The following is a 56,012-nucleotide window of genomic DNA, read 5'->3' as shown; positions in this document are numbered from 1 at the left end:
CGGCGTTGGTCGGCGGCACGGTGGACAGCCACAGGAAGCCGATGACCGCGGCGAAGACATAGACGCTGGCCGGCGTCAGCGGCACCGAGACGAAGGTGGCGATGGCGACCGCCCGCAGGCCGTAGATGGCCGCCAACAGGTAGCGCTTGGGAAAGCGCTGGCCCAGCATGCCGACGGCGTAGGTGCCGAAGATGTTGAACAGGCCGATCAGCATCAGCGCCCAGGTCGACACCTGCACGCCCAGGCCGTGGTCCTTCAGGTAACTCGGCAGGTGCACGCCGATGAAGACCACCTGGAAGCCGCAGACGAAGTAGCCCAGCATCAGCAGCTGGAAACTGCGGTAGCCGAAGGCCTCGCGCAGCGCCTGGCCGATGCTCTGGTGGCCGCTGCCGGCGCCGATGGCCTGGCGTTCGCGAACGCCCAGGGCCAGCGGCGCGATGAGCAGGGCGGCGCCGGCCAGCAGGTAGAGCGCGCCCTGCCAGCCGAGGTGGCCGATCAGCCAGGTCTCCACCGGGATCATGACGAACTGGCCGAAGGAGCCGGCCGCCGCCGCGACGCCGAAGGCCCAGGAGCGCTTCTCGGGCGACACCGTGCGGCCCAGCACGCCGTAGATGACGGCGTAGGTCGAGCCCGACTGCGCAATGCCGATCAGCACCCCGGCAGTCAGCGTGAACGGCAGCGGCTGGGCGGACACCGCCATCAGCACGAGGCCGAGGGCGTAGCACAGGCCGCCGGCGACGAGCACCTTCCAGGCGCCGAAGCGGTCGGCGAACATGCCGGCGAAAGGGCCGGCGGCGCCCCACGCCAGGTTCTGCACGGCCATGGCGAAGGAGAAGGTCTCGCGCGTCCAGCCCCGCTCCGCGATGACGGGCTGCAGCCAGAAGCCGAAGCCGTGGCGAATGCCCATGGACAGCGTGACGATGAGGGCGCCGCACAGCAGCACCTGCTGCACTGACAAATGCTGGGACTCGGCGGCGCGGGAAGGGTTCATCCCGGCGACTGTACTCAGCGCCGCTTGGCCTTCGCTTGCGGCTTGGCTTTGCCCCCGGACTTCTTCTTGGCGCCCGTCTTCTTCGGCGCGTCGGCCGTGGACGTGGTGGCCTGGGCACTGGAGGCCGCCACGTCGGCCAGGCGGGTCAGCAGCCGCCCCTGCTTGACGCGCAGCAGCGGCATGTCGACCTGGCCCAGGTCGGCCAGCGGGTCGCCGCCCAGCAGCAGGAAGCTGGCTTCGCAGCCCGGCTCGAAGCAGCCCAGGCGCCGGCCGGGGAAGAGGGCGCGGGGCGTGTCCTGCGTGGCCAGGCGCAGCAAGGTGGCGCGGTCCATGCCGAGTTCGTCGAGCGCATGCAGCTCGGCCCGGGCGGTGCCGATGAAGACGTCCGAGCCGAGCAGCAGCGGCACGCCCGCCGTCTGCAGCCGTGCGAGATTGGCGCGCTGGACCTCGCGCAGGGCCGTCAGCGCCGGGCCGTCGAGCCTGAAGAGCGCCGTGGCGGCGGTCGTCGTGATGACGGCGGTGTGCTGGCGCGCGGCGCGTGCGGCGGCCGCCTCGCTCAGCGCGAAGACCTCGGGTGCCTCGTCCAGGGTGTTGGCATAGCCCGGCAGGTGGGCGATGGCGTCGACGCCGGCTGCCAGCGCCGCGTCGAAGTCGGCGGCCGTCTCGACGTGGGCCACGACGCGCCGGCCATCGACGTGGGCCAGCCGCGTCAGCTCGGCGGCCGTCTCGGGCGTCAGGCCCAGCCGGCCGAAGTTCGCCAGTTGCTGGCGCAGTTCGGGGCGTTCACTGTGGGCGATGACCAGGCGCAGCCAGGTGCCGCCGCGGGCCTTGATGGCTGGCCACTGCTGGCGCGCCTGCTCGGGGCTGTCGACGAGGACGATCTGCTTCTGCGCAGCGGCGGCCTCGGGGTTGGGCTCGGGCAGCACGGCGGCGAGGGGATAGCCGTCGCTGGAGGTGATGCAGGCGGTGACGAAGCTGACCTCGGGCGCGGCGGCGCCGGCGGCCAGGGGTTTGACCTCGGCGACGCCAGCGGGGTCGCCGCAGAGCATGGCGGCATAGAAGACGCCGTCGTCGACGTAGCGGTCGGCGTACTGGCCCCAGCCCCAGGCGGTCTGCAGGTTGTGGTTGTGGGCCTCGGCCAGTGGGTTGATCAGCACCTGCTGGCCGCGCAGGTCCATCTTGCGGTTGACCTTGGCCGGCTTCTTCGCGACGAAGACGCCGTTCTCGACATAGAGGTTGCCGCGCTGGATTTGGCGGCCGTCGAACCAGCGGGCGTTCTTCAGCTCCCAGGACAGCGGCGCGCTGGCCTGGTAGGGCTGTTGCGGAGGAGGCGAAGGCTGGGCCTGTGAAAAACTACAGGCCAGCAACAGGCAGGCGGTCAGGAATCTCAAGCGTCGGAACTCGGTCTTCGGGGGCCGCGAATCCTAGCCCGACCGCCTTCATAGAATCGCGCCCCTATGTCCAGCCGTCCGTCCCCTTCCTCCCCCGCCAGTTACGGTGAAGCCTCCATCCGCGTGCTCAAGGGCCTGGAGCCCGTCAAGCAGCGGCCGGGCATGTACACCCGCACCGACAACCCGCTGCATTGCATCCAGGAGGTCATCGACAACGCCGCCGACGAGGCCCTGGCCGGTTTCGGCAAGCGCATCGACCTGACGCTGCACGCCGACGGCTCCGTCTCCGTGGCCGACGACGGCCGGGGCATCCCCTTCGGCCTGCACCCGGAAGAAGGCGTGCCGGTCATCGAGATCGTCTACACGCGGCTGCACGCCGGCGGCAAGTTCGACAAGGGCTCGGGCGGCGCCTACAGCTTCTCGGGTGGCCTGCACGGCGTGGGCGTGTCGGTGACCAATGCCCTGGCCAAGCGGCTGGAGGTGGCCGTCTGGCGCGACAAGCAGGTGGCCGGCATCGCCTTCGAGCATGGCGACGTGGTGCAGCCGGTCGTCAGTCGTCCCATGGCCAGCGGCGACCGCAAGCAGGGCACGACGGTGCGGGTCTGGCCCGAGCCCAAGTACTTCGAGAGCGCCGAGCTGCCCCGTCACGAATTGATTCACCTGTTGCGTTCCAAGGCCGTGCTCATGCCTGGCGTGACGGTGACGCTGAAGATCGAGAAGACCAACGAGGTCACGACCTGGCTCTACAAGGCCGGCCTGCGTGACTACCTGGCCCAGTCGCTGGCGGCCGACCCGCTGATCCCGCTCTTCGAGGGCGAGGGCTTCGCCACCGCCGGCGAGAGCGAGAACTTCGCCGAAGGCGAGGGCGCCTCGTGGTGCGTGGCCTTCACCGAGGAAGGCGCGCCGCTGCGCGAGAGCTACGTCAACCTCATCCCCACCGTCGCCGGCGGTACCCACGAGTCCGGCCTCAAGGATGGCCTGTTCGGCGCGGTCAAAGGCTTCATCGAGATGCATTCGCTGATGCCCAAGGGCGTCAAGCTCATGCCCGACGACGTGTTCTCGCGTGCCAGCTTCGTGCTTTCGGCCAAGGTGCTGGACCCGCAGTTCCAGGGACAGACCAAGGAGCGCCTGAACTCGCGCGACGCGCTGCGCCTGGTGTCGGCCTACGTCAAGCCGGCGCTGGAGCTGTGGCTCAACCAGCATGTCGAGCACGGCAAGAAGCTGGCCGAACTCGTCATCAAGCAGGCCCAGACCCGCCAGCGCGCCAGCCAGAAGGTCGAGAAGCGCAAGGGCTCGGGCGTGGCCGTGCTGCCCGGCAAGCTGACCGACTGCGAAAGCCGCGACCTGACGCTCAACGAGATCTTCCTCGTCGAGGGCGACTCGGCCGGCGGCAGCGCCAAGATGGGCCGCGACAAGGAAACCCAGGCCATCCTGCCGCTGCGCGGCAAGGTGCTCAACGCCTGGGAGGTCGAGCGCGACCTGCTCTTCAAGAACAACGAGATCCACGACATCTCGGTCGCCCTGGGCGTGGACCCCCACGGCCCCACCGACACCGTGGACCTCTCCGGCCTGCGCTACGGCAAGGTCTGCATCCTGTCGGACGCCGACGTCGACGGCTCGCACATCCAGGTGCTGCTGCTGACGCTGTTCTTCCGCCACTTCCCGCGGCTGGTGGAGACGGGCCACGTCTTCGTCGCCCGGCCGCCGCTGTACCGCGTCGATGCCCCGGCCCGCGGCAAGAAGCCCGCGACCAAGCTCTACGCCCTGGACGACGGCGAGCTGACCGCCACGCTGGACAAGCTGCGCAAGGAAGGCGCCCGCGAAGGCAGCTGGAGCATCAGCCGCTTCAAGGGCCTGGGCGAGATGAGCGCCGAGCAGCTCTGGGACACCACCCTCAACCCCGAGACCCGGCGCCTCTCGCGCGTGGCCTACGGCCAGCTCGACTTCACCGCCACCGTCGACGCCTTCAACCGCCTCATGGGCAAGGGCGAGGCGGCCTCGCGCCGCGAGCTGATGGAGCTGCACGGCGACGCGATCGAGGTGGATGTCTGAGGTCCTTGGATATACAATTTTATCAATGTATATCAAGGGGCTGCCATGAAGGTCGCGAAGTGGGGCAACAGCCTGGCCGTGCGTTTGCCGGCGTCGGTCGTGGAAGCTCTGTCGCTGGCAGAGGGCGACGACGTGACGATAGAGGCGGTCGACAACCGTCACCTGAAGCTGAGCCGTGCGCCCGACACGGAGGAGTTGCTGGCCAGGCTTCGCCAATTCCGCGGGCGGCTGCCGGCCGACTTCAAGTTCAATCGGGACGAAGCCAATGAGCGGGGGCCCGATGCAGGCTGACGCGGGGCCGAGCATGGCCCTCGACACGAATGTCCTGGTCTATGCATTCGATCGCGATCCGGCGAAGGCGGCCGTGGCGGAACGACTGCTGGCCACCAAGCCGTTCATCAGCGTGCAGGCCCTGAACGAGTTGGTGAACGTCCTCAGGCGCAAGCGGGCGCTGTCCTGGCCGGAAGTCTCCGAGGTCGTGGAAACGGTGTCGGCGCTGTGCCGCGTCGTGGACCTCACTTTGGACACCCACCGCATCGCCCTCGCCCTGGTACGCCGTCACAGCCTCGGCTGGTGGGACGCCCTGCAACTGGCGGCGGCGCTGGACGCTGGCGTGGATGAGTTCATGACCGAAGATCTGCAGGCCGGTCTGCAGATCGAGTCTCGCCTGCGCGTGGTGAACCCCTTCCTCGCATGACCGCCGCGCTGCGCCTTCGCCCGACCATGCTCTCCGACCTCGACTGGGTCGTATCGCTCGAGCGCGATGGCGCCAACCTGCCGTTCATCACGCCCTGGGAGCGGCCCCAGCACGAGGGCGCCATCCGCTTTCCGGACTCGCGGCACTTCATCGTCGAGGAGGGAGACGAACTGGCCCGCATCGGCTTCGTCATCCTGCAGGGCTGCCGCAACCCCAACGGCTCGGTCGAGCTCAAGCGCCTGGTCATGCAGGCCAAGGGCCGGGGCCTCGGGCGGGCCGTCGTGCGGCAGCTCAAGGCCATGGCCTTCACCCAGCTCAAGGCGCATCGCTTCTGGCTCGACGTGAAGGCGCTCAACACGCGCGCCTTCAGCCTCTACCAGAGCGAAGGCTTCGTCGAGGAGGGGCGTCTGCGCGAAAGCGTGCGCGTCGCCATCGACGGCGCCGACGGCTACGACTCCCTCATCGTGATGTCGCTGCTGGACCGCGAATATCGGGCCCGCACGGCCCTGGGCCTGGAGGGCGGATGAGGCCGGCCTGGCTGCTGCTCCTGCCGCTCGCGCTGGCCCTGCCTGCGCGCGCCGAGCTGTGGGGTTATGTCGATGCGGCCGGCGTGGCTCACTTCGCGCCGCGGCCCCTGGACTCGCGCTACAGCCCCGTGCTCGGCGGCATGGCGCGGGCGCTGCAGGTGCCCGGCAAAGCGGACTCGGGCGCCACGCTGCTGACCTGGCTGGACATCGCCCCCGAAGTCAAGGCCGTGCAGCCGTGGGTGAGGGAAGCAGCGCGCCAGCATGGCGTGGATGCCGAGCTCCTCAAGGCCATCATCGCGGTCGAGTCGGGCTACCAGAAGGGCGCCGTGTCGCCCCGCGGCGCCCTCGGCCTCATGCAGATCACCCCCGAGACGGCCAGCCGCTACGCGTCGCCGGCCGAGGCCGCGCGGCTGATCGAGCCGCGCATCAACATCCACACCGGCGCGCGCATGCTGGCCGACCTGATCCGCCGCTTCGGCCACATCGACGCGGCGCTGGCGGCCTGGAATGCCGGCGAGGGCGCCGTGCGCCGCGCCGGCGGGCGCGTGCCCGACATCGACGAAACCCAGGCCCACGTGCAGCTCGTCCTCGAGCTGTACTGGGCCCTGCTGCAGCAGAGCCAGCCGGCCCGTGCGCAGCGCTTGACCCTGCACCCATGAGTTCCCAGACCACGATCGATTTCGACGGCCCCGATGGCGGCGGCCCCCTTGATGGCAATGGCAGCAATGCCGGCAACGGCCCCGACGACCCCAACGCGCTGACGCTGGCCGCCTATGCCCAGCAGGCCTACCTCGAGTACGCGCTCAGCGTCGTCAAGGGCCGGGCGCTGCCGGCCTATTCAGACGGACAAAAGCCCGTGCAGCGCCGCATCCTGTACTCGATGCAGCGCCTGGGCCTGGGCTGGTCGGGCAACTCCGGGGCCAAGCCGGTCAAGGGCGCCAAGGTCGTGGGCGACGTGCTCGGCAACTTCCACCCGCATGGCGACCAGTCGGTTTACGACGCCCTCGTGCGCATGGCCCAGGACTTCTCCCTGCGCTATCCCCTCATCGACGGCCACGGCAACTTCGGCAGCCGCGACGGCGACGGCGCCGCGGCCATGCGCTACACGGAAGCCCGCCTCGCGCCCATCGCGCGGCTGCTGCTCGACGAGATCGACGAAGGCACGGTGGACTTCCGCGGCAACTACGACGGCACCCAGCAGGAGCCCGTCGAGCTGCCGGCGCGCCTGCCCATGGTGCTGCTCAACGGCGCCAGCGGCATCGCCGTGGGCCTGGCCACCGAGATTCCCAGCCACAACCTGCGCGAGGTGGCCGCTGCTGCCGTGGCCCTGCTGAAGGACGACAAGCTCGGCGACGACGCCCTCTACGAGCTCGTGCCCGGCCCCGACTTCCCGGGCGGCGGGCAACTCATCAGCGCGCCCGAGGAAATTCGCGCCGCCTACGCCTCCGGCCGCGGCAGCCTCAAGCTGCGCGCCCGCTGGAAGATCGAGGATCTGGCCCGCGGGCAGTGGCAGCTCGTCGTCACCGAGCTGCCTCACGGCACCAGCGCCCAGAAGGTGCTGGAGGAGATTGAGGAGCTGTCCAACCCCAAGGTCAAGGCCGGCAAGAAGACGCTCTCGGCCGAGCAACTGCAGCTCAAGGCCAGCCTGCTGGCCGTGCTCGACGGCGTGCGCGACGAGTCCAGCAAGGACGCCCCGGTGCGCATCGTCTTCGAGCCCAAGAGCCGCACGATCGAGCAGCAGGAGCTGATCAACACCCTGCTGGCCCACACCAGCCTCGAAAGCAGCGCGCCGGTCAACCTGACCATGATCGGCGCCGACGGTCGGCCGACGCAGAAGAGCCTGCGCGAGGTGCTGGCCGAGTGGGTGGCCTTCCGGCAGGCCACGGTGCGCCGGCGTACCGAGCACCGCCTGGCCAAGGTCAACGACCGCATCCACGTGCTCGAAGGCCGGCAGCTGGTGCTGCTCAACATCGACGAGGTGATCCGCATCATCCGCGAGTCCGACGAGCCCAAAGCGGCGCTGATCGCCCGCTTCAAGCTCAGCGACCGGCAGGCCGAGGACATCCTCGAGATCCGGCTGCGCCAGCTGGCGAGGCTGGAGGCGATCAAGATCGAGCAGGAGCTGTCCAGCCTGCGCGACGAGCGGAGCAAGCTGGAGGACATCCTCGGCAGCACCACCGCGCTGCGCCGCGTCGTCATCAAGGAGATCGAGGCCGACGCCAGGCAATACGGCGACGACCGCCGCACGCTGATCCAGGCCGAGAAGCGCGTCGTCGCCGAGGTGCGGATCGTCGACGAGCCGGTCACCGTGATCGTCAGCCAGAAGGGCTGGGTGAGGGCACTCAAGGGCCACGAGGTGGACGTGGCGGCGCAGACCTTCAAGGCGGGCGACGCGCTTTGGGGGGCCTTCCGCTGCCGCAGTGTCGATCCGCTCATCGTCGTGGGCAGCACCGGGCGCGTCTATTCCGTCCCCGTCTCGGCCCTGCCGGGCGGGCGCGGCGACGGCCAGCCCATCACCACCCTGATCGAGCTCGAAAGCGGCAGCCAGATCGCCCATTACGTGGCGGGCGCGCCGACCCAGCGCCTCGTCATGGCGGGCTCGTCGGGCTATGGCTTCATCGCCCAGCTGGGCGACCTCGTCGGGCGCCAGAAGGCCGGCAAGACATTCCTGGCGCTGGATGAGGGCGAGCAGCCGTTGCTGGCGGCCGTACCGGGCGACGCGGTGGCCCTGCAGCTCGGCGTGCTCAGCGCCCAGGGCCGGCTGCTCAGCTTCCCGCTCGATGAACTCAAGCACCAGCCCAAGGGCGGCAAGGGGCTGATGCTGATGGACCTGGAAGCCAAGGACTCCGTGGCGTCGCTCGCCTGCTTCACCGCCCAGCTGCGGGTGCTGGGCAGCGGGCGCGGCGGCAAGCCGCGCGAGGAGGTGCTGAAGAACCAGTCCCTGGCTGCCCACGCCGGCAAGCGGGCCCGCAAGGGCAAGACGGTCGAGGGCCTGCAGAAGGTGTTGCGGCTGGCGGCCGAGTGACGGCCTGCACAGAACTGGTGGCTTGCACGGAACTGGTGACGCCGCGCGCTGCTTGGGTGCAGAAGTGACAAGGGCTGTGCGTATCCTTACAAGAAGCTACAAGTAAATCGGGTCGCACCCCTAGGCCGAAGGGTGTCCCGAGACTTCCTACCGCTTCGTTGCACCGCACAATGATTTCCGGCGGTTGTGCTTGACCGTCAAAGTCAGGAGCTACGCATATGAAGTTGAAAAACATCGCCGCCGCGACCGTGGTGGCACTTACCGCGCTCAGCAGCCACGCTGCCAGCACGAACTGGGGCTCGCACGATGCGCTCGAACTGGGCGGCAACACCGTCACCAGCGGCGCCATCTTCGACACCTACAGCTTCTCGCTGGCCTCGGCCTCGAGCGTCACCAGCGGTGTCCTGTCGTTCGGCAACATCGTGGGCGGGGCCTACAGCCTCTACTCCTTCGGTGCCGACCACGTGATGGGTACGAGCGACGACGTCGGCCTCGGCGCCTGGACCTTCGGCGGCGTGCCGACCACCCACACGGTGTCGCTGTCTTCCGGCAACTACTACTACTCCGTCCTCGGCGGCGTGACGGCGGGCACGGCGTCCTACGCCATCGCCTCCACGACGGCGCCGGTGCCGGAACCCGAGACCTACGCCCTGCTGGGCGCCGGCCTGGGCGTGATCGGCTTCGTCGCTTCGCGTCGCCGCCGCGAGTCCTGATCGGCAGCGGCAACGGTGCGTCCCATCGGACGCGCCGTCATGCCAGCTGGCTGTCTCCTCTGAAACCCCGCCTTGCGCAAGCAGCGGGGTTTTTTTACTCAGTCGTCCAGCCCGAAGAAGCGGCTCGGGAAGACCATGCTCTGGCCCGAGCGCAGCACGCGGCCGTCCTTGAAGTAGACGTTGAAGCGCATGCCATAGCCCGATTGCTCGGGCTCGATGGTCCAGTCCCACACCTCCTCGCCGCTGTTGCGGTAGAAGACCCGGCTGCGTTCGTTGCCGAGGATGCGGCTGACCTGCTCGGGCGTCATGCCCGGCTCGATGCGGGCGCGGCTGGCGGGCGAGAGGCCGTCCTCGACGCCGATCAGGCGGCCGTCGGCGCCCAGGTGCACCATGTAGCAGTGCTTGCCCCGGGGCTGGGTCGAATACTCCAGCGTGCGCCCGCCGCCTGGCTCCGGCCAGACCCGCGTGGGCGGTCCGTAGATCGCCATGACGTCGGCGTCGCGGCTTTCGCCGGGGCGCAGCCGCGCATCGCGGTCGAGGGTGGCGCAGCCGGCCAGCAGCGCGGCACAAAGGACGAGGGCGGCGGTTTTCATGGCCGTGACGGGCAAGTTCAGCGCCTGGCCAGGGCCCGCGCGCATTCGCTGACCAGGCCGGGGCCCTGGTAGATCAGGCCGGTGTAGACCTGCACGAGGTCGGCGCCGGCGGCGATCTTGGCCCGGGCGTCCTCGCCGCTGAGCACCCCGCCCACGCCGATGATGGGATAGCCCGCGGGCAGGGCGGCGCGCAGCAGGCGGATGACGCGGTTGCTGGCCTCGAAGACCGGCGCCCCCGACAGGCCGCCGGTTTCCTCCGCGTGGGGCAGGCCCTGTACCTTGTCGCGCGCGATGGTGGTGTTGGTGGCGATGACGCCGTCGATGCCGTTGACCTTGAGCGTCTGCGCGATGACGGCCACCTGCGCCTCCTCCAGGTCGGGCGCGATCTTCACGAACATGGGCACGCTGCGGCCGGTGCGGCTCTCCAGCTGCAGCTTGCGCTGCTGCAGGCGCGACAGCAGGGCGTCCAGCGCCTCGTCGCTCTGCAGGGCGCGCAGGTTCTTGGTGTTGGGGCTGGAGATGTTGACGGCGATGTAGTCGGCATGCGGGAAGACGCCTTCCAGCCCCAGCAGGTAGTCGTCCGCCGCGTTCTCGATGGGCGTGGCCGCGTTCTTGCCGATGTTCAGGCCCAGGATGCCGCCGGCCGCGCGGAAGCTGTGGGCGCGCCGGACGTTGCCAATGAAGGCGGCCAGGCCCTCGTTGTTGAAGCCCAGGCGGTTGATCAGGGCCCGCGCCTCGGGCAGGCGGAACATGCGCGGCTTGTCGTTGCCGGGCTGGCCCTTGGGCGTCACCGTGCCGACCTCGATGAAGCCGAAGCCCATGGCGCCCAGGCCGTCGATGCAGCGGCCGTTCTTGTCGAGGCCGGCCGCCAGCCCGATGCGGTTGGGAAAGCGCAGGCCGGCGACGGTCACCGGGTCGCTGACCCGTTCGCCGCACCACAGCCATTGCGCGGGCGTGTTCTGCAGCCGGGCGATGCCGTCCAGCGTCAACTCATGGGCGCGTTCGGGGTCGAGGCCGAAGAGGAAGGGGCGGGTGAGGGCGTAGGGAATCAGTGGCATAGCCCCTGATTGTCGCCAAGCGCGGTGGAGGCCGACCTCAGCCGCCGTCCTCCGGCCGGTCCCAGGGCGGCACCTCGCCCATCTGCTCGAGCATGAAATCGATCAGGGCCCTGACCTTGGGCGCCGGGTGGCGGCTGGGGAGGTAGACGGCATAGAGGGTGTCGGCATCGGCCAGGCCGCCCACCGGGCGCCAGCCTGGCAGCAGGGCCTGGAGCCGGCCCGAGCGCAGGTCGGGGCCGACGGCGTAGGTCGGCAGCACCGCCAACCCCATGCCGGCGAGGGCGGCGATGCGCAGGGACTCGCTGCTGTTGGCCGTGAGCCCGCTCTCGAAGCGCAGGGCCCCACGCGTCTCCACCTCGGCCTCGCCGTGCTCGGCATGGCGGAAGCGCCAGCGGTCGGGCGACTGCAGGTAGCCGAAGCGCAGGCAGCGGTGGCCGGCGATGTCGGCCACCGATTGCGGTTCGCCATGCGCCTGCAGGTAGGCCGGCGCCGCGCACAGCACGAAGCGGATGGGCGCCAGCCGCCGGGCCACCAGGCCGTCCGACGGCCTGGCCGTCAGCCGCAGCACGACGTCGAAGCCCTCTTCGGCCAGGTCGACGTAGCGGTCGTTCAGCCCGAGCACCACGTCGAGCTGCGGATGGCGGGCGCAGAAGGCCGTCATGAGCCGGGTGAACTGCAGGTTGCCGAAGGCGGTGGACACCGACAGGCGCAGCACGCCGCGCGGCTCGTCCCGCCGGCCGGCCAGTTCGGTCTCCATCGCCAGCGACTCCTCCAGCAGGCGCAAGGCCCGGTCATACACGGCGCGGCCCTCGGCCGTCGGGCTGACGCTGCGCGTCGTGCGGTGCAGCAGCCGCGCGCCGAGCTGGTCTTCCAGCCGCACCACCTGCTTGCTGACGGCCGACTTCGTCGTGCCCAGCAGCCGCGCCGCGCCCGAGAAACCGCGCGCGTCGACGACGCGGGCGAAGGCTTGGAGGTCTTCGAGACGGCCCATGATCGTTCTCCAACTGGAAACTCTGAATCGACTTGCCGGCGGATTGTGTCTTCTTTGGGTGATTTCTAGAGTGGCAGCCTGTCGTTTCCAGGAGCCTCCGATGTCTGCCCTGTCTCCCTGCTTGCCGGCCCAATCCTTCCGTCCCGGCCCGCTCGCGCGGCTGGCGGCCGCCGTGGCGGCGTCCAGCCTGCCGCTGCTCTTCATCCTGCTGTGGAGCAGCGGCTACGTGGCCGGCAAGCTGGCCCTGCCGCACACCGGGCCGTTGACGCTGCTGACCCTGCGCTTCGGGCTGGCGGCCGTCGTGTTGCTCGCACTCGCCATGGCCACCGACGCGCCGTGGCCGCACCGGGCGCGAGCCTGGGGCCACCTCGCCGTCGTGGGCTTGCTGATGCAGGTGCTGCACTTCTCCTGCATCTACTTCGCGCTGCGCTGGGGCCTGAGCGCCGGCGTGGCGGGCCTGCTCATCGGCCTGATGCCGCTGGCCACCGCCCTGGGCGCCCATCTCTGGCTGGCCGAGCGCCTGAGCGGCCGGCAGTGGGCGGCCCTGCTGGGCGGCCTGGCCGGCGTGGGGCTGGTGGTGGCCGACAAGCCGCTGGGCGGCGCCTGGGCGAGCTATGCCGCGGCCGGCCTGGGCTTGCTGGGGCTGGTGGCCGGCACCCTCTACCAGAAGCGCTTTTGCGCCCACATGGACCTGCGCAGCGGCGCCGGCATCCAGATGGCCGTGTCGGCCCTGGCGGTGGCCGCGCTGGCGGGGCCGACCGAGCATTTCGCCGTGGACTGGCACCTGGAGCTCGTCGGCGCCTGGCTGTGGCTCGGCCTGGTGAACTCCATCGGCGCCTTCAGCCTGATGTTCATCATGATCCGCCGCGGCCAGGCGGGGCAGGTGGCGCGGCTGTTCTTCCTCATCCCCGGCGTTTCGGCCCTGATGGGCTTCGTGCTGCTGGGCGAAAGGCTGTCGCCGTTGGCCCTTGCGGGATTCGCGGTCTCGGCCCTGGCGGTCTGCCTGGCCGGCAAGAAGTGACAATGCCGGGGTTCTCTGGAGCCCCGACATGAAACCCCTGGACGATCCCGCCCACGACCGCGAGAGCGGCTCGCGCGACGCCACCCGCGACACCACCCGCACCGACGACACCCGCATCGGCGCGGTCCGTGCCCTCATCAGCCCGGCCCTGCTGCTGGAGGAACTGCCCATCCCCGACGCCACGCTGGAGCTGGTGGAGCAGGCCCGCCAGGAGATCGGTGCCATCCTGCACGGCCGCGACGACCGGCTGCTCGTCGTCGTCGGCCCCTGCTCCATCCACGACCACGACCAGGCCATGGACTACGCGCGGCTGCTCAAGGCCGCCCGCGACGAACTCAGCCGCGACCTGCTCCTCGTCATGCGCGTCTACTTCGAGAAGCCGCGCACGACCGTGGGCTGGAAGGGCTACATCAACGACCCGCGGCTGGACGGCAGCTTCCACATGAACGAGGGCCTGCGCCTGGCCCGCCAGCTGCTGCTGGACGTGAACGCCCTGGGCCTGCCCGCCGGCACCGAGTTCCTGGACCTGCTGTCGCCGCAGTACATCTCCGACCTCATCGCCTGGGGCGCCATCGGCGCGCGCACGACCGAGAGCCAGAGCCACCGCCAGCTGGCCTCGGGCCTCTCCTGCCCGGTCGGCTTCAAGAACGGCACCGACGGCGGCATCAAGGTTGCCAGCGACGCCGTGCTCGCCGCCAGCTCGCCCCACGCCTTCATGGGCATGACCAAGATGGGCACGGCCGCCATCTTCGAGACGCGCGGCAACGAGGACTGCCACGTCATCCTGCGCGGCGGCAAGGCGCCCAACTACGACGCGGCTTCCGTGAACGCCGCCTGCGACGCCCTGCGGACCTCGGGCCTGCGCGAGCAGGTCATGATCGACTTCTCGCACGCCAACTCCAGCAAGAAGTACGAGCGCCAGGTCGACGTCGGCCACGACGTGGCCGCCCAGATCGCCGGCGGCGACCGCCGCATCACCGGCGTGATGATCGAGAGCCATCTGCAGCCAGGCCGGCAGGACCTGCAGCCGGGCCAGACCAAGGCCGACCTCAAGCCGGGTGTGTCCATCACCGACGCCTGCCTGGGCTGGGCCCAGACCGAACCCTTGCTGCGCGAACTCGCCGCCGCGGTACAGAAGCGCCGCGAGTGAGATGGAACTGCCCCCGGCCCAACCCCGCGCGCTGAACGCGGCGCGTGTCTGGTCCGCCCCCCGCGGGGGCGGCGACGCTTGCGGCATTGAGCCTCAAGCGTCGCCAGCGCGGGCCGGCTCGGGAGCGGCCCAGCGCTCGGCCCGAATCCCTCGGGTTCAAACTCCTGCGGGTGGCGCGCTCCGACTGAAGTCAAGCCTGCGCCGCCCGCTCCCTTCTCTCCTCATCGCTTCATGAACCAAGACCAGCTCAAGCAACTCGTCGGCCGCGCGGCCCTGGACCACGTCCCCGCCGGCCAGGTCCTCGGCGTCGGCACGGGGTCCACGGTGGACTGCTTCATCGACGCCCTGGCGGCGCGGATCGCGGCGGGGGCCATCGCCATCCCGGGCGCCGTGTCCAGCTCGGAGCGCTCGACCCAGCGCCTGCGCAGCCACGGCATCCAGGTGCTCGACGCCTCGGAGGTCACCGGCCTGGCCGTCTATGTCGACGGTGCCGACGAGATCGACGGGCGCGGCTTCATGATCAAGGGCGGCGGCGCTGCGCTGACGCGCGAGAAGATCGTCGCCGACCTCGCCGAGACCTTCGTCTGCATCGCCGACGAATCCAAGCTCGTCAAGACGCTGGGCCGCTTCCCGCTGCCGGTGGAGATCATCCCGATGGCGGCGGCCCAGCTCGCGCGGCGCTTCGCCCGGCTGGGCGGCGAGGCGCGGCTGCGCGAGGGCGTCGTCACCGACAACGGCGGCCACATCCTCGACGTGCGTGGCCTGGCCATCGACGACCCGCTGGCCTTCGAGACCGAGGTCAACCAATGGCCCGGCGTCGTCACCGTCGGCGTGTTCGCCCGCCACCGCGCCCAGGTCTGCCTGCTCGGCGCGGCCGACGGCGTGAAGACGCTGAGGTTCTGAACCGCGGCATGTCGCGTCCGCCTTTCGGCTTCGATGCGGCGTCGCATGAGCGGCACCACTGGTGGCGCAGCGTGTTGCTGAAGCTGGCGCTGGGCGGCTCGATGGCGTTGCTGCTGTGGTGGGTGGTGGGTGGCGTGCCCGGCGCGCTGCTGGGCCTGCTCGTGGCGGTCCGTGCGCTGGGTCAGGCGCTGGCGCCGGACATCGTTGCGCTGGGAATCATGATGTGGCGCCTGCTGCGCGGCCTGGCGTTCAGGCCGGTGCAGGGCCGCTTCTACCAGTTCAAGGGCCATCGCATCCGCGTCGAGGACGACGGAATGCTGCGCCAGCGTTGGCTGGCATTGGAGGATGTGGCAACGGCCCTTGGCGCGCCGATGCCGGCCGCCTCGCTGAGGCGGCGCGGCTCCGGGTCGCTGCGCGAGCAACGCGACGGCATCTATGTGCTCGATGAAGTGGCGCTGGCCTGGCTGCGCGAGCAGCGCAGCGACCGTGCCGGGCGTCTGGCGCACTGGGTCGAGCGCGAGGTCTGGTATCCGGCCCGTGGCCGCAAGGCGAGCTACACGCAAAAAGGGGCACCCGCGGGCGCCCCTTCCGAAGACTAGCGACGGGCCTCAGTTGCGGCCCACCGCCGTCCAGGCTGCAGCCACTGCATTGGCTTCGGCACTGCCGGTGCCGTAGAGCTCGTTGGCGGCGGCGATGGTGCCGGCACGCGCGCCGGCGTAGTTGGTGGACGAGGTGAACTTCGTCGTCAGGGCGCGGTACCAGATCTTGGCGGCCTTGTCGCGGCCGATGCCGGTGAGCGAGCCCGAGCCGGTGGCCACCCGGGTGTTGCCCGCCACGCAGGTGGGGCTGGTGCCGTAGCTGCTGTTGGTGCCTTCGGCCAGCAGGAAGTAGAAGTGGTTGGCGACGCCCGAGCTGTAGTGCACGTCCAGGCTGCCCACCCCCGAGTACCAGCAGTCCGCCGAGGCGCCGTCGCTGCTGGGCTTGACCATGCTGCGCAGCGCGCCGCCGCCCACCATGATCTTCTCGCCGATCAGGTAGTCGCCGGCGTCGCTGCCGTTGGCGGCATAGAACTCGACCATGGAGCCGAAGATGTCGGAGGTGGCTTCGTTCAGGCCGCCCGACTCGCCGGAGTAGGTCAGGTTGGCGGTGCGGCTGGTGACGCCATGCGTCATCTCGTGGCCGGCCACGTCGAGCGACACCAGCGGCTTGATGCTGGTGCCGTCGCCGTCGCCGTAGGTCATGCAGAAGCAGGTGTCCGACCAGTAGGCGTTGGCGTAGTTGCGGCTGTAGTGCACACGGTTGTAGGCGCCCTTGCCGTCGTTGGCGATGCCGGAGCGGCCATGGACGTTCTTGTAGTAGTCCCAGGTCACGGCGGTGCCGTATTGCGCATCCGAGGCGGCGCTGGCGACGTCGCTCGTCGCGTTGTTGCCCCAGGTGTTGTCGGCGTCGGTGAAGATGGTTCCGCCGCTGGTGCGGTTCTTCATGTTGATCGTGTAGGTGCCGCCGCGGCTGGGGTCGCGCAGCTCGTAGCCGCTGGTGAGGCTGTTGGTCGTCAGCGTCACGTTGCCGCTGTACAGCGTCTTGCCGGTACCGGTGGCGGCGGCGGTGTGGATGTCGTCCCAGGCGTCGAGCTGGCGGCCGTTGGCGGCGTCGACGATGACGTGCTTCTCGAAAGGCGTGCCGTCGGCGTTCTCGCCGGTCAGGGGCACATCCCAGGCCAGGGCAGGCGCCTGGTCACGCGCGTAGATGACGAGTTCGGGCTTGCCCACGCTGCCGGCCTGGGTGCGGGTCACGGCCAGCGCGGCGCGGCTGGCGTTGAGGGCGGGCTTGCCGGCGGACTGGATGCCCCAGTGCAGGTTGTGGTGCATCGCGCGCAGGTTGCCGAGGCGGTCGGTCTGCACGACCAGGTCGCCGCCGATGACGCGCAGGCCGCCGACGGTGCGGTCCATGCGCACGTGGCTGCTGCCGTCGGCGTCGACGATGACGTCGCGCACCTGGTAGGCGTGGTCGCGCCCGTGCAGGCTGAGGCCGGGGAACTGGCGCACATGGTCCTCGGCGCGGGCATGCAGCTGGGCCGCATCGGCGTGGAAGGACTGGGCCTGGGCCAATGAGGCCACGAACGCCATGCTCAACAGGGAGAGGCGGAAGTTGGGGCGATACATCGAAAGCTCCTGGATTGTTGGAAGCGGCGGATCTGCCGCGGGGCGCGCCGGGTCTGGCGGCAGGCCGACTTTCTGTGCACCCGGCATCGGGGGGTGTCGGGAGTCACCCCCAATTGGCGCCCGCGCGCAACAGCGTCCGGCCTTGCGGCCCGGCGTTTTCCCGCGGCAGCGCCTCGCCGTCCGAGGGAAAGCCGCGCTCCAGCCTCGAATCAGGGACGGGCATTTCCGGATTCACAAGAAAAAGCCGGGCAGGGCCCGGCTTGGTGTGGTCGTGGCGGCCGGTGAGGCCGCTTCGGTTCAGAAGGTTTCCCAGTCGCCGTCGTCGACGGGCGCCGCGGCGACCCGCGGAGCGGGCGCGGGACGGGGGGCGACCTCCGGGGCCGGCCGAGGCTTGGCGGGCTGGGCGGCCGGCTTGGCCGCGACAGGCTTGGCCATCGGCGGCTTAGGGGCCGCGGCCTTCGTCACCGGGGCCTTGGGAGCGGGTGCCTTGGCCACGGGCGGCATGGCCGGCGCGGCCTTGGCGAGAGGCGGGCGGGCCGCCATCGGTGCCGCCGAATGGCGGGAGGTGCTGCCGGACAGCTTGAACACCCCGATGGCCTCGGCCATGCGGGCCGACTGCTCGCGCAGGCTCTCGGCCGCGGCGGCCGACTCCTCCACCAGGGCCGCGTTCTGCTGGGTCATCTGGTCGAGCTGCACGACGGAGCCGTTGACCACGCCGATGCCCTCGCTCTGCTCGCGGGCCGCGGCGCTGATCTCGCCGATGATGTCCGTCACCCGCTGCACGCTGGCGACGATCTCGGTCATCGTGGCGCCCGCGGCCTGGACCTGCTCGGTGCCGGAGTCCACGCGCTCCACGCTGGCGCTGATCAGGCTCTTGATCTCCTTGGCGGCCTCCGCGCTGCGCTGGGCCAGGGCCCGCACCTCGCCGGCCACGACGGCGAAGCCGCGGCCCTGCTCGCCGGCCCGGGCGGCTTCCACTGCGGCGTTCAGGGCCAGGATGTTGGTCTGGAAGGCGATGCCGTCGATGACGCCGATGATCTCGTTGATCTTGCGCGAGCTCTGGCTGATCTCGTCCATCGTCGCCACCACCTGCGACACCGCCTCGCCGCCACGCTGGGCCACGCTGGCGGCCGAGCTGGCGAGCTGGTTGGCCGTCATGGCGGCATCGGCCGTCTGCTTGACGGTGCCCGTCAGCTCGGACATCGAGGAGGCGGCGTTCTGCAGGTTGCTGGCTGTCTGTTCGGTGCGCTGGCTCAGGTCGATGTTGCCGGTGGCGATCTCGGCACTGGCCGTGCCGATGCTGTCGGCCGCACCGCGCACCTCGCCGATGAGCTTCTGCAGCGCGCTCTGCATGCCGTGCAGGGCATTGAGCAGCCGGCCGACTTCGTCCTGGCCGCCGGTGGGGATGTCGCGCGTCAGGTCGAACTCGGCGATCGCCTCGGCCACTTCCGCTGCGCTACGCAGCGGGCGGGTGATGGAGGCGCCCAGGGCGAGCGACAAATAGACGCCCAGGGCCAGGGAGATCAGCGCGAAGACGACCAGGCTGGTGCGGGCCCGTGCGTTGGCGCTTTCCAGCTCGCGGGCCGAGTTGTCGAGCTGCTCGCGCTGGGACTTGACGATGGCCTGGGTGGCCTCGCTGAGCCGCGTCACGGCGGGCTGGAATTCGTTGGCATACACCTGCTTGGCGGCGGCCTCGTCGCCGGACTTCTTGGCCTTCATCAGGGCTTCGCGCCCGGTGCGGTAGCCGCCGCGGGCCTGGTCCAGGGCCTTGAGCAGGGCCTTCTCGGCCTCGGTGTCCATGCGCGGCTCGATCTTCTTGAGCACGCCGCTCGCCACTTCGGTGGATGCGGCGGCCGTGGCGGCGAGCTGGTCACCCAGGGTCAGGTCGCCGGACAGGGCGATCGCCTGCGCCCGCGCTTCGCCGCCGCTGACGAGGCGGTAGTACTCGGTCGCGTCGCGTTCGGCCGCCAGGAAGTCGCCATACATCTCCGACGAGCGCGCCGCCATCTGGTTGAGCGCGAAAAAGCCGATGGCCGAGCCGATGAAGGAGATGAGCAGGACCAGGCCGAGCACGAAGGTCAGGCGCTGCGCAATGCTGCGGGAACCCAGCAAACCGTTGAACATGGAGCTTCCTCTTGGAGCCGCTGAGGGCAATCCGGGCAGTTTGCCCGGGCCCCGCGCCGGCGGCGGCCGCCGTGCCGCATCGAACCTGGCCTAAACCGCTGGTTTTCCACGCCGGGCCCGCCTGAGTGCGAAGCGCAGCGGGTCCACGGCCTCGACGAGGTCGGCTTCCAGGGGGTTGGGCGAGCCCAGGGCGAGTGCCGCCGCCAGGCGCCCGGCCAGTGCCGCCCAGGTGATGCCGCGGGAGGCCAGCGCCGTGCAGAGGACGAGGCCCGGCCGGCGTGGCTGCAGCTTGAGCTGGTCGGCCAGGGGGCCGGGGGCGGCCAGGCCACCGATCAGCGGCAGGCGGTCGGGGGCGATCAGCCGCCAGCCGACGCGTCCGGCCAGCGGCGCCTGAGGTATCTCGGCCAGCCCGGCCATCCGGGCATAACGGGCCAGGTTGTCGGCCTGGTCTGCCGCGCGCAGGGCCGGATCGGCGTCGCCGTCCTGGGCCGTGGCCCCGCACCAGAGGCCGCCGTGGCCGTCCGCGATGGCATAGCCCTCGCCCGCGATGGGCAGGGCCGGGCACCAGGGTGCCTGCGGCAGACGGGTGATCTGGCCGCGCTGCACGGTGAGCCCGTCGGCCGCGGGCCCGAGCAGTGGCAATTGGCCGTGGCCGCCCGCCAGCACGACGAGCGGCGCCTGCGCCAGGAGCCCGCCGGCAGCGTCGAGCAGCGCCCAGCCGCCCGGCTGCTCGTGCAGGGCGGCCACGGTCGTCTGCAGCCGCAGCTCGGCGCCGCTGGCCGCCAGCAGGGCTCGGGCATAGGCCGCCGGGTCCACGGCGCCGCCTCCGGGGTAGAACCAGGCCGGGTGGCCGAGGGCCGTGCCGGCCCGGGCCGAGGCGGCCTCGCGCGAGAGCGCCTCCACGTAGCTGGGCGCGTCCTGCATGCGCTCCAGCGGCAGCCGCGTCTCCAGCCGCAGCAGGCCCTGCTGGTGGGGCAGACCCAGCTCGGCGAGTTGGGCCTGGGTAGCCAGGGCCGCGGCGCGGTTGAAGCGGGCATGGGGACCGTCGTCGGGGTTGACCGTGCCGTGGAAGAGCCCGGCCGGGTTGCCCGAGCTGGCCCGGCCCGGGGCGTCGAGGGCGTCGATGACGGTGCAGGCCAGGCCGGCGCGCGACAGCGCCAGCGCGCAGGCCGCGCCCGCCAGGCCGGCGCCGAGGATGACGGCGCTGCGCGCTCCCGGCGCGAGCGGCTCGCGGCCGGCGGGGCGCTGCGGCAGATGGCGCGGCGCGAAGCGGGCCACGCTCATCTGCCCCTTGCTGGCGAAGCCCGGCACGCGCTCGACCTCGAAGCCGGCGGCGGACAGCCCGTCGCGGACGGGCCGCGCCACGCTCCACGTGGCGGCCGTGGCTCCGGGCGCGGCCAGCCGGGCGAGGCCCTTCAGCAGGTAGGCGTCCCACAGCTCGGGGTTGCAGGCCGGGGCGAAGCCGTCCAGGAAGAAGGCGTCGGCCTGCAGCACCAGTTCGCGCAGCAGGCCGCGGGCGTCGCCCAGGCCCAGCAGCAGCTCGACCCGCCCGCCCTCGAAGCCCAGCGTGTGCAGGCCCGGCGACAGCGGCGGCCAGCGCTCGACGAGCTGGGCCGCCAGGGCCGGCAGCGGGCTGCCTTCGTGCGCGCGGGCGAGGTCGTCCCGCCGCAGGGGGTGCTTCTCCACGCTGACGAAGATGAGGCGCGCACAGCGGTCAGTGTCCTGCCGCCAGGCCTCCCAGGTGGCCAGGAAGTTGTTGCCCAGGCCGAAGCCCGTCTCCAGCACGACGAAGCGCTCGCGGCCCTGCCAGCGCCGTGGCAGGCCATTGCCGCCGAGGAAGACGTGCCGTGCCTGCTCCAGCGCTCCGGCGCGGGCGTGGTAGACGTCGCCGAACTCGGCCGACCGGGGCGGCCCGGCCGGGTCGAAGACGACCCGGGCCGGCTCGAGCGGCGCGCGGGTCACGAACCGGCCCCGAAGAGCAGCAGCGCCGCCAGGCCGCCGCCCAGCAGCAGCGGCAGGGCCAGGGCCGGGATGACGAAGCGGGCGAAGCGCCAGCCGCCGGCCGCCACGGCCGTGATGCCGCGCGTGGTACTGTTGCAGGCGAAGGCGAGCAGCAGGCCCAGCAGCACCTGGCCGCGGCCGATGCTGCCGGCGGCCTGCAGGCCCGCGAGCGAGGCGATGGGCGCATGCACGTCGGCAAAGGCCGTCAGCGCCACGGCGCCGTACAGGCCCGAGCGGCCGAAGTGCTCGCGCGCCCAGCTCACCGCCACGGCCACGGCGCCGAGCATCAGCGACAGCACCAGGGCCTCGCGCAGCCGCAGCGGGCCGCGCGGGCCCTCGGGTTCGGGCGCGGCCGGGGTGGCCTCCGCGTCGCGGCGCGAACGCCGGGCCAGCAGCCAGCCCAGGCCGCCGCACAGGGCCGCGCCGAGCAGCGACACCGGCAGCACCAGCAGCGCCGCCTGCGGGGCCATGGCGAAGAGCATGACCTGGGCCAGCAGCCAGGTCGCGCAGGTGGACATCACCGCGCCGGCCGCGCAGGCCAGGGCCAGGCCCGGCTGGGCGCGGGCCCGCGCGCCCATGGCCGCGATGGTGGCCGTGCTCGAGACCAGGCCCGACAGCAGCCCCGACACGGCCAGCCCCGCCTGCGGGCCGGCCAGGCGCAGGGCGACGTGGCCGACGGCCTGCAGCACCAGCATGAGCAGCATCAGGCCGAGCAGGGAATGCGCCTTCATGCCGGCCAGCCAGGGCAGGGGCTGCTGGGGCATCAGCGGCATCACCACCAAGGCCAGGGCGCCGAGCAGCAGGGCGTCGTGCAGCTCCTCCTCGCGCAGCACCTGGGTGGCGAAGCGGTGCAGCCGGGTGCGGGCGGCCAGCAGCGCCGTCATGACGACGGCGGCGGGCGATCCGAGCAGCGGCGCCGTCACGCACAGCGCACCGATCAGGTAGGTGACGAGCAGGGCGGCCTCGGTCGTCAGGCCCGGGCGGCCGCGGCTGCGCAGGTAGGCCATGGCGGCCAGCGCCGTGATGGCCAGGGCGCCGACGGGCACCAGCCCCGGCACGGCCAGGGCCTGGGCGAGGGCGCCGCACATCGACGCCAGCGTGAAGGTGCGCAGGCCGGCGGGTTCGTGGTTGGGGCCGCGGCGCTTGTGGCGCTCGCGCTCCAGGCCGATGAGCAGCCCGCTGCCCAGCGCCGCCGCCAGGCCGACGATGAGTTCGCTGGAGACGCCGAAGGGTTGGGCGCCGTCCATCTCAGTTGTCCATGGTGCTGCGCACCACCCGCAGCCGATGAAACGGGGTATTTGCGGGCCGAGCGCTGGGCCGCTCCCGAGCCGGCCCGCGCCGGCGATGTGCTTGCGGCTCGAAGCCGCGAGCATCGCCGCCCCCTCGGGGGGCGGACCAGACACGCGCCGCGTTCAGCGCGCGGGGTTGGGCCGGGGGCAGCTCCATCTCAGGCCTCGACGGTCTCGCCGTGCTGGGGCACGCGCACGGGCAGGCCGAGTTCCTCCTGGATGCGGCAGCGCAGGGCGTCGGCGGCGGCAGGCTCGCCGTGCACCACGTAGACCTGCTCCGGCGGCCGGGGCAGGGCGCGCAGCCACTGCATCAGGCCGTCGGCATCGGCGTGGCCGGAGAAGCCGTCGAGGTGGCTGACCTCGGCATTGACCGGCACCCAGCGGCCCCGCAGCTTGATCTCGCGCTCGCCGGCCACCATGCGCGCGCCGCGCGTGCCGCCGGCCTGGAAGCCCGGGAAGGCGATGTGATGGCGGGCCTGGGGCGCCAGCGTCTCGATGTAGTTCAGCACGCGCCCGCCGGTGGCCATGCCGCTGGCGGAGATGACGATGGACGGCCGGGCGCGCGGCGCCGCCAGGCTGGCGGCCAGCTTCAGGCTCTGGGCCTGCTTGGTGACGTAGCGCACGCGGTCGGTCAGGCTGCGCGCTTCGCTCGCCGAAATGCGCAGCAGCCGGGCGTGCTTGACGGTCAGTTCGGTGGCCTGTTCGGCCATGGGGCTGTCCAGCCAGATCGGCACGTCCAGCGGCAGCTCGCCGGCATTGCGCAGCCGCTGCAGCACCAGCAGCAGGGCCTGGGCGCGGCCGACGGCGAAGCTCGGCAGCAGCACCGAGCCGCCGCGCTTGAGCGTCGTGCGCAGCACCTGGGCCAGGCGGGCCTGCACGTCCTCGGCCGGGTGCAGGCGGTTGCCGTAGGTGGACTCGATCATCACGATGTCGGCGGCCGGCGGGACCTGCGGCGGCGGCATCAGCAGGTCGCCCACGCGGCCGATGTCGCCCGAGAACAGCAGCGAGCGCCCGCCGTGGCTGACGTGGATGGAGGTGGCGCCGAGCAGGTGGCCTGCCGGCGTGAAGCGCACCTGGGTGTCGCCGAGCGTGAGGCGGCCTTCCCGCGGCAGGGGGGCGAATTGCGCCATCGTCGCCTCGGCCTCGCGTACGCCGTACAGCGGCAGTGCCTTCTCGTGGCGGCTGGAGCCCTCGCGGTTGGCGCGCTTGGCGTCTTCCTCCTGCAGGTGGGCGCTGTCGCGCAGCAGCACGTCGCAGAGGTCGCGCGTGGCGGTGGTGGCGTAGATGGGGCCCTTGAAGCCCTGGCGGCGCAGTGCGGGCAGGTAGCCGCAGTGGTCGAGGTGGGCGTGGGACAGCAGCACGGCGTCGAGCTCGCTGGCCGGCGCGCCCAGCGGCATCCAGTTGCGCTCGCGCAGGGTCTTGAAGCCCTGGAACAGGCCGGCGTCCAGCAGCAGGCGCTGGTCGCCCAGGGTGAGCAGGTGGCGCGAGCCGGTGACGGTGTCGGCGGCGCCGAGGAAGGTGATTTTCATGGGGCTCCCAGGGTTTGCATCGCACCCGATTCGAGCAGTTGCACCGACGGGCCGGGATGATCCAGCGCAAGCCGCGGCGCGCGGGCGACAAGGCCGGCGGCGCCGGCGATCCAGGTCGACTCCGTGCCCATCAGCGCACTTGCAGCAGGCGCCGCGCCAGCAGCCCGCGCAGGTCGCGCCGGACATCGCAGACGATGTGGATGTAGACGACCTCGGCAGTGGGCTCGTAGATGACCCGGTTCCTGCCCGAGATGAGCTGGCGGTAGCGCTCGCTGCCGAGTTCGCGGACCTCGTCGGGAACGGCGCCCGACAGCGGGGAGGCTTGCGGCGTGTCGACCGTGGCACGCAGTCGGTTCAGCGTGTCTGTCCACGCCGGTGCGCCGAACTTCTTCAGAACATCGCGGCGGATGTCGCGCAGGTCCTGCTCCGCCCCGGGCAGGAAGACCACCTTCACGCGGCGTCGTCCTTCTCAAGGTCAGCCAACACTTCATGGGCATCGCGCATGCGGCCTGCTTCGATGTCGCGCTGGCCCAGCGACAGCAGTTTCAGGAGCGCAAGCGTTTCCTGCTGGCGCTCGTAGGCATGCACGTCCATGACAACCAGCCGGGCCTCACCGTTCTGCGTGATGAGCAGGGGTTCGCCGGACTCCGCGATCTCGTTGGCGATGCTGGCCGCGTGGCTCTTGAGATAGCTGATGGGCTTGACTTGCGCACTGAGCATGGCGGAGCTGCCTGAAAGAATGCGGGCCGAATATAGACCGAATACGGTCTACTTATCCTCCAGCAGGGCGGCCAACGCTGCCGCATCCAACGGCGCCACCTGCCCGTCACCCTCCAGCATGCCTTCGGCCAGGCCGCGCTTGTCGCGGTGCAGCTCGATGATGCGCTCCTCCACCGAGCCCGCCGTCACCAGCCGGTACACGGTCACGGGCCGCTGCTGGCCCATGCGGTGGGCGCGGCCGGCGGCCTGGTCCTCGGCAGCGGGGTTCCACCAGGGATCGACGATGAGCACATAGTCGGCCACCGTCAGGTTCAGGCCAAAGCCGCCGGCCTTCAGGCTGATCAGGAAGACCTCGCCCCCGTCGGCATCTCCGCGCTGGAAGGCGGCGACGCGTTTCGTGCGCTCGGCCTGGGGCGTGCTGCCGTCCAGGCGCTGGAAGGCCAGGCTCATCTGCGTGAGGCGCTCCCCCAGCAGGTCGAGATAGTCGGTGAACTGGCTGAAGACGAGGGCCTTGTGGCCGCCCTCCACCAGCTCGCGCACGATGCGCTCGAACTCGGCCATCTTGCTGCCCACCAGGCCCAGCTCGGGCGACACCAGGCGCGGGTCGCAGGCGGCGCGGCGCAGCCGCATCAGCTCGGCCAGCACCTGCATCGGTGCCCCGCGCTCGGGGTCGGCAGCGGCCTGGGCCACGGCGGCCCGGGCATCGCGGCGCAGGGCTTCAAGGAAGTGGCGCTCCTGCTCGCTCGGCTCCACACGGTGGACGATCTCGGTGCGGGCGGGCAGGTCTTGCAGCACCTGGGCCTTGGTCCGGCGCAGCAGGAAGGGCGCGACGATGCGGCGCAGCCTTGCGCGGGCAGACGCGTCCTGCTGGCGCTCGATGGGCCCGGCGAAGCGCTCGTTGAACTGCGCCGCCGTGCCCAGCAGGCCGGGATTGATGAGATTCATCAGCGACCACAGGTCCGCGAGCCGGTTTTCCACCGGCGTGCCCGACAGCGCCAGGCGAAAGCCGGCGTCGAGCTCGGCGACGGACCTGGCGCGTTTGGTGGCCGCGTTCTTCAGCGCCTGGGCCTCGTCCAGCACCAGCGTATGCCAGCGGATGGCGGCGAAGGCCTCGACGTCGATCTGCGCAAGGGCGTAGCTGGCGACGATGACGTCGCCGGGGCCGGCCGCGGCGAGCAGCGCGCCGCGGTCGCTGGCATCCGCATAGCCCTGCGCCTTCAGCGAGGGCGCGAAGGCGCTGCATTCGGCCAGCCAGTTGCCGCAGACCGAGGTGGGCGCGATGACCAGCGCCGGCCCGTCGGCCGCGCGATCGATGAGCAGGGCAAGGGCCTGCACCGTCTTGCCCAGGCCCATGTCGTCGGCCAGGCAGGCGCCGAAGCCGGCCGCGGCCAGGCGGCTCATCCAGGCAAGGCCCTCGACCTGGTAGCCGCGCAGTTCGGCGCGCAGCGACTTCGGAACGCGGGGCTGCAGCGCGGCCGCGGCGGCGAGCTGTTCGACACGGGTTCGCCAGCCGCGGTCGCCGGCCAGTTGCACGCCGGCCAGGCCCTGGTCCAGCCAAGCCGAGCCGGCGGCGGGCAGCTGCAGCTCGCCCTTGCGGACCTGGCTCAGCGCGTCCAGGTCGCGCAACTGCTGGCGCAGCTGTTCGGACAGCGCGAGGTAATGGCCCTCGGCCAGGCGGACGAATCGGCTCTTGCTGCCGCGGCTCAGGGCCAGCAGCTCCTGCAGGCCCAGCACCCGGCCTTCGTCGACGCAGGCCTCGCCGCTCAGGCCCAGCCAGTCGCGCCCGCTGCTGACGTTGATCTGCACGGCCGCGCCGTCCAGCGGCAGCACGCGCACCGGCTTGCCCTTGGGCCAGGCCAGGGCGGCGATGCCGGGCAGGGCGGGCAGGCGCTCGACGGCGGCCAGGGCTTGCTCGGGGTCGGCCAGGAGCCAGGGCTGGTCGGGCGGCTGCTCGGGGTCGAGGAAGGGCAGGGCGGCGATGACTTCGGCGCGGTGCCGGCTTTCGGCGGCCAGGTCGCGCTCGGTGGCCAGGCTCACGCCTTCATGCAGGCACATCAGGCGCTCGCGGCCCTGGCCCGGCGTGACGGCGGGGCCGAAGTCGCCGAAGGGCTGGGCGACGAGCAGCAGCGACAGGCCCTCGCCCTGGGGCGTGAGGCGGGCATGCAGGCGGCTGTCGCCGGCCACGCGCTGGCCGGCCTCGGCGTCGGAATGCAGCTGGAAATGGCCCGTCAGCACCTGCAGGGCGGCGCCCAGCTCGGCGGTGGCATGTGCAGGCACGCGCCAGCCCTGCGCCACCAGCTCGGCCACGCGGCGCTGGACGGGCGTGATGCGGATGAGGGTCGCGCGGCCCGGGCCGGTGCGCTCCACGCGCTGGCTGTTGCGGCGCTCCTGCTCCAGTTCGGCCTGGTTGCCGAAGCGCTGGCCATCCGGCGCGGGCTCGGCCGTGACGAGGGGCGGCTGGATGTGGAACTCGAAGGCGTCGCCGACGCGGCGGACTTCCAGCGTCGGCAGGCCTTCGCTCAATTCGACCCACTGGCCGGGGGCGTCGGCGAACATCAGGTGGGGGTGGCCGACGAGGGCGACGAGGGCCTGGGTCACGTCCAGCCTCAGGTCGCGCGCACCCGCCCAGGCGTCGCGTTCGATGTGGCGCAGCACGAGGTTGTCGCGATTGCGCTGGGCCCCCTGCTTCTTGAGCTTGCTGAGGCTGGCCGCCTTGAACTTCACGCCGCCGCGCGCCCCGACGTGCATCTCCAGCGGTTCCAGCGTCTTGACGCGGCCAGCGGCGTCGAGGCTGAGCTGCCAGGCGAGGTCGGGCTGGTTGCCGGCCGCGCCGGCCGCCTTGCCGTCCTGGCTCAGCGCGGTGATGGCGGCGAGGGCGTCCTGCCAGGCTTCCTTCGGCGCGCCGAAGGGGCTGGCAATGCGCGCGGGCGGGGCGCCGCCGAGGTCCAGCCGCTGCAGTGCGGCGCCGAGCAGTTCGGCGAGCAGGGGCTGCGGCTGGACGGCCTCGGTGGCGGCCTGCAGCAGCGGCGCCGTCCAGCCGCTGGCGGGACGGCCCAGCCAGGCGAGCAGCAGCAGGCGGTCCACCTGCATGGCGTCGCTGCCGGGGCGGGGCTGGAAGGCGGCGTCGATGGGGCTGTCGTGACCGAGGCGGCAGCCGATGGCATGGGCCCACAGCCCCCAGTCGTCATAAGGGCTGGGCGAGCGCGTGCCCGACTCGCCGATGGCGTATTTGCGCGCCTGCTCCCAGTGCTGCGGGTCGTCCTGGGCCAGCAGGCTGAGCAGATAGGGCCGCGCCACATCCAGCGACAGCGCGCCGCGGCGGCTGCGGCTAGCAGCGTGGATGGCCTTGATGGCGGCTTCGAAGCCTGCGGCGGCCTCGGGCCAGCGGCCAGCGGCGAAGGCGCGGGTGGCCGCCAGAAGCGTGACGGCGGGGCCCTCGATGCCGGCGAGGTGCGCCTCGGCGCGGTCGAAGTCCAGGGCCAGCATGGCGTCCTCGGCCAGGCGCACGCGCATCTCGAGCGTCAGCGGGCGGGGCCGGGCCTGCAGCCAGTCGCCGATCTGGCGGCGCAGCGGGTGGGCGGCGGGCAATTGGTCCAGCAACTGGCCCATCAGGCCGTCGCGCAACCCGGGGTCCATCAGTTCCAGCGCCTGCGGCAGCCAGGGTTGGGTGAAGGCGCTGGCGATGAGATGGGGCTGGTCCAGCGCGCGCAGCGGCCCTGACAGGTGGCGGCGGAAATCCTCGATGCCCATGCCGGAGAACAGCATCAGCCGCAGCGTGGAGGTGACGTCGTCGGCGCCGCGCAAGCTGACCCAGCCGATGGGGTCCTGCCAGTGGCCGCGACCGGGGCTGAGGAGATGCACGCGCTGGCGCCACAGGCGCTCGCGGTGGGGCTGTTGCAGCAGTTGCTGCAGGCGGTCGGCGTGGTCGGCTAGGTGGACGAAGGTCATGCCGCCATGGGCGGTTTCAGCCCGGCCTTCGGCCAGCAACTGGCGCAGGCCGTCGCGCGCGTTGGCGAGGGTGAAAGCCTGGCCGTTGGCACGCTCGCGATCCGTCATCTGCAGCCACTGCGCGACGTGGGCGATGGGCGCCTTGCCGCCGAGCAAGAGCAAGGCGTCCAGGATGGTCTGCAGGTCGGCTTCGGGCAGCTTTTCGGCCGGCGGCGCGCCCGGTTTGGATGCTCGGGCCTGCTTCAGCATGTCCACGGCGGACATGACGCGGCCATCGGGCAGACGGAACTGGAGATCGTTGGCGGGTGGTCGCGGCGGTTTGGGCATGGGGCGGGATTAGAGCAGCGCGGCCGAATGCAGAACGGCCCGCGCGGGGCGGGCCGTGGACGGTCTGAGGGCGCTGTCATGCCCTGCGCCCTGCATGGCGCAGGCGCCGTGCTCGGTCGTCGCTCAGCGCTTGGGCTGCGTCAGGCGCGGGCCGTTGTTGTGGCGCGGCGCGCCGCCGCCGTTGCCGCGGGCCGGCTGGGCACCAGCGGCGCGGGGCGCGTGCTCGGCATGCGGCTTGGGCGCGGTGCGCGCGCCGCCCACGCCGGTGTGGCTGCCGGGCTTGGCGGCGGGCTTGCCGCCGGAGCGGCCCTGGCCGTCACGGCCGCCGTCGCGCGAGCCGCCGCGGTTGTCGCCGCCACGGCCACCGCCGCCGCCGTTGCCGCCCCGGCCGCCACGTCCGGCGTGCTGCGGCGGGTTGGGGTTGCGGCCCCGGCTACCGTTGGGGTTGAGCACGGTGCGGCCCAGCACGATGGGCTCGGCCTTCTCGCCCGGGTCGGGCGCGAAGCCGGGCACGATCTCCTTGGGAATCTCGCGCTTGATGAGCTTCTCGATGTCGCGCAGGAAGCCGTTCTCGTCCACGCAGACGAGGCTGACGGCCTCGCCCTGGGCACCGGCGCGGCCGGTGCGGCCGATGCGGTGCACGTAGTCCTCGGGCACGTTGGGCAGCTCGAAGTTGACGACGTGGGGCAACTGGTCGATGTCGATGCCGCGCGCGGCGATGTCGGTGGCCACCAGGCAGGTGAGGGAGCCGCTCTTGAAGTCGGCCAGGGCCTTGGTGCGCGCACCCTGGCTCTTGTTGCCGTGGATGGCCATGGCGCTGATGCCCTGGTCGTTGAGGTAGTCGGTCAGGCGGTTGGCGCCGTGCTTCATGCGGGTGAAGACGAGGACCTGGTGCCAGTCGCCGCTCTTGATCAGGTGGACCAGCAGCTCCTTCTTGCGCTCGCGGCCCACGGGGTGGACCTTCTGCGCGATCTGGTCGTTGGTCTGGTTGCGGCGGGCGACCTCGATGAGCTCGGGCTGGTTGAGCAGCCGGTCGGCCAGGGCCTTGATGTCGTCGCTGAAGGTGGCGCTGAAGAGCAGGCTCTGCTTCTTGGCCGGCAGCAGGGCGAGCACCTTCTTGATGTCGTGGATGAAGCCCATGTCGAGCATGCGGTCGGCTTCGTCCAGCACCAGGATCTCGACCTTGCTCAGGTCGAGGTTGCCCAGGCCCGCGTGGTCGAGCAGGCGGCCGGGCGTGGCCACGAGGATGTCCACGCCGGCCTTGAGCTTGTCGACCTGAGGCTGCATGCCGACGCCGCCGAACATGACCATGCTCTTGAGCTGGGGCAGGTACTTGCCGTAGGTCTGCACGCTCTCCTCGACCTGGGCGGCGAGTTCGCGGGTGGGGGTCAGCACCAGGGCGCGCACGGCCGGGCGGCCGAACTTGTTGGTGGCACGGGGGCCGGCCTGCAGGCGGTGCAGCATCGGCAGGGTGAAGCCGGCGGTCTTGCCGGTGCCGGTCTGGGCGCCGGCCATCAGGTCGCCGCCCTTCAGCACGGCGGGAATGGCTTGCGCCTGGATGGGGGTGGGGGTGGTGTAGCCGGCGTCGGCGATGGCCTTGAGCAGCGGAGCTGCGAGGCCGAGGGTGTCGAAACTCATCGAATCCAATAGGGGGAGCACGCCAACGTTCACCGGGGCCTGCCGTGCCGCCGGGCGGCGACACCAGTCTTCGGGCAGGCCAGGCCGCGTGCGGGGGCCAGAAAAATGAAACGCCGCGCAAGACTGAGAAGCGCGGCGTTGGGAGGCATTCTAGCGGCTTGCCGATGGCCCCACCGTGACCCAGTCCATGTTGGCCCAGTTGTTGGGCGAGTGCGGAATGCTCACTTCGCGGCGCATGGCCCAGGGGATGACCTGGCGGTGCAGCGGAATGATGTTGACCTGCTCGCGGAAGGACTTCAGCGCCGCCTTGACCAGGGCCTCGCGCTTGACGGGGTCGGTCTCGGTCGTGGAGGCCGCCGCAAGGGCGTCGCCCTCGGCGTTGACGGAGCCGCCGTAATTGGCCACGCCCACGCCCTGCTCGCCGCGGTTGCGCAGCACCGGGGTCAGCATGACCTCGGCGTCCGTCGAGCCACCGCCCCAGCCGGCCAGGTAGAGGCTGGTGTCGAACTTCTCGATCTTGGGGAAGAAGAGGGTGCGCGGCATGGCGTTGACCTTGACCTTCACCTTCACCTGGGCCCACATGCCGGCCAGGGCGATACACAGGCGCTCGTCGTTGACGTAGCGGTTGTTGGGGCAGTCCATGGTCACCTCGATGCCGTCCGGGTAGCCGGCCTCGGCCAGCAGCCGGCGGGCCAGGCCCGGGTCGTAGGGCAGGCGGGCCTCCAAGGCAGGGTCGCCGTAGGCGCCGCGCGACGAAGACGTCAGGCCGCCGGTGAGCACGGCGTAGCCGCTCATCAGCTTGGCCTTGATGGCCTCGATGTCGATGGCGTGGTAGAGGGCCTTGCGCACCCGCAGGTCCTTGAAGGGGTTGCGGTCGCCGGGGGCCTGGCCGTAGAGCAGCCGGTCGCGGGTCTGGTCCATGCCGATGAAGATCAGGCGGTTCTCCTCGCCGTCGAGCACCTTGAGCTGGGGCAGGGTGCGCAGCCGGGCCACGTCGCGCGGCGGCGGGTCGAGGACGAAGTCGACCTCGCCGGAGATGAGGGCGGCGGTGCGAGTGGCGTCATTGGAGATGGGCAGGTAGGTGAACTCCTGCAGGTTGCCCTCGAAGCGGTTCCACCAGGCCGGGTTGCGCTTGAACACCGTCTTTCCCCCCGGCTGGCGGCTGACGAGGATGAAGGGTCCGGTGCCGTTGGCGTGCTGGCTGGCATAAGACTCCTCCTGCTTCTTGAAGTCCAGCGGCCGGGTGACGCGGTGCTCCTCGCACCAGCGCCGGCTCATGATGAAGAGGTTGGCCATCAGCTCCGGCACGATGGGGTTGGGCTTGTCGAGCACGAACTCCACCGTCAGCGGGTCGACCGCCCGCGGGATGCCCACGGCATTGGCGTAGACGCGCTGCGGCGCATTGGGGTCGCGCAGCCGCTGCATCGAGAAGACCACGTCGTCGGCCGTGAAGGGCGTGCCGTCGTGGAACTTCACGCCGGGGCGCAGCTTGAAGCGCCAGACCCGCGGCGAGACCTGGCTCCACTCGGTCGCCAGCGCCGGGCCCATGCTCATGTCCCGCATCCGCCGCGTCAGGCCTTCGTAGACCTGGTTGTTGAGGCTGTTGGTCATGACCTCGTTCTGCGAATGCGGGTCGGTGGTCTGCATGTCGCCCTGGCTGGCCCAGCGCAGGCTCTGGGCCGGCGCGGCCTGCGCGCCCAGCGCGGCCAGGATGACGAAGACGCAACGCAGCAGGGCCATGGTCAACTCCTCCGGACGGAGCGGCCAGTATGCGTCAGTGCCCGGCGCCGTCGGGCGCCTCGCGCGTGCTGCGCAGCAGGCTCCAGGCCATGCCGGCCAGCAGCAGCAGCCCGGCGGCGAGCGCGGCCCAGAGCCAGGGCATGTGCCCGGCATCGGCCCGGGCGCCCGAGGCCGGGGCCGCCGCCGGCTCGAGCGGCAGGGCCGGGAAGGCCAGCGCCGGCAGGCTGACGCTCGCGGGGCTTGGCGTGCCGGCCCGGCCCAGCGGCATCAGCTCGCTGGGGGCCAGGGGCTGGCCGGGCGCCTGCGGATCGCCCCAGGCCAGCCGCACGGGGCCGGCATCCCGCGCCAGGAAGACCAGCTCGCGCGTGCGGCTGCCGACCGCCAGCGTGGGCGGCGTGGCGCCCCATTCGCGGGTCGACCGCCGCGCCTGCAGGCGCAGGCTGGGGCTGGCGCGGCCGTCCAGGGCGATGACGGGCTGGCGGCTTTCGCGGCTGGCGTCGCTGCTGGAGGCGGTGTTCAGGTCCAGCCGCCACAGCACGCCCTGCCAGACCTCGACATCGTGCGGGGCGGGCGACTCGCCGCTGCGGCCTGCGTGCCGGTGGCGCAGGCCGTGCAGGGCGTGATGCCGCCTGAACGGGCCGGCCTGGGCGGCCGGCGCGGCGGGCTCGGAGAGGCGCACGACGGCCACGGTGTTGGGCTCGGCCAGGTCCAGGCGCAGGGCGTCCAGCGGCAGCCGCGGCGGCAGGGCCCAGGTGCAGGCGCGCTCGTCGCAGCGGTCGGGTGGGCGTGGCGGCGTCCACTGCAGCACCGGGGCGGGCAGGCGCTGGTCGAGGTGCTCCACCGTGGCGCGGCTGAGAGACAGGGGCTGGCCCAGCCAGGTCAGGCGCAGATAGCGCGCCTGGGCGGCGTCCAGGGCCACTTCGGCCTGGTGGAGCTGCTGGCCGTCGCGCTCCAGGTGCAGCACCGCCGCCTCGGGGTTCAGCGGGCGCCAATGCCTCAGGTCATCGCTCGCCTCCAGCGCCAGCGGGAAGACGCCCTGGGCGCTGCCCTGCCACTGCAGGTCCAGGCTGAGCAGGGTGCCGCGCGCGCCGTGGGCGTCCAGCAGCCAGCGGCGCGCCGGCGTGGCGGGGGCGGGAGGCGCGGGCCGGCCGGCCTGCCACAGCACGCTGCCGTCGGCGCCGATGCGGATGCTGGCCGGCAGGCCGGCTTCAGGCCGGGCCTCGTCGGGCAGGGGAAAGAGCGGCAGGTCCTGGCGCAGGGGATCGGTGTCGGCGGCCGGCTCGGGCGCCCAGGCCCAGGCCAGGGGCTGGCGCTGGGCATCGAGCAGCCGCAGGTCGTCGAGCGCGGGGCGGATGGAGAGGCCGTAGATGGCGGGCGGCACGGCCAGTCGGAAGTAGGGACCGACCCCTTCGCGGCTGACCGGCGCCTCGCCGGCCACGGCCGCAGCGGCGGCCAGGGCGAGCAGGGCGAGGGTCGCGAGTCTGGCGTTCATGGCTGGGCTCCCGGAGCGGCGGTGGCCTGGCGGGCGGGGATTGGCGCGAAGTAGCCCACCAGCAGCAACAGAACGCCCACCGCCAGGAAGGAGACGATGCGGGCCAGGCTGCCGCGGTCGGCCAGCTCCACCGCGAAGAGCTTGAGCACGACGATGCCGAGCAGCACCGCGCCGGCGATCCACGACTCGCGCCGGGCACGGCGGGCCGCCACGCCCATCGCGGCCACGCCGGCCAGGGCCCAGGTGATGGACAGTGCGGCCTGGGCCAGCGTCGAGGCCCACAGGGCATCGGCCTCCCAGGGCACGCCGGCGACGTGATGGCAGGCGCGCAGCACCGCGCCGCTGAGCAGGTAGAGGCCGGCCGTGCCGAGGGCTGCATAGGACCCGGGCGTGGCCGGGCCCGTCCGGGGCGACGCTGGGCGGTTCCGCTGCCACAGCAGCAGTGCCGTGGCGGCCAGGGCCATGGCGAGCTCCAGCGGGTTCAGCAGCGGCAGGTAGGGCAGGGGCGTCGCGAGGCCGGCATCCAGGTTGGCGGCCAGCAGCCCCAGGGCCGCAGCGGCCACCAGCGGCAGGGCGCCCCAGCCCCGGTAGGCCGGCAGCTGGGCGCTGACCGGCCAGCGCGAGCGCGCCTGCGGCAGGCTCACCGCCGCGAGCAGGACGGCCACCAAGGCCATGCCGGCCGCCGGTGCCCAGGCCGACCCGGCCGGCGTGTGCAGGCGCAGCGCGCCGTGGGCCTGCAGGGCGGCCAGCCCCGTCAGCATCCACAGGCCGAGGGCGTGCAGCGGTGCTTCCAGGCGCTGCCCGAGGCCATCGGGCTGCCAGCGGCGCAGCAGGGCCAGGTGGGTAGTGAGCACGGCAGGCCACGCCCACCAGCCACCATCGTGCAGGGGCAGCCAGGGCCAGGGCTGGTCGACCGCGTCGCCGACGGCCAACAGGGCGGCCAGGGGCAGCAGGCCGCGGGCCGCGAGGCCCATCTCCGGCCAGCACTGGCGCCGCGCCAGGGCGGCTGCAGCCAGGCTGCTCGCCGTCAGCCCCGCCAGCCAGAGGGCCATGCGCATCTCCGGGGCGCCGGCGCGCTCCAACGCCCAGGACAGCTCGGGTGCCCAGGCGACGCCCCACAGCAGCAGGCCGGCGATGAGGGGCGGCCAGCGCATGGCGCCGCGATGCAGCCAGCCGAGCTGGCGCTGCATGCGGGCGAGGGGGTGGTCGGGCGTTTGGGCCTGGCGCCGGCCCACGCGGTGCAGGGCCAGGGCGGTGCCCAGGGCCACCACGGCCTGCAGCAGGGCGGTGAGGAAGGCCGGGTTCACGAAGGGCCGGGCGAGTTCGCCGGGCGCGGGACCGGCGTCGAGCCCGCCGTGGGCGAGCAGGGCGCTCAGCAGCACGGCGCCCGTCTGCACGCCGGCCGAAAGGCCGATGAGGGCCGGGACCACGCCGCGCAGGCCCGAGGCCAGCGTCAAGGCCGCCATCAGCGGCCAGACCCAGGCCACCGTGCTCCACGGCGCGACGAAGAGGACGGCCAGGTGCAGCAGGGCCACGCCGACCACGAGACCGAGGGTCTGGCGCAGGCTCCAGGCCGGCGGATGGCCGCCGTCGCGCGCGGCGCGCCAGGTGGGCCGCGCCGCCAGCACCGTGGTGGCGATGAGGCACAGGGCCAGCATCACCGAGCTGCCGACGGCCTGCCAGCCGTCTGCCAGCACCGGGTTGCCGCCGGCCGCGGGGTTGGGCTGGACGGCGCCGAGCAGGCCCAGCACGGCCACCGCCTGCAGGGCCACTGCGACGCGGGCCCAGGCCGGCCAGGCGGCGCGCTGGCCGGTAGCGTGCAGGGCGACGGCCAGCAGGCCCGCGGCGGCAGGCGCCCACAGAGGCCGCAGCAGCATCCAGGGCAGCAGCGCGAGGGCCGCGCCGGCCAGCCAGGGCAGGGCCTGGGCGCCCCAGGCTTCCAGCGCGTCGAAGAGGGCGGGCGGCTCGCCGCTCGTGCCGGCGGGGCCGGCCCGGCGCATCAGCCAGGCCACCACCCAGGCGGCCAGCGCCAGCAGGGCCGGTCCCAGGGTCGAGCCCTGCAGCCAGGGCCCGCCGGCGGTGGCGCCGGGCTCGATCTCCTGCAGCAGCCGCGTCGCTGCGCCGGCGAGCACCAGCAGGCCGAAGAGGCGGGCATAGGGACGATGCTGGCGCAGGCCCAGCCACACCATGCCGGCGGCCTCCAGCGCCCAGGCGGCGCCCGTCCAGCGGCCTTCCAGGCCGAGCGGGATGGCCAGCGTGCCGAAGAGCACCGCGACGATGGCATGGGCTTCGGCCAGCAGGCGCATGCCGGGGTGGCGCCCGGCGAAGGCGATGCGGGCGAGCACGGCATGCAGCAACCCGAAGGCCACGGCGGCCAGTGCCGGGCCGAGGGGGCGGTCCTGCACCAGCAGGTATTGCAGGCCGTAGCCGGACAGCGGGGCGCCGAACACCAGGGCGGAATCGACGCGGCCGACCTTGTGCAGGGCCTGGCCGGCGCGGGCGAGCAGTGGAGCGCGGGTCTCCATCGGATCGTCGGCCTCGCCCACCTGCAGCGAGCGGCGGGCGAACAGCAGGCCCATGCCCGAGAACATCAGCAGGAAGAGGATGAGGAAGGACTGGGTCACGCCGTAGGCGGCGGGTTCGTAGTGTTCCCTGGCCCAGCCGCCAGCCAGCGCCAGGGTGCCGGCCAGGGCCACCAGGTGCAGCGGGCGCCAGGCCTTGAACCAGGCCATGCCGAGGACACCCAGGTCGAGCACGGCGAGGTAGGTGAAGAGGCCGACGGGGCTGGCGCTGCCGGTGGCGACCAGGACGGGCGCCGCGAAGCCCTCCAGCGTGGCCACCAGGGCCAGCGACATGGCGTTCTGCAGCACCGCCAGCAGGCCGGCGAGCACGGCCACGGCGAGCAGGAAGCCGAAGCCGAGGCCGGCGGGAATGAGGTCGTGCAGCTTCATCGCCGCGAGCGTCGTGAGGTAGAACACCCCGATGCCGGCGCCCTGCAGGATGAGGCCGTAGGCGCTGCGCACCCGGCGCAGCCGCCAGCCGATGGCCAGCAGCACGACGCCGACGCCGGCCACGCCGGCATAGCGCAGCGGCAGCGGCACGGTGACCCGCTCCGCCGCATAGCGCAGCAGGAAGGCCAGGCCCAGGAAGAGCAGCAGCACGCCGACCTTGACGAGGGTGTTGCCGCCGAAGAGGAAGGCGCGGACCGGCGCCGGCAGGCGGTCGGGCCAGGGGACGGCAGGGGGCGGCGCCGGCCGGGGTGGGGGCGGCGGCGCGGCGGCGGGCTCGGCGGCCACGTGCACGACCGCCGGCTCCAGGGGCTCCAACGGGACGGGGGCCGTGGGCGCGGCCGGGGTGGGGTCGGCCTCGGCGGGCGGCTCCGGCAGCGGCACGGTCACCGCGGCTTCGGCTGCAGCCGGCTCGGGCATGGCGGCGTCGGGGACCTGCACCTGCCGCGTGTGCAGCGCCTGCTCCAGCGTCTCCACGCGGTCCGCCAGCGTGCGCAGCTCGGCCCGCAGGCGTGCGATCTCTCCGTCGGGCGCGCTCCACTCGGCCTGCGCGTCACGGCGCTGCGGCTGCAGCAGCAGGCCGAACGTGAACCCGATGACGGCGAGCACGGCGGCGGCTTCGGGCGAGATGAACGCCCCCACCACGAGGCCGGCAATGCCCCCGATCCATTTCTTCGACATGGTGACTCCCCGGTTCGCCGCGGGCCCGGCTTGTTGTGATCGACCCTGCGGCGCCGGCGATGCTACCGGCAGCCGCGCCCGGCCCTCGGCGGGGTGGCGGGACGGCCCCCGCTTCGCCGAACTGCGACAATGGCGGCTTGGCCGATTCCTGGCCCCGTGCTTGCGGCGGTCGCCGCGGCGGCGCATTCCCGTCACATCCCCCCTACGCAGACGAGCCCATGGCCCAATACGTGTTTTCGATGAACCGTGTCAACAAGACGGTTCCCCCCAAGCGCCACATCCTCAAGGACATCTCGCTGTCCTTCTTCCCCGGCGCCAAGATCGGCGTGCTGGGCCTGAACGGCTCGGGCAAGTCCACGCTGCTGAAGATCATGGCCGGCGTCGACAAGGAGATCGAGGGCGAAGCCATCCCGATGCCGGGCATCAAGATCGGCTACCTCGAGCAGGAGCCCAAGCTCAACCCCGAGCAGACGGTGCGCGAGGCGGTGGAGGAGGGCATCGGCGGCGTGCTGGCCGCCAAGAAGCGCCTGGACGAGGTCTATGCCGAATACGCCGAGCCCGACGCCGACTTCGACAAGCTCGCCGCCGAGCAGGCCGAGCTGGAGGCCGTCATCGCCGCTGCCGGCTCGGAGAACACCGACCTGCAGCTGGAACTCGCCGCCGACGCGCTGAACCTGCCGCCCTGGGATGCCAAGATCGGCGTGCTCTCCGGCGGCGAGAAGCGCCGCGTGGCCCTGTGCCGGCTGCTGCTGTCCAAGCCCGACATGCTGCTGCTGGATGAGCCCACCAACCACCTGGACGCCGAGTCCGTGGAGTGGCTGGAGCAGTTCCTGCAGCGCTTCCCCGGCACCGTGGTGGCCATCACCCACGACCGCTACTTCCTCGACAACGCCGCCGAGTGGATCCTCGAACTCGACCGCGGCCACGGCATTCCCTGGAAGGGCAATTACTCGGACTGGCTGGACCAGAAGGAAAAGCGCCTGGAGCAGGAACAGAAGAGCGAGGACGCCCGCGCCAAGGCCATGAAGGAAGAGCTGAAGTGGGTGCGCTCCAACGCCAAGGGCCGCCAGGCCAAGAGCAAGGCGCGCCTGGCCCGCTTCGAGGAGCTGAGCGACGTCGAATACCAGAAGCGCAACGAGACCAACGAGATCTTCATTCCCGTGGCCGAGCGCCTGGGCAACGAGGTCATCGAGTTCGAGAACGTCTCCAAGAGCTTCGGTGACCGCGTGCTCATCGACAACCTGAGCTTCAAGGTGCCGGCCGGCGCCATCGTCGGCATCATCGGCCCCAACGGCGCCGGCAAGTCGACGCTGTTCCGCATGATCCAGGGCGTGGAGCAGCCGGACAGCGGCACGGTCAAGATCGGCAAGACGGCCAAGCTGGCCTTCGTCGACCAGAGCCGCGCGAGCCTGGACGGCAGCAAGACGGTCTGGGAAGACGTCTCCGGCGGCCTGGACAACATCGTGGTGGGCAAGTTCGTCATGCCCAGCCGCGCCTACCTGGGCCGCTTCAACTTCAAGGGCAACGACCAGCAGAAGCTCGTCGGGTCGCTGTCCGGCGGTGAACGCGGCCGTCTGCACCTGGCCAAGACCCTGGCCCAGGGCGGCAACGTGCTGATGCTGGACGAACCGTCCAACGACCTCGACGTCGAAACCCTGCGCGCGCTTGAAGAAGCGCTGCTGGAGTTTGCCGGGTCGGCCATGGTCATCAGCCACGACCGCTGGTTCCTGGACCGCATCTGCACCCACATCCTGGCCTGCGAAGGCAACTCGCAGTGGTTCTTCTTCGACGGCAACTTCCACGAGTACGAGGCCGACAAGAAGAAGCGCCTGGGCGAGGAAGGCGCGCGTCCGAAGCGCGTGCGCTTCAAGCCGATCAAGTAATCGGTGGCGAAGGCGGGGCCCGCTTCACGGCGGGCAACGCGGGGCCTGGGTGCCGACACAGTTCTTTACCCCGCCCCCAAAGATCCCACACAGGCCCCCCGGAAGATCACATCACTCCCTCTTCTTCCAGGAGACACCTGATGAAAGCCTTCCGCATCCCCTCCCTGTTCCGCGTCGCCACGGTGGCTGCGGCCCTGGCCATCGGCGGCGTGGCCGCCCATGCGCAACCCGGCCCGGGCCATCATGGCGGCCCCGGCATGATGGAAGCCGGCTTCGGCGGCCACATGGGCCCGATGGGGCACATGGGCCACATGCTGGACGTCGTCAACGCCACCGACGCGCAACGCAGCCAGATCGAGGCCATCTTCAAGGCCGCGCAGCAGGACCTCGCCGGCCAGCGCGACACCGGCCGCAAGCTGCACGAGCAGATGGCCGCGCTCTTCGCCGCGCCCAACATCGACGCGGCCGCCATCGAGTCCCTGCGCGCCCAGATCAGTGCTCAGCACGAGACCGCTTCCAAGCGTATGAGCCAGGCCATGATCGAAGCCGCCCGCGTGCTGACGCCCGAACAGCGCGCCAAGATCGCCGAGGTCATGAAAAAGCACCAGGCCCGCATGGCCGCGCGCCATCCCGGTTGATTTGGCTGACGGCGAGGAGTTCTGCGATGCTTGAGCCTCGAACTTCCGGCGCGGAGCCGCGCCGGCCTTCCTTCAGCTCCCTTGCCCCGGTGATGAGTGCACGACTTCTGCTGATCGACGACGACGCCCGCCTGACCGGCATGGTGGGCGACTACCTGCGCGCTGCCGGCTTCGAGGTCAGCACCGCCGGCAGCCTGGCCCAGGCCCGCGAGGCCCTGGCCCACGGCCGCTTCGAGCTCATCGTGCTGGACCTGATGCTGCCCGACGGCGACGGCCTGGACTTCTGCCGCTGGCTGCGCGGCGACCCGCGCTGGCGCCACCAGCCAGTGCTGATGCTCTCGGCCCGCGGCGAGCCCATGGACCGCATCCTCGGCCTGGAACTCGGGGCCGACGACTACCTCGCCAAGCCCTTCGAGCCGCGCGAACTGCAGGCCCGCATCAAGGCCCTGCTGCGCCGGCTGGAGCCCAAGCTCGACGGCGACGAGGTGCTGCGCTTCGGGCGCCTGGAGATCGACCTCGCGGCCCGCGTGGCGCGGCTGGACGGCAAGATCTGCGACCTCACCAGCCACCAGTTCGACCTCCTCGTCGTGCTGGCCCAGAGCCCGGGACGGGTGCTGTCGCGCGACCAGATCATGGACGCCCTCAAGGGCCATCCGCTGGAGGCCTTCGACCGCTCCATCGACGTGCACATCTCGCGCATCCGCGCCGTCATCGAGGACGACCCCAAGAACCCGCGCCGCGTGCTGACCGTGCGCGGGGCTGGCTACGTCTTCGCACGCAAGCAAGACGCTGACGCTGACGCCGCTTGAAAAGCCTCTACCTCCGCATCTACCTGACGCTGGTACTGTTGCTGCTGGCCTTCGCCTTCGGCTCGGCCTGGCTGTTCCAGCGCCACATCGAGCAGGAGCGGGGCAACGTGGAGCTGGCTGCGGGCGAGCGGCTCAATGCCATGGCGGGCCTGCTCAAGCTGGCGCTGCCGCCGGCGACGGCGCCGCGCCAGGAGCAGGCGGCGGCCTTCGCCGACTGGGGCGGCCGGCTGCGCATGCCCATCGCGCTGGAGGGCGCCGACGGCAAGCCCATCGCCACGACGCAGATGTTCGAGCGCCGGGCCGACGACCCGGGCGCCATCATCGTCAGCGCCGGCCTGGGCGACGGCCGCAGCCTGGAGCTGGTGCGCACCGTGCGTCCCCCCAACCTTCAGGGACCCGGCGCCTCGGGGCCTGGCGGCCCGGGGCCGTCGGCGCGGCCTCCGCGGCTGGATGAAGGGCCCTGGGCGGGGCCGTGGCTGCATCGGCCGGTCTCGCCCGGCGCGCCGACGGTGTCCACGCTGGCCATCGTGCTGCTGCTGCTCTTCATCGGCGTGGCGGCGGGCGCCTATCCGGTGGTGCGGCGGCTGACCCGCCGGCTCGAGGCCCTCAAGCGCGGCGTCGAGCAATTCGGCGCCGGCCAGCTCGGCCTTCGCGTCGACGACAGCGGCCGCGACGAGGTCGCTGCCGTGGCGGCCAGCTTCAATCTCGCGGCGGACCGCATCGAGACCCTGCTGCGTTCCCACCAGAGCCTGCTCGCCAACGCCAGCCACGAGCTGCGCTCCCCGCTGGCCCGGCTGAAGATGGCCTTCGCCATGCTGGAGGACGCCACGCCCGCCCAGCGCGAGCGGCTCGCGCGCGAGATCGACGTCAACATCGCCGAGCTGGACGCCCTCGTCGAGGAGGTGCTGCTGGCCAGCCGGCTGGAGGCGGGCAGCGCCGTCGGCGAGATGCACCCGGTCGAGCTGCTGGCGCTCGGGGCCGAGGAGGCCGCGCGCGCCGAGGCGGCCTTCGAGCCGGAGACGGATTCGGCCCGTGTCGACGGCCAAGAGAGGCTGCTGCGGCGCGCCCTGCGCAACCTCCTCGACAACGCCCGCCGCTACGGCGGGCCGGAGGTCGAGCTGGCGCTCAGGCCGGTTGCGGGCGGCTACGAATTCGTCGTGTCGGACCGCGGCCCCGGCGTGCCCGCGGAAATGCGCGAGCGCATCTTCGAGCCGTTCTACCGCCTGCCCGGGCATGCCGAGATGGCGGGCGGCGTCGGCCTCGGGCTGAGCCTGGTCAAGCAGATCGCCGAGCGTCACGGCGGCAGCGTGCGCTGCCAGCCGCGCGACGGCGGCGGCAGCCGCTTCGTGCTCTTCCTGCCGGCGGCCAAGGCCTGATCAGCGGTTCTCGTCGAAGACGCGCTTGAGCAGCCAGCTCAGCAGGAAGGCCGCGGTCATCAGCCCGGCGGTGGCCGCCTGCCAGAAGCCGACGGCGCCCGCGCCGTGGGCGCCGAACGCGAGCAGGTAGCCGCCGCCGATGCCCAGGCCCCACAGGGCGAGGACGTAGATGACCATGGGCAGCGTCGCCACCTGGTAGGCGCGCAGCACGTAGGCCGCGACGGTCTGCAGGGCGTCGCCAAGGTGGAAGAACCACACCCACACCAGCAGCGGCAGGGCCGCCGCCGCCGTGGCCGGATTGGCCGTGTAGAGGGCGACGATGGATTCGCGCGCCAGCGCCACGACCGCGCCGACGCTGGCGGCCACGAGGGCGGCCAGGCCCATGGCATGGCGCCCGACGAGCCTGGCCGCGTGCTTCTCGCCCGCGCCCAGGTGCTGGGCCACCAGTGTGCCGGCGGCGGTGGCCAGGGCCAGGGCGATCATGAACATCATGGCCACGAGGTTGACGGCGATCTGGTGGCCGGCCACCGGCGTGGCGCCCAGCCGGGCCACGAAGAAGGCCATGAAGGTGAAGCCCGTCACCTCGACGAGGATGGAGCCGCCCATGGGCAGGCCCAGGCGCACGAGGCTGCGCAGTTCGGCCCGGTGCGGGCGCGTCTGCCACAGGTGGGGAATGCGGAAAGGGGCGTAGAAGGCGTCGCGGCGCAGCAGGGCCTGGGCGGCCAGGCACTGGGCCGTCATGGCGATGGCCGTGGCCCAGCCGCAGCCGCCCACGCCCAGGGCGGGAACCGGCCCCCAGCCGAACACCAGCAGGGCGTTCAAAGGCACCTTGGCGGCCAGGCCGGTGAGCTGCATGGCCATGACGGCCTTGGGCCTGCTCACGGAGGTCGAGAAGCCGCGGAAGGCCGCGAAGAGCAGGGCCGCGGGCAGGGCGAAGGCCTCGGGGCGGGTGTAGGCGCGTACCTTGGCCGCCTGGGTGGCGTCGAGCTGGGCCAGGTGGATGAAGGGCTCGGGGAACCACAGCGCCAGGCTGCCGGGCACGCACAGCAGCAGGGCCAGCCACTGGGCCTGCACGAAGCTGCGGCCCGAGGCCTGCAGGTCGCCGGCGCCGAACTGCCGGCCGGCGATGGGGCCGACCGCCAGCACGACGCCCATGAGGCCGACGAAGATGGTGACGTAGGCGGCCGAGCCGACCGCCAGGCCGGCGAGGTCCTCGGGCCCGACGCGGCCCATCATCAGCGTGTCGACCGTGCTGAACATCATCACGGCCAGCTGCCCGACGAGCACGGGCCAGGCCAGGGGCACGAGGCGGCGGACGCTGTCGGCGAAGCGGATGCGGCTCATCGCCCGGAGCGTTCGGCGTAGCGGTTGAAGCGCCAGGCCGTGCCTTCGGCCTGGATGCGCAGCCACACGGCGCGCTTGGCCATCGGGCTCATGCCGGGCCAGTCCTGCACCTCTTCAAAGCTGCGCCCGCAGCCCTTGCAGGCCGGGTCGCCCTGGGCCGTGGAGCAGATGGCGATGCAGGGCGAGTCGGGCGTGGTCTCGTACCAGGCGAGCCAGGCGGCCAGGGCCTGGGCGCCGAGATCCTGCGCGTTCAGCACCGTGGCGCGCTGCAGCGCCAGGCGGGCGTAGGCCTCGGCCAGCGCCTCGACCTCGGGGCCGGCCTGGACGCCGTCGGGCGAGGGCGAGCGCTCGCGCCACCAGTTGATGGCGGCCTCGAGGTCCTCGACGTGGATGCAGGCCTCGCTCAAGCCACCAGCCCCATCGCGGCGCGCACTTCGCGCAGCGTCTTGCGGGCGACTGCCCGGGCGCGCTCGGTGCCGACCTCCAGCGTCCAGCGCACCTGTTGGGGGTCGAGCGCGGCGGCGCGCTCGCGCCAGGGCGCCTGCTCGCGCTGGATGGCCTCAATCAGCGGCTGCTTGCAGTCCAGGCAGCCGATACCGGCCGTGCGACAGCCGGCCTCGCAGGCGGCGCGGGTGGCTTCGTCGCTGTAGATCTGGTGCAGGGGCCAGACGGGGCAGCGCGACGGGTCGCCGGCGTCGCCTCGGCGCACGCGCTGCGGGTCGGTGGGCATGGTGCGGATCTTGGCGGCCGTGGCCTCGGGCTCGTCGCGCATCGCGATGGCATTGCCCAGGCTCTTGCTCATCTTCTGGCCGTCCAGGCCCGGCACCCGGGGCGTGCGCGTCAGCAGGGCCTGGGGTTCGACGAAGACGGGCGCGGCCTCGGCGTAGAGGCGGTTGAAGCGGCGCGCCACCTCGCGGGTCACCTCGACGTGGGCGGCCTGGTCCTCGCCGACGGGCACGCCGGCCGGCTTGTAGAGCAGGATGTCGGCGGCCTGCAGCAGCGGGTAGCCGAGGAAGCCGTAGGTGGCGAGCTCGGGGTCGGCGGCGACCTGGTCCTTGTAGCTCGGCATGCGGGCCAGCCAGCTCGACGGCGTGCACATGGCCAGCAGCGTGAACAGCTCGGCATGCTCGGGCATGCGGCTTTGCAGGAAGAGGGTGCAGCGCTCGGGGTCGATGCCGGCGGCCAGCCAGTCGGTGACCATGTCGTAGACGTGGCGGCTCAGGGTCTCGCGGTCGGGGTGCGAGGTGGTCAGGGCATGCCAGTCGGCGACGAAGAAGAAGCAGTCGTGGCTGTCCTGCAGGCGCACCCAGTTCTCGATGGCGCCGTGGTAGTGGCCGAGGTGCAGGGCGCCGGTCGGGCGCATGCCGGAGAGCACGCGCGGGCGGGAGGGGGAGGGTGGCGGCGGCATGGGGCGCGGATTGTCGTTCAAGGCCGCACCGCCCGCCGCCGCCTACACTGCCGCCCCATGAAAAGGCTGGTGATTCTGATTTCCGGGCGGGGCTCCAACATGGAGGCCATCGTCAAGGCATGTGCCGCCGAAGGCTGGCCCGCGACGGTGGCCGCCGTCATCAGCAACCGGCCTGATGCCGCCGGCCTGGCCTTTGCGGCGCAACGCGGCATCGCCACCGCCGTCGTCGACCACAAGGCCTTCGGGCGCCGCGAGGACTTCGACGTCGAACTGGCGCGCGTCATCGACGGCTTCGAGCCCGACCTCGTCGTGCTGGCCGGCTTCATGCGCATCCTCGGGTCCAGCTTCACGGCCCGTTATGCGCGGCGCATGCTCAACATCCACCCCTCGCTGCTGCCGGCCTTCACGGGGCTGCACACGCACGAGCGGGCGCTGGAGGCGGGCTGCAAGATCGCCGGCGTGACCGTGCACTTCGTCACCGCCGAGCTCGACCACGGCGCCATCGTCATGCAGGCCGCGGTGCCCGTGCTGGCGGGCGACGACGCCGCGGCGCTGGCGGCGCGCGTGCTGGTGGCCGAGCACCGCATCTACCCGCAGTCGGTGCGCTGGTTCGTCGAGGACGCGCTGGTGTGGGACGGCGAGGTCGTGCGCCACCGCGACGGCGCGCCCCAGCAGCTCCTGCTCAGCTGAGCAGGCCGGCCAGGATGTTGATGGACAGGGCCAGCACGCCGGTGTTGAAGACGAAGGCGAGCAGGGACTGGACCAGCACGAGCCGGCGCATCGCGCGGGAGCTGACGGCGACGTCCGAGGTCTGCGAGGTGGCCGCCACGGTCATCGAGAAGTAGAGGAAGTCGCCGTAGTCGGGCGGCCCCTCCTGCTCCTCGCCGGGGAACTCCAGGCCGTGCGCGGCCTTGCCGCCGCCGTGGTAGAGGCTGGCGTAGGCGATGCCGAACTCCACCGGCAGCAGCAGCCAGGAGCCGGCCACGGTCGTGAGCGCGAGCAGCACGTAGCGCGGGTCGTGCTGCTGCCGGGCGGACTGCAGCTCCATCGTGATCGCGGCCAGGCTGGCGAGGGCGCCGAGCACCGCCAGCATCAGCATCACCGGCACGCCCTCGTTCAGCCGGCGCGCCCGGCTTTGCACGTCCACCGAACCGGCCCGGCCGAGCATCATCCACAGGGCCAGGGGCAGGTAGATCCAGACGGCGAGATTCCAGCCCAGCAGCAGCCGCGTCTGCAGGCCCGGCACGCCAGGCCAGGCGGTGGCGACCGCGCTGCCCATGAGGATCGCCGCGAGCAGGCGGGGGCGCAGGCGCAACTGGGACCAGAGCTTCATGGGGCGCGCGGGGGCATTGGGATAATGGCGCGATGCATCCTAATGCCCTGCTGGAGCTGTGCGCGGAGCTGGTCGCCGCCGTCAACAAGCTCGACGCGCCGGCCGACGCCACCGTCTCGGCCTTTTTCCGACAACACAAGAACCTCGGCCAGCGCGAGCGGGCGAGCCTGGCCGAGACCGTCTATGCGCTGCTGCGCGAGCGGCTCAAGTTCCAGCACCTGGCCCAGAGTGGCAGCGGCCCGTTGCCCAGGCGCCTGGCCATGCTGGCCTGGCGCGGCAACGCCGGCTTCCTGCGCGGCGCGCTCAAGCCGGCCGAGCAGCAGTGGCTGGACCAGGTCGGCGCCATCGCGCCGGAGAGCCTGGCGCCCAAGCTGCGCCACAACCTGCCCGACTGGCTGGCCGAACCGCTGATGGCCCGCCTGGGCGAGGCCGAGTTCTGGCAGCTCGCGGCGGCGCTGAACGAGCCCGCACCCCTGGACCTGCGCGTGAACACGCTCAAGCTCAAGCGCGAGGAGGCCCAGGCCCAGCTGCAGGCCGCCGGCATCGAGGCGGTGCCGACGCCGTATTCCCCGCTGGGCCTGCGCATCCAGGGCAAGCCGGCGCTGAACAAGCTGGAACTGTTCACCAGCGGCGGCGTGGAGGTGCAGGACGAGGGCAGCCAGCTGCTCGCCCTGCTGCTGGCGCCCAAGCGCGGCGAGATGGTCGTGGACTTCTGCGCCGGTGCCGGCGGCAAGACGCTGGCCCTGGGTGCCGCCATGCGCAACACCGGGCGGCTCTACGCCTTCGACGTGTCCGGTCACCGCCTGGACGCCCTCAAGCCGCGGCTGGCGCGCAGCGGCCTGTCCAACGTCTATCCGGCGCAGATCGCGCACGAGCGCGACGACCGCATCAAGCGCCTGGCCGGCAAGATCGACCGCGTGCTGGTGGACGCGCCCTGTTCGGGCCTGGGCACCTTGCGCCGCAACCCCGACCTGAAATGGCGGCAGTCGCCCCAGGCCCTGGCCGAGCTGCAGGGCAAGCAGCGTGCCATCCTCGCCAGCGCCGCCCGGCTGGTGAAGCCGGGTGGCCGCCTCGTCTACGCCACCTGCAGCCTGCTGGACGCCGAGAACGAGGTCATCGCCGCCGAATTCACGGCCGCCAACCCCGGCTTCCAGCGCCTGGCCGCCGACGAGGTGCTGGCCAGGTCCCAGGTCGAGCGGGCCGCCGAACTGGTGGAGGACGGCGCGCTGCGGCTCTGGCCGCACCGGCACGCGACCGACGGTTTCTTCGCCGTCGCCTGGGAGCGGACGCCTTGATGGTGGTCAAAGAACGCGCGGATTCGCACGCACCAGCCTGAATCAGGGGCTGTCCGGCCCTTGATTTTCGAGGGGCGCCTCTACAATTGGACTTTCCCTTGCATGGCGGCTTCGGCCGAGGTTCTGGAGCATGAACGACATCTTCAACGCGCTGTTGAACTGGCTGGACACCGGCCTGGCAGGCTTCAGCGCCTGGCAGCTGGTGATCTACACCCTGGTGGTGACCCACATCACCATCGCGGCGGTGACCATCTTCCTGCACCGCTCCCAGGCCCACCGCGCGCTCGACCTCGGCCCCATCCCGTCGCACTTCTTCCGCTTCTGGCTGTGGCTGACCACTGGCATGGTCACCAGGGAGTGGGTGGCCATCCACCGCAAGCACCACGCCAAGTGCGAGACCGAAGAAGACCCCCACAGCCCCCAGACCCGCGGCCTGCGCAAGGTCATGGCCGAGGGTGCCGAGTTGTATCGCGCCGAAGCCAAGAACGCCGAGACCATCGCCAAGTACAGCCGCGGCACGCCTGACGACTGGATCGAGAACCACCTCTACAGCAAGTACAGCTGGCAGGGCGTGGGCCTGATGCTGATCATCAACGTCGCCCTGTTCGGCGCCATCGGCGCGACGATCTGGGCCATTCAGATGGTCTGGATCCCCTTCTGGGCCGCCGGCATCGTCAACGGTGTCGGGCACTACTGGGGCTACCGCAACTTCGAGGCGCCCGACGCCTCGACCAACCTGATCCCCTGGACGCTGATCATCGGCGGCGAGGAACTGCACAACAACCACCACACCTATCCCACTTCGGCCAAGTTCTCGGTCAAGCCCTACGAGTTCGACATCGGCTGGGTCTACATCCGCGCCCTGGAGATACTGGGCTGGGCCAAGGTCCGCAAGACGGCGCCCAAGCTGAGCCTGGGCGAGGTCAAGCCGGCCGACGCCCGCACGCTGGAGGCGCTGATCGCCAACCGCTACGAAGTGATGGCGACCTATGCCCGCGGCCTGAAGGAGGTCTGCGCTGCCGAACTCGCCAAGATCAAGGCTGAGGGCGGCAGGCACAGCGAGCGCTTCGCCCAGTTCAAGCTGGCCAAGCGCTGGCTGCATCGCGACCAGGACCGCATCCCCGCCTCGCTGCACGGCGAACTGGCCCATGCCCGTGCCGCCAGCCCCGTCATCGACAAACTGGTGACCATGCGCGAGGAACTGCGCCAGCTCTGGACCCGCACCAACGTGTCCGCCGAGCAACTGGTCGCCGACCTGCAGGCCTGGTGCCGCCGTGCCGAGGAAAGCGGCATTGCCGAGCTGCAGGCCTTTTCGATGCGCCTGCGCGCCGTGCACGCCTGAACCCAGGTTTCGCCAAAGTAAAAGGGCGCCCCTGCGGGCGCCCTTTTTTCTTGACTGGCCTAGACTTGGCCTACGCAGTCATTCGATCAGGAGGCTAGCCATGAGACATCACTGGATTGCCCTGGGCCTGCTGGCCCTGGCGGCGGGCGCCCAAGCGGACGTCAAGGTGAATTTCGTGAATCCGGAAAAGTTTTCGGACATCCGGGACAGGAACGGATTCCGCCAGATGGACGTGCTCAAGGACATCGAGGCCCATCTCGTCGAGAAGGCAGGCAAGCTGCTGCCGGGGCGCAACGTGCGCTTCGACGTGACCGACGTCGACCTCGCTGGCGAGATCGAGCCTTTCGGCCGCCGTGCCGAATGGCTGCGGGTCATGCGCTCCGTGACCTCGCCCGCGATGTCGTTCAAGTACGAGGTTCGCGACGGCGATACCGTCGTGCGCCAGGGCGAGGTCAACCTCCGCGACATGGACTACCAGAACAGCCTCAACACCTTCTTCGACAGCGATCCGCTGCGCTACGAAAAGCGCATGATCGACCGCTGGATGGAGCGCGAGTTCAAGCCGGCCGTGGCGGCGTCGGGGCGCTGAACGGCTTCCCGCCGCGCCCAAAAAGCAAAACCCGCCGGCGTTGCCACGCGGCGGGTTCATGGTTCGGCTGGATGCGGGCGGCTGGCGCCGCCGGCCATCACTTCAGCTTCACTTCCTTGTACAGGACGTGCTTGCGCGCCTTGGGGTCGAACTTCATGAATTCGAGCTTTTCGGGCGTCGTCTTCTTGTTCTTGTTCGTCGTGTAGAAGTGGCCGGTGCCCGCGGAGGACTCCAGCTTGATCTTTTCGCGGCCGCCTTTGGATGCCATGGTCGTATTCCTTTAGTGGGTCAGTGAGCGGCGATCAGAGTTCGCCCTTGGCGCGCAGATCGGCGACGACCTGGTCGATGCCGACCTTGTCGATCAAACGGAGAGCGGCGTTGCTGATGCGCAGGCGCACCCAGCGGTTCTCGGACTCCACCCAGAAACGGCGGTATTGCAGGTTCGGCAGGAACCGACGCTTGGTTTTGTTGTTGGCGTGGGAGACGTTGTTCCCGACCATGGGCTTCTTGCCCGTGACTTGACAGACGCGTGCCATGACGCTTCTCCAGTTTGACTACTCTTTGACCAGCCGCCGCGAAGCAATTTCGTCGGCAGCCCTTTGACCGCAATGCCTGCTAGACCCGGTTCGTCGGCGCATCGCCAACGACCCAGGCGCGGTCCATCCGGCAGGCAAGCCCGCGAGTATAGCGGAAAACCCGCTTCGCGCCACCCGCCCGCGGGTCAGGCGTTTTCCTGCTCGAGGAAGCGCTGGGCGTCCAGCGCCGCCATGCAGCCCGTGCCGGCGCTGGTGATGGCCTGGCGGTAGACGTGGTCCTGCACGTCGCCGGCGGCGAAGATGCCCGGCACGCTCGTCATGGTGGCGAAACCGTTGAGGCCGCTCTTGGTCACGATGTAGCCGTCCTTCATCTCCAGCTGGCCCTGGAAGATGTCGGTGTTGGGATGGTGGCCGATGGCGATGAAGCAGCCGTGCACGGCGAGGTCGGAGGTGCTGTCGTCCAGCACGCTGCGCATGCGCACGCCCGTGACGCCCGAGGCATCGCCCAGCACCTCGTCGATCTGCTGGAAGAAGTGCAGGACGATCTTGCCCGCATCGGCCTTCTCCTTGAGCTTGTCGACGAGGATGGGCTCGGCGCGGAACTTGTCGCGGCGGTGGATGAGGTGGACGGTGCTGGCGATGTTGGACAGGTAGAGCGCCTCCTCGACGGCCGTGTTGCCGCCGCCGACGACGCAGACGTCCTGGCCGCGGTAGAAGAAGCCGTCGCAGGTCGCGCAAGCGCTGACCCCGCGGCCCATGAAGGCCTCCTCGGAGTCCAGGCCAAGGTACTTGGCCGAGGCGCCGGTGGCGATGATCAACGCATCGCAGGTGTAGGTCGCGCTGTCGCCGACCAGGGTGAAGGGTCGCTTGGAGAAGTCGACCTTGTTGATGTGGTCGAACACCATCTGCGTCTGGAAGCGCTCGGCATGCTGCTGGAAGCGCTGCATCAGTTCGGGCCCCTGCACGCCCATCACGTCGGCAGGCCAGTTGTCGACCTCGGTCGTCGTCATGAGTTGACCCCCCTGGGCCATGCCGGTGATCAGCGTGGGCTTGAGGTTGGCGCGGGCGGCATAGATGGCGGCGGTGTAGCCGGCGGGGCCCGAGCCGAGGATGAGCAGGCCGTGGTGTTGGGTTGTGGCGGTCATGGCGGGAGAGGTGAGGGTGGCAGGACGTTGCGCAAGGGCATCGGCAGGGCAGTTAGGGGTGAAAACCCCGGCCTAACCCGATGCGGAGGAGCCTGCCGCGTGTGCACAATGCACGCCATTTTAGGCAGGCGTCATTTCTCGCCGCCTGCCTGGGGCCCAAACCTGGAGAGTGCATATGGCGATGATTTCCAACCTGGACCTGATCCGCCGGGTTCCGCTGTTCTCGATGCTGACGACCGACCAGGCGCAGTCCATCGCCGACAGCGTCGTGAAACGCCGCTTCAAGCGCGGGGAGCTGATCGTCGAGCAAGGCACCAAGTCCAATGCCCTGTTCATCCTGCTGAACGGCCGAGCCCGCGTGCTGACGGCCGACCACCGTGGCCGCGAGGTCATCCTGGCCGTCCTGCAGTCGGGCGATTACGTCGGCGAGATGAGCCTCATCGACAACGAGCCCCACTCGGCGACGGTGCGTGCCGAAGTCCAGACCGACATGCTGGTGCTGGGCCGCCTCGAGTTCGCCCGCTGCCTGCCGGAGAGCAGCAGCCTGGCCTACGGCATCCTGCGCGGCCTGGTTGCGCGCCTGCGCAACGCCGACCGCCAGATCGAGTCGCTGGCGCTGCTCGACGTCTACGGCCGCGTCGCACGCACGCTGCTCGACATGGCCGAGGACGAGAAGGGCATCAAGCTCATCCGCGGCAAGGTGTCGCGCCAGGACATGGCCAAGGTCGTCGGCGCCTCGCGCGAGATGGTCAGCCGGGTCATGAAGGACCTGGAGGAGCGCGGTGTCATCGAGACGCTGGAGAACGGTTCCGTCGTCATCAAGGAACGCCTCACCCACGATTGATCCGGATACAGCTTGGCCCCGGTGTCCGGGAGGCGCGGGGGGCACAATGCCGGGATGAGTTTTCCCCTCGGTTCCCTGCTCGGCGGTGACGATGCCGCCGGCGAATCCGCCCCCCCTGCCAAACCCGCCCGCCGCCAGCCGCCCCGGCGCGAGGCTCCCCCGCCCTCCGTGGCTACGCGCCTGCTGCGCACACCGCTGTGGCTGGCGCTGACGGCCCTGGTGCTGGCCCTGCTGGTGCTGGCCCTGGCAACCCACGACCTGCGCGACGCGGCCTTCAGCACCAGCGGCCAACGCGATCTCGTCGCCAACCGCGTCGGCAGCTTCGGCGCCTGGCTCGCCGACGGCCTGCTCTTCGTCTTCGGCTTCTCGGCCTGGTGGCTGCCGCTGCTGGCCCTGCGTGCCTGGCTGCGCAGCCTGGCCGGCCTGCTGCGCCACGACACGCCCGAAACGCCGCGCTGGACCCGCCGCGCGCGCTGGTGGGCGGGTGTCGTGCTGCTGCTCGGCGCGAGCTGCGCCCTCGAATGGAGCCGGCTCTACGCCGTGGAGCCGCGCCTGCCCGGCCATGCCGGCGGCATCGTCGGCTATGCCCTCGGGCCCTTGGGCATGAAGACCCTGGGCTTTGCCGGCTCGGGCGTCGTCTGGATCGTGCTGCTGCTCACCGGCATGTCCTGGGCCCTGCGTTTCTCGTGGGGTCACCTGGCCGAGCGCATCGGCGAGCGCATCGAGGAACTGCGCGAGAAGCGCATCGAACAGCGGGAGATCAAGGCCGACCAGAAGGCCGGCCAGCAGGCCGTCAAGGAGCGAGAGCAGGAGGTCGAGGTCGAGCGCGAGGCCGAGCGCCAGCTGGAGCGCGAACTGGGTGTCGAGCACGAGCCCCTGGTCATCGAGCCGCCGGTCATCGAGGTGCCCCAGTCCACCCGCGTCGCCAAGGAGAGGCAGCAGACGCTGTTCGCCGACGTGGGCGACGCCAAGCTGCCCCAGGTCGACCTGCTCGACGCCGCGCCGGGCCGGCAGGAGACCGTCACGCCCGAGTCGCTGGAGATGACCAGCCGCCTCATCGAGAAGAAGCTGCGCGACTTCGGCGTCGAGGTGCACGTCGTGGCGGCATCGCCGGGCCCCGTCATCACGCGCTACGAGATCGAGCCGGCCACCGGCGTGAAGGGCTCGCAGGTGGTCAACCTGGCCAAGGACCTGGCCCGCTCGCTGAGCCTCGTGTCCATCCGCGTCGTCGAGACCATCCCGGGCAAGAACTACATGGCCCTGGAACTGCCCAACGCGCGACGCCAGACGATACGGCTCTCCGAGATCCTCGGCTCGCAGGTCTACGCTGACGCCGCGTCCCAGCTGACCATGGGCCTGGGCAAGGACATCATCGGCCAGCCGGTGGTGGCCGACCTCGCCAAGATGCCGCACTGTCTCGTCGCCGGCACCACCGGCTCGGGCAAGTCGGTCGGCATCAACGCGATGATCCTCAGCCTGCTCTACAAGGCCGAGGCCCGCGACGTGCGGCTCATCCTCATCGACCCCAAGATGCTGGAGATGAGCGTCTACGAGGGCATCCCGCACCTGCTGGCGCCCGTCGTCACCGACATGAAGCAGGCCGGCAATGCGCTGAACTGGTGTGTTGGCGAGATGGAGCGGCGATACAAGCTCATGTCCAAGATGGGCGTGCGCAACCTCGCCGGCTACAACAAGAAGATCGACGAGGCCAAGGCCGCAGGCCAGAGCATCGCCAATCCCTTCAGCCTCACGCCCGAGGAGCCCGAGCCGCTGGAGCGCCTGCCCTTCATCGTCGTCGTCATCGACGAGCTGGCCGACCTGATGATGGTGGTGGGCAAGAAGATCGAGGAACTCATCGCCCGCCTGGCGCAGAAGGCGCGGGCGGCCGGCATCCACCTCATCCTGGCCACGCAGCGGCCCTCGGTCGACGTCATCACCGGCCTCATCAAGGCCAACATCCCGACGCGCCTGTCCTTCCAGGTCAGCTCCAAGATCGACAGTCGCACCATCCTCGACCAGATGGGTGCCGAGGCCCTGCTGGGCATGGGCGACATGCTCTACATGCCTTCGGGCACCGGCCTGCCCATCCGCGTGCACGGCGCCTTTGTCAGCGACGACGAGGTGCATCGCGTTGTGGAGTACATCAAGTCCCAGGGCGAACCGAACTACATCGAAGGCATCCTCGAAGGCGGCGTGCTCGACGAGATGGGCGGCGGCGGCGAGGCGCCGGCGCCGGGCGAGGCCAGCGGCGAGGCCGACCCGATGTACGACCAGGCCGTGGCCATCGTGCTCCAGCACCGCAAGGCCTCCATCTCGCTGGTGCAGCGGCATCTGCGCATCGGCTACAACCGCGCGGCCCGGCTGCTGGAGCAGATGGAGAAATCCGGCCTCGTCGGAGCATTGGCCGCCAACGGCAGCCGCGAACTGATCGTTCCCAAACGCGAAGAGTGAACTGACGAATGAAGCGCTTCCTCCTCAGCCTGACGCTGGCCCTGGCCGGTGCCGCCCATGCCGACGCGGTCGACGCCCTGCGCGACTTCGCCCGTGACGTGAAGAGCGGCAAGGCCAATTTCACCCAGACCGTCACCTCGCCCGACGGCAAGCGCAAGAAGGTGTCCAGCGGCGCTTTCGAGTTCGAGCGGCCCAACCGTTTCCGCTTCGCCTATGCCAAGCCTTTCGAGCAGGTCATCGTGGCGGACGGCACCAAGGTCTGGATCTACGACGCCGACCTCAACCAGGCCAGCTCGCGCAAGCTGGCCGACGCCCTCGGCGCCACGCCCGCGGCCCTGCTGGCCGGGGCCAATCTCGAGCGCGACTTCACCCTCAAGGCCCTGGCCACCGAGGGCGGCATCGACTGGGTGCAGGCCAGCCCCAAGCAGGCCGAGTCCACCATCCAGTCGCTCAAGCTCGGCTTCAAGGGCCGGGACCTGGCGGCCATGGAGATCGTCGACGGCTTCGGCCAGCGCTCGCGGCTGGACTTCAGCGCCGTGCAGGCCAACGTGCCGGTGGCGGCCGAGCGCTTCCAGTTCAAGCTCCCCGCCGGGGCGGACCTGATCGAGCAGTGAGCGGCTCCCTTTTCGACGACGAGCCGGAACTTCCGTCCGCGCCCAGGCCGGCGGCGCCGACGGCCGGCATCCCCCTGGCCGAGCGGCTGAGGCCCCGGACGCTGGACGAGGTCATCGGCCAGCGCCACCTGCTCGGCCCCGGCATGCCGCTGCGCGCCGCCTTCGAGGCGGGCCGGCTGCAGAGCATGATCCTCTGGGGGCCGCCGGGCGTGGGCAAGACGACGCTGGCGCGGTTGGTGGCGGGCGCCTTCGATGCGCAGTTCATCCCGATCAGCGCGGTGCTCGGCGGCGTCAAGGACATCCGCGAGGCCGTCGAGCGTGCCCAGGTGGCCGCGGCCCAGGGGCGGCGCACGGTGGTCTTCGTCGATGAAGTGCACCGCTTCAACAAGGCGCAGCAGGACGCCTTCCTGCCCCACGTCGAGGCCGGCCTCTTCACCTTCATCGGCGCCACCACCGAGAACCCCAGCTTTGAGGTCAACTCCGCGTTGCTGTCGCGAGCCCAGGTTCAGGTGCTCAAGAGCCTGGACGCCGAGGAGCTGCAGCAGCTCATCGACCGCGGCGCGGCGGAACTGGGCATCGCCCCGCCCACCAAGGAGGCCGCGGACCGCCTCATCGGCTATGCCGATGGCGACGC

Annotated in this window: 47 protein-coding genes (2 of these 47 cut by a window edge); 23 read left to right on the top strand and 24 right to left on the bottom strand. The window is 71.3% G+C overall.

Features of this window, described 5'->3' with window-relative positions:
* Together LXT12_RS05110 and LXT12_RS05105 are read right to left on the bottom strand one after the other, a co-directional pair.
* Positions 1-991: the 5' portion of an MFS transporter gene (locus tag LXT12_RS05110; protein WP_233390102.1), read on the bottom strand. Its footprint begins 227 nt before the window's first position; the window shows 991 of its 1,218 coding nt (coding positions 1-991); the start codon lies at positions 989-991; its stop codon lies beyond the left edge, outside the window.
* 14 nt (positions 992-1,005) lie between these two features.
* Complete coding sequence (locus LXT12_RS05105) at positions 1,006-2,382, bottom strand: amidohydrolase family protein (protein ID WP_233390100.1); 1,377 nt, start codon at positions 2,380-2,382, stop codon at positions 1,006-1,008.
* Positions 2,383-2,448: 66 nt separating this feature from the next.
* Between LXT12_RS05105 and LXT12_RS05100 the strand changes: the two genes are divergently transcribed.
* From LXT12_RS05100 to LXT12_RS05070, 7 genes are all read left to right on the top strand, one after another.
* Complete coding sequence (locus LXT12_RS05100; protein ID WP_233390098.1) at positions 2,449-4,434, top strand: DNA topoisomerase IV subunit B; 1,986 nt, start codon at positions 2,449-2,451, stop codon at positions 4,432-4,434.
* 45 nt (positions 4,435-4,479) lie between these two features.
* The gene (locus LXT12_RS05095; RefSeq protein ID WP_233390095.1) at positions 4,480-4,725 is read left to right on the top strand and encodes an AbrB/MazE/SpoVT family DNA-binding domain-containing protein; all 246 of its coding nucleotides are present in this window, start codon (positions 4,480-4,482) and stop codon (positions 4,723-4,725) included.
* A 13-nt stretch (positions 4,726-4,738) separates the two neighbouring features.
* Positions 4,739-5,131, top strand: a complete 393-nt coding sequence (locus LXT12_RS05090) for a PIN domain-containing protein (protein ID WP_233390093.1) — start codon at positions 4,739-4,741, stop codon at positions 5,129-5,131.
* On the top strand, positions 5,128-5,658 hold the full coding sequence (locus tag LXT12_RS05085) for a GNAT family N-acetyltransferase (RefSeq protein WP_233390092.1): 531 nt from the start codon (positions 5,128-5,130) through the stop codon (positions 5,656-5,658). The genes LXT12_RS05090 and LXT12_RS05085 overlap by 4 nt, the downstream gene beginning before the upstream one ends.
* The gene (locus LXT12_RS05080) at positions 5,655-6,317 is read left to right on the top strand and encodes a lytic transglycosylase domain-containing protein (protein ID WP_233390090.1); all 663 of its coding nucleotides are present in this window, start codon (positions 5,655-5,657) and stop codon (positions 6,315-6,317) included. Before LXT12_RS05085 ends, LXT12_RS05080 begins: the two co-directional genes overlap by 4 nt.
* Positions 6,314-8,683 carry a DNA topoisomerase IV subunit A gene (parC, locus tag LXT12_RS05075; protein WP_233390088.1) on the top strand — a complete coding sequence of 790 codons (2,370 nt, stop codon included), beginning with the start codon at positions 6,314-6,316 and terminating at the stop codon, positions 8,681-8,683. Before LXT12_RS05080 ends, parC begins: the two co-directional genes overlap by 4 nt.
* Before the next feature lie 218 nt (positions 8,684-8,901).
* Positions 8,902-9,396, top strand: a complete 495-nt coding sequence (locus LXT12_RS05070; RefSeq protein ID WP_233390086.1) for an FxDxF family PEP-CTERM protein — start codon at positions 8,902-8,904, stop codon at positions 9,394-9,396.
* A gap of 98 nt (positions 9,397-9,494) precedes the next feature.
* On the opposite strand, the gene LXT12_RS05065 is transcribed toward LXT12_RS05070, so the two are convergent.
* The 3 genes from LXT12_RS05065 to LXT12_RS05055 are packed head-to-tail and all read right to left on the bottom strand — an operon-like array spanning position 9,495 to position 12,038.
* Positions 9,495-9,989, bottom strand: a complete 495-nt coding sequence (locus LXT12_RS05065) for an outer membrane protein assembly factor BamE (protein ID WP_233390084.1) — start codon at positions 9,987-9,989, stop codon at positions 9,495-9,497.
* A 17-nt stretch (positions 9,990-10,006) separates the two neighbouring features.
* Positions 10,007-11,047, bottom strand: a complete 1,041-nt coding sequence (locus LXT12_RS05060; RefSeq protein ID WP_233390082.1) for a quinone-dependent dihydroorotate dehydrogenase — start codon at positions 11,045-11,047, stop codon at positions 10,007-10,009.
* A gap of 37 nt (positions 11,048-11,084) precedes the next feature.
* The gene (locus LXT12_RS05055) at positions 11,085-12,038 is read right to left on the bottom strand and encodes a LysR family transcriptional regulator (protein WP_233390080.1); all 954 of its coding nucleotides are present in this window, start codon (positions 12,036-12,038) and stop codon (positions 11,085-11,087) included.
* Positions 12,039-12,138: 100 nt separating this feature from the next.
* Between LXT12_RS05055 and LXT12_RS05050 the strand changes: the two genes are divergently transcribed.
* From LXT12_RS05050 to LXT12_RS05035, 4 genes are all read left to right on the top strand, one after another.
* Positions 12,139-13,059, top strand: a complete 921-nt coding sequence (locus LXT12_RS05050; protein WP_233390078.1) for a DMT family transporter — start codon at positions 12,139-12,141, stop codon at positions 13,057-13,059.
* 28 nt (positions 13,060-13,087) lie between these two features.
* Complete coding sequence (locus LXT12_RS05045) at positions 13,088-14,209, top strand: 3-deoxy-7-phosphoheptulonate synthase (RefSeq protein WP_233390076.1); 1,122 nt, start codon at positions 13,088-13,090, stop codon at positions 14,207-14,209.
* 231 nt (positions 14,210-14,440) lie between these two features.
* Positions 14,441-15,112, top strand: a complete 672-nt coding sequence (gene rpiA / locus LXT12_RS05040) for a ribose-5-phosphate isomerase RpiA (RefSeq protein WP_233390074.1) — start codon at positions 14,441-14,443, stop codon at positions 15,110-15,112.
* An 8-nt stretch (positions 15,113-15,120) separates the two neighbouring features.
* Positions 15,121-15,711: a BRO-N domain-containing protein gene (locus LXT12_RS05035; protein ID WP_233390072.1), complete on the top strand. Its 591-nt coding sequence runs from the start codon at positions 15,121-15,123 to the stop codon at positions 15,709-15,711.
* 9 nt (positions 15,712-15,720) lie between these two features.
* Here LXT12_RS05035 and LXT12_RS05030 read toward each other — a convergent pair whose 3' ends face one another.
* The 12 genes from LXT12_RS05030 to LXT12_RS04970 all read right to left on the bottom strand — a co-directional run bounded on the left by LXT12_RS05030 (position 15,721) and on the right by LXT12_RS04970 (position 37,771).
* A complete protein-coding gene (locus LXT12_RS05030) occupies positions 15,721-17,274 on the bottom strand; it encodes a M4 family metallopeptidase (protein ID WP_233390070.1) in 1,554 nt (517 codons plus the stop codon).
* 297 nt (positions 17,275-17,571) lie between these two features.
* Entirely contained in the window at positions 17,572-19,398 is a 1,827-nt protein-coding gene (locus LXT12_RS26880; protein ID WP_304622752.1) for a methyl-accepting chemotaxis protein, read from the bottom strand.
* A 90-nt stretch (positions 19,399-19,488) separates the two neighbouring features.
* On the bottom strand, positions 19,489-21,360 hold the full coding sequence (gene mnmC, locus LXT12_RS05015; protein ID WP_233390069.1) for a bifunctional tRNA (5-methylaminomethyl-2-thiouridine)(34)-methyltransferase MnmC2/FAD-dependent 5-carboxymethylaminomethyl-2-thiouridine(34) oxidoreductase MnmC1: 1,872 nt from the start codon (positions 21,358-21,360) through the stop codon (positions 19,489-19,491).
* Complete coding sequence (locus tag LXT12_RS05010; protein ID WP_233390067.1) at positions 21,357-22,646, bottom strand: MgtC/SapB family protein; 1,290 nt, start codon at positions 22,644-22,646, stop codon at positions 21,357-21,359. The genes mnmC and LXT12_RS05010 overlap by 4 nt, the downstream gene beginning before the upstream one ends.
* Before the next feature lie 200 nt (positions 22,647-22,846).
* Positions 22,847-24,217: an MBL fold metallo-hydrolase RNA specificity domain-containing protein gene (locus LXT12_RS05005; protein ID WP_233390064.1), complete on the bottom strand. Its 1,371-nt coding sequence runs from the start codon at positions 24,215-24,217 to the stop codon at positions 22,847-22,849.
* Between the two features lie 130 nt (positions 24,218-24,347).
* Complete coding sequence (locus tag LXT12_RS05000; protein ID WP_233390062.1) at positions 24,348-24,671, bottom strand: type II toxin-antitoxin system RelE/ParE family toxin; 324 nt, start codon at positions 24,669-24,671, stop codon at positions 24,348-24,350.
* Positions 24,668-24,937 (bottom strand): type II toxin-antitoxin system Phd/YefM family antitoxin, encoded by a 270-nt coding sequence (locus LXT12_RS04995; protein WP_233390061.1) that lies wholly within the window; start codon positions 24,935-24,937, stop codon positions 24,668-24,670. Before LXT12_RS04995 ends, LXT12_RS05000 begins: the two co-directional genes overlap by 4 nt.
* Before the next feature lie 48 nt (positions 24,938-24,985).
* Positions 24,986-29,212: a DEAD/DEAH box helicase gene (locus LXT12_RS26875; RefSeq protein WP_304622751.1), complete on the bottom strand. Its 4,227-nt coding sequence runs from the start codon at positions 29,210-29,212 to the stop codon at positions 24,986-24,988.
* Positions 29,213-29,335: 123 nt separating this feature from the next.
* Complete coding sequence (locus LXT12_RS04985) at positions 29,336-30,850, bottom strand: DEAD/DEAH box helicase (protein ID WP_233390059.1); 1,515 nt, start codon at positions 30,848-30,850, stop codon at positions 29,336-29,338.
* 150 nt (positions 30,851-31,000) lie between these two features.
* Positions 31,001-32,590: an ABC transporter substrate-binding protein gene (locus LXT12_RS04980; protein WP_233390057.1), complete on the bottom strand. Its 1,590-nt coding sequence runs from the start codon at positions 32,588-32,590 to the stop codon at positions 31,001-31,003.
* 34 nt (positions 32,591-32,624) lie between these two features.
* Positions 32,625-34,082: a DUF3999 family protein gene (locus tag LXT12_RS04975; protein WP_233390056.1), complete on the bottom strand. Its 1,458-nt coding sequence runs from the start codon at positions 34,080-34,082 to the stop codon at positions 32,625-32,627.
* On the bottom strand, positions 34,079-37,771 hold the full coding sequence (locus LXT12_RS04970) for a DUF2339 domain-containing protein (RefSeq protein ID WP_233390055.1): 3,693 nt from the start codon (positions 37,769-37,771) through the stop codon (positions 34,079-34,081). The genes LXT12_RS04975 and LXT12_RS04970 overlap by 4 nt, the downstream gene beginning before the upstream one ends.
* A 218-nt stretch (positions 37,772-37,989) precedes the next feature.
* Here LXT12_RS04970 and ettA point away from each other — a divergent pair, with 218 nt between their 5' ends.
* The 4 genes from ettA to LXT12_RS04950 all read left to right on the top strand — a co-directional run bounded on the left by ettA (position 37,990) and on the right by LXT12_RS04950 (position 42,477).
* On the top strand, positions 37,990-39,654 hold the full coding sequence (gene ettA / locus LXT12_RS04965; RefSeq protein WP_233390054.1) for an energy-dependent translational throttle protein EttA: 1,665 nt from the start codon (positions 37,990-37,992) through the stop codon (positions 39,652-39,654).
* Positions 39,655-39,794: 140 nt separating this feature from the next.
* Positions 39,795-40,292, top strand: coding sequence for a Spy/CpxP family protein refolding chaperone (locus tag LXT12_RS04960; RefSeq protein ID WP_233390053.1), 498 nt, complete (start codon positions 39,795-39,797; stop codon positions 40,290-40,292).
* A gap of 92 nt (positions 40,293-40,384) precedes the next feature.
* Positions 40,385-41,101 (top strand): response regulator, encoded by a 717-nt coding sequence (locus LXT12_RS04955; RefSeq protein WP_233390052.1) that lies wholly within the window; start codon positions 40,385-40,387, stop codon positions 41,099-41,101.
* Positions 41,098-42,477 carry a sensor histidine kinase gene (locus LXT12_RS04950; protein ID WP_233390051.1) on the top strand — a complete coding sequence of 460 codons (1,380 nt, stop codon included), beginning with the start codon at positions 41,098-41,100 and terminating at the stop codon, positions 42,475-42,477. Before LXT12_RS04955 ends, LXT12_RS04950 begins: the two co-directional genes overlap by 4 nt.
* On the opposite strand, the gene LXT12_RS04945 is transcribed toward LXT12_RS04950, so the two are convergent.
* The 3 genes from LXT12_RS04945 to trpS are packed head-to-tail and all read right to left on the bottom strand — an operon-like array spanning position 42,478 to position 45,229.
* Complete coding sequence (locus tag LXT12_RS04945) at positions 42,478-43,821, bottom strand: MATE family efflux transporter (protein ID WP_233390050.1); 1,344 nt, start codon at positions 43,819-43,821, stop codon at positions 42,478-42,480.
* Entirely contained in the window at positions 43,818-44,228 is a 411-nt protein-coding gene (locus LXT12_RS04940; RefSeq protein WP_233390049.1) for a DUF3717 domain-containing protein, read from the bottom strand. The genes LXT12_RS04945 and LXT12_RS04940 overlap by 4 nt, the downstream gene beginning before the upstream one ends.
* Complete coding sequence (trpS, locus tag LXT12_RS04935) at positions 44,225-45,229, bottom strand: tryptophan--tRNA ligase (protein WP_233390048.1); 1,005 nt, start codon at positions 45,227-45,229, stop codon at positions 44,225-44,227. Before trpS ends, LXT12_RS04940 begins: the two co-directional genes overlap by 4 nt.
* 57 nt (positions 45,230-45,286) lie before the next feature.
* Here trpS and purN point away from each other — a divergent pair, with 57 nt between their 5' ends.
* Positions 45,287-45,919, top strand: a complete 633-nt coding sequence (gene purN / locus LXT12_RS04930) for a phosphoribosylglycinamide formyltransferase (protein ID WP_233390047.1) — start codon at positions 45,287-45,289, stop codon at positions 45,917-45,919.
* Here the strand turns inward: purN and LXT12_RS04925 are convergent.
* Positions 45,912-46,562: a DUF1345 domain-containing protein gene (locus LXT12_RS04925; protein WP_233390046.1), complete on the bottom strand. Its 651-nt coding sequence runs from the start codon at positions 46,560-46,562 to the stop codon at positions 45,912-45,914. The genes purN and LXT12_RS04925 overlap by 8 nt on opposite strands.
* 32 nt (positions 46,563-46,594) lie before the next feature.
* On the opposite strand from LXT12_RS04925, the gene LXT12_RS04920 reads away from it, so the two are divergent.
* The 3 genes from LXT12_RS04920 (at position 46,595) to LXT12_RS04910 (ending at position 49,788) form a co-directional block, all read left to right on the top strand.
* On the top strand, positions 46,595-47,857 hold the full coding sequence (locus LXT12_RS04920) for an RsmB/NOP family class I SAM-dependent RNA methyltransferase (protein WP_233390045.1): 1,263 nt from the start codon (positions 46,595-46,597) through the stop codon (positions 47,855-47,857).
* Positions 47,858-47,987: 130 nt separating this feature from the next.
* A complete protein-coding gene (locus LXT12_RS04915; protein WP_233390044.1) occupies positions 47,988-49,199 on the top strand; it encodes a DesA family fatty acid desaturase in 1,212 nt (403 codons plus the stop codon).
* A 100-nt stretch (positions 49,200-49,299) separates the two neighbouring features.
* A complete protein-coding gene (locus LXT12_RS04910) occupies positions 49,300-49,788 on the top strand; it encodes a DUF3016 domain-containing protein (protein ID WP_233390043.1) in 489 nt (162 codons plus the stop codon).
* A gap of 97 nt (positions 49,789-49,885) precedes the next feature.
* Here the strand turns inward: LXT12_RS04910 and rpmG are convergent, their stop codons facing one another.
* The 3 genes from rpmG to trxB form a co-directional block, all read right to left on the bottom strand.
* Positions 49,886-50,056 carry a 50S ribosomal protein L33 gene (gene rpmG / locus LXT12_RS04905; protein ID WP_233390042.1) on the bottom strand — a complete coding sequence of 57 codons (171 nt, stop codon included), beginning with the start codon at positions 50,054-50,056 and terminating at the stop codon, positions 49,886-49,888.
* Positions 50,057-50,090: 34 nt separating this feature from the next.
* Positions 50,091-50,324, bottom strand: coding sequence for a 50S ribosomal protein L28 (gene rpmB, locus LXT12_RS04900; protein WP_233375050.1), 234 nt, complete (start codon positions 50,322-50,324; stop codon positions 50,091-50,093).
* A gap of 185 nt (positions 50,325-50,509) precedes the next feature.
* Positions 50,510-51,469 carry a thioredoxin-disulfide reductase gene (gene trxB, locus LXT12_RS04895; protein ID WP_233390040.1) on the bottom strand — a complete coding sequence of 320 codons (960 nt, stop codon included), beginning with the start codon at positions 51,467-51,469 and terminating at the stop codon, positions 50,510-50,512.
* Between the two features lie 175 nt (positions 51,470-51,644).
* On the opposite strand from trxB, the gene LXT12_RS04890 reads away from it, so the two are divergent.
* The 4 genes in view from LXT12_RS04890 to LXT12_RS04875 are tightly spaced (at most 54 nt apart) and all read left to right on the top strand, a layout consistent with a single transcriptional unit that may run on beyond the window.
* Entirely contained in the window at positions 51,645-52,313 is a 669-nt protein-coding gene (locus tag LXT12_RS04890; protein WP_233375052.1) for a Crp/Fnr family transcriptional regulator, read from the top strand.
* Between the two features lie 54 nt (positions 52,314-52,367).
* Positions 52,368-54,764 (top strand): DNA translocase FtsK, encoded by a 2,397-nt coding sequence (locus tag LXT12_RS04885; RefSeq protein ID WP_233390039.1) that lies wholly within the window; start codon positions 52,368-52,370, stop codon positions 54,762-54,764.
* An 8-nt stretch (positions 54,765-54,772) separates the two neighbouring features.
* Positions 54,773-55,378, top strand: coding sequence for an outer membrane lipoprotein periplasmic chaperone LolA (gene lolA, locus LXT12_RS04880; RefSeq protein ID WP_233390037.1), 606 nt, complete (start codon positions 54,773-54,775; stop codon positions 55,376-55,378).
* A protein-coding gene (locus LXT12_RS04875; RefSeq protein WP_419964759.1) for a replication-associated recombination protein A crosses the window boundary here: on the top strand, positions 55,375-56,012 show its beginning. 700 nt of this gene lie beyond the right edge of the window; 638 of the gene's 1,338 nt are visible here — the first part of the coding sequence; it begins with the start codon at positions 55,375-55,377; its stop codon lies off the right edge, out of view. Before lolA ends, LXT12_RS04875 begins: the two co-directional genes overlap by 4 nt.

The organism is Pelomonas caseinilytica (assembly GCF_021353235.1).
Lineage (GTDB): Bacteria > Pseudomonadota > Gammaproteobacteria > Burkholderiales > Burkholderiaceae_C > Pelomonas > Pelomonas caseinilytica.
Note: the sequence above shows the minus strand (reverse complement) of the source record. Positions and strands in the feature narration are given on the sequence as shown.

Coding starts and splice junctions, on each gene's coding strand:
- LXT12_RS05100 (WP_233390098.1), top strand. CDS start 2,449: ATGTCCAGCCGTCCGTCCCCTTCCTCCCCCGCCAGTTACGGTGAAGCC.
- LXT12_RS05095 (WP_233390095.1), top strand. CDS start 4,480: ATGAAGGTCGCGAAGTGGGGCAACAGCCTGGCCGTGCGTTTGCCGGCG.
- LXT12_RS05090 (WP_233390093.1), top strand. CDS start 4,739: ATGGCCCTCGACACGAATGTCCTGGTCTATGCATTCGATCGCGATCCG.
- LXT12_RS05085 (WP_233390092.1), top strand. CDS start 5,128: ATGACCGCCGCGCTGCGCCTTCGCCCGACCATGCTCTCCGACCTCGAC.
- LXT12_RS05080 (WP_233390090.1), top strand. CDS start 5,655: ATGAGGCCGGCCTGGCTGCTGCTCCTGCCGCTCGCGCTGGCCCTGCCT.
- parC (WP_233390088.1), top strand. CDS start 6,314: ATGAGTTCCCAGACCACGATCGATTTCGACGGCCCCGATGGCGGCGGC.
- LXT12_RS05070 (WP_233390086.1), top strand. CDS start 8,902: ATGAAGTTGAAAAACATCGCCGCCGCGACCGTGGTGGCACTTACCGCG.
- LXT12_RS05065 (WP_233390084.1), bottom strand. CDS start 9,989: ATGAAAACCGCCGCCCTCGTCCTTTGTGCCGCGCTGCTGGCCGGCTGC.
- LXT12_RS05060 (WP_233390082.1), bottom strand. CDS start 11,047: ATGCCACTGATTCCCTACGCCCTCACCCGCCCCTTCCTCTTCGGCCTC.
- LXT12_RS05055 (WP_233390080.1), bottom strand. CDS start 12,038: ATGGGCCGTCTCGAAGACCTCCAAGCCTTCGCCCGCGTCGTCGACGCG.
- LXT12_RS05050 (WP_233390078.1), top strand. CDS start 12,139: ATGTCTGCCCTGTCTCCCTGCTTGCCGGCCCAATCCTTCCGTCCCGGC.
- LXT12_RS05045 (WP_233390076.1), top strand. CDS start 13,088: ATGAAACCCCTGGACGATCCCGCCCACGACCGCGAGAGCGGCTCGCGC.
- rpiA (WP_233390074.1), top strand. CDS start 14,441: ATGAACCAAGACCAGCTCAAGCAACTCGTCGGCCGCGCGGCCCTGGAC.
- LXT12_RS05035 (WP_233390072.1), top strand. CDS start 15,121: ATGTCGCGTCCGCCTTTCGGCTTCGATGCGGCGTCGCATGAGCGGCAC.
- LXT12_RS05030 (WP_233390070.1), bottom strand. CDS start 17,274: ATGTATCGCCCCAACTTCCGCCTCTCCCTGTTGAGCATGGCGTTCGTG.
- LXT12_RS26880 (WP_304622752.1), bottom strand. CDS start 19,398: ATGTTCAACGGTTTGCTGGGTTCCCGCAGCATTGCGCAGCGCCTGACC.
- LXT12_RS05010 (WP_233390067.1), bottom strand. CDS start 22,646: ATGGACGGCGCCCAACCCTTCGGCGTCTCCAGCGAACTCATCGTCGGC.
- LXT12_RS05005 (WP_233390064.1), bottom strand. CDS start 24,217: ATGAAAATCACCTTCCTCGGCGCCGCCGACACCGTCACCGGCTCGCGC.
- LXT12_RS04995 (WP_233390061.1), bottom strand. CDS start 24,937: ATGCTCAGTGCGCAAGTCAAGCCCATCAGCTATCTCAAGAGCCACGCG.
- LXT12_RS26875 (WP_304622751.1), bottom strand. CDS start 29,212: ATGCCCAAACCGCCGCGACCACCCGCCAACGATCTCCAGTTCCGTCTG.
- LXT12_RS04985 (WP_233390059.1), bottom strand. CDS start 30,850: ATGAGTTTCGACACCCTCGGCCTCGCAGCTCCGCTGCTCAAGGCCATC.
- LXT12_RS04980 (WP_233390057.1), bottom strand. CDS start 32,590: ATGGCCCTGCTGCGTTGCGTCTTCGTCATCCTGGCCGCGCTGGGCGCG.
- LXT12_RS04975 (WP_233390056.1), bottom strand. CDS start 34,082: ATGAACGCCAGACTCGCGACCCTCGCCCTGCTCGCCCTGGCCGCCGCT.
- LXT12_RS04970 (WP_233390055.1), bottom strand. CDS start 37,771: ATGTCGAAGAAATGGATCGGGGGCATTGCCGGCCTCGTGGTGGGGGCG.
- ettA (WP_233390054.1), top strand. CDS start 37,990: ATGGCCCAATACGTGTTTTCGATGAACCGTGTCAACAAGACGGTTCCC.
- LXT12_RS04960 (WP_233390053.1), top strand. CDS start 39,795: ATGAAAGCCTTCCGCATCCCCTCCCTGTTCCGCGTCGCCACGGTGGCT.
- LXT12_RS04955 (WP_233390052.1), top strand. CDS start 40,385: ATGAGTGCACGACTTCTGCTGATCGACGACGACGCCCGCCTGACCGGC.
- LXT12_RS04945 (WP_233390050.1), bottom strand. CDS start 43,821: ATGAGCCGCATCCGCTTCGCCGACAGCGTCCGCCGCCTCGTGCCCCTG.
- trpS (WP_233390048.1), bottom strand. CDS start 45,229: ATGCCGCCGCCACCCTCCCCCTCCCGCCCGCGCGTGCTCTCCGGCATG.
- purN (WP_233390047.1), top strand. CDS start 45,287: ATGAAAAGGCTGGTGATTCTGATTTCCGGGCGGGGCTCCAACATGGAG.
- LXT12_RS04925 (WP_233390046.1), bottom strand. CDS start 46,562: ATGAAGCTCTGGTCCCAGTTGCGCCTGCGCCCCCGCCTGCTCGCGGCG.
- LXT12_RS04920 (WP_233390045.1), top strand. CDS start 46,595: ATGCATCCTAATGCCCTGCTGGAGCTGTGCGCGGAGCTGGTCGCCGCC.
- LXT12_RS04915 (WP_233390044.1), top strand. CDS start 47,988: ATGAACGACATCTTCAACGCGCTGTTGAACTGGCTGGACACCGGCCTG.
- LXT12_RS04910 (WP_233390043.1), top strand. CDS start 49,300: ATGAGACATCACTGGATTGCCCTGGGCCTGCTGGCCCTGGCGGCGGGC.
- rpmG (WP_233390042.1), bottom strand. CDS start 50,056: ATGGCATCCAAAGGCGGCCGCGAAAAGATCAAGCTGGAGTCCTCCGCG.
- rpmB (WP_233375050.1), bottom strand. CDS start 50,324: ATGGCACGCGTCTGTCAAGTCACGGGCAAGAAGCCCATGGTCGGGAAC.
- trxB (WP_233390040.1), bottom strand. CDS start 51,469: ATGACCGCCACAACCCAACACCACGGCCTGCTCATCCTCGGCTCGGGC.
- LXT12_RS04890 (WP_233375052.1), top strand. CDS start 51,645: ATGGCGATGATTTCCAACCTGGACCTGATCCGCCGGGTTCCGCTGTTC.
- LXT12_RS04885 (WP_233390039.1), top strand. CDS start 52,368: ATGAGTTTTCCCCTCGGTTCCCTGCTCGGCGGTGACGATGCCGCCGGC.
- lolA (WP_233390037.1), top strand. CDS start 54,773: ATGAAGCGCTTCCTCCTCAGCCTGACGCTGGCCCTGGCCGGTGCCGCC.